This is a genomic window from Streptomyces sp. NPDC001787, assembly GCF_040297465.1.
GTDB lineage: Bacteria > Actinomycetota > Actinomycetes > Streptomycetales > Streptomycetaceae > Streptomyces.
The window spans coordinates 1-56,641 of record NZ_JBEOZE010000042.1; the positions used below are offsets into that span (position 1 = coordinate 1).

Sequence of the window (56,641 nt, forward strand, 5' to 3'; positions counted from 1 at the left end):
GGGGGACCCTGTGGGAGAGTAGGACGCCGCCGAACAATTTTTCCGGGAAAGCCCCGTGCCTTGTGGCACGGGGCTTTTCTGCGTTCTGAACGTCTCATGATTGTGGAGCCGCGTTTGTTCCCCATCCACCCCTGTGCACCCGCCGGCGGTCGCTGCGGGTAAGGTCAGGGGGCATCATTGGCACGTTCTTCACAGGAGGCCCCCGGGTGGAGGTCCAGGAGACTCGGGTTCAGACGGACCGGGTCCTCACCATCCCCAACATCCTCAGCATGGCTCGCCTCGTCGGCGTACCGCTCTTCCTGTGGCTGATTCTCCGCCCCGTGTTCGGCGGGCCCAACAGCGACGGCTGGGCGTTGCTGGTGCTCATGCTCAGCGGTATCAGCGACTACCTCGACGGAAAGCTCGCGCGCCGGTGGAACCAGATCAGCAGCCTCGGTCGGCTCCTGGACCCGGCCGCCGACCGGCTCTACATCCTTTCCACCCTCGTCGGGCTCACCTGGCGCGAGATCCTGCCACTGTGGCTGACCGCCGCGCTTCTCGCCCGGGAGCTGATGTTGCTCGTGATGGTCGGAATCCTGCGAAGGCACGGCTATCCGCCGCCCCAGGTGAACTTCCTCGGGAAAGCTGCAACATTCAACCTGATGTATGCGTTCCCCTTGTTGCTGCTCAGCGATGGAAGTGGTTGGCTGGCAACGCTGGCCGCCATTTTCGGATGGGCGTTCGCAGGATGGGGTACAACGCTCTACTGGTGGGCAGGGATCCTCTACGTGGTTCAGGTCCGCCGGCTCGTCAAGGCGGATGCAGTAGCCGATTGAGCTCGTTGATGCGGTGCCGCGCAGTGTGGCCGGCCCGCGGCTGATGTCTTGGATGCTTGCCCCGGCGGGCAAAGTCGGCTAGCCGTCGTCTCTTCTAGGAGGACGTTTCCGACATGAAGGCCGTCGTGATGGCTGGTGGTGAAGGCACTCGCCTTCGCCCCATGACCTCGAGCATGCCCAAGCCGCTCCTGCCCGTGGCCAATCGGCCGATCATGGAGCATGTCCTGCGGCTGCTCAAGCGGCATGGGCTCAATGAGACCGTCGTAACCGTCCAGTTCCTCGCCTCTCTCGTCAAGAATTACTTCGGCGACGGCGAAGAACTCGGGATGGAGCTCACCTACGCCAACGAGGAGAAGCCGCTCGGCACCGCGGGGAGTGTCAAGAACGCGGAGGAAGCGCTCAAGGACGACACCTTCCTCGTCATTTCCGGTGACGCGCTCACGGACTTCGATCTGACCGATCTCATCGCCTTCCACAAGCGCAAGGGCGGACTGGTCACGGTCTGCCTCACGAGGGTCCCCAATCCACTGGAATTCGGGATCACGATCGTGGACGAGGAAGGCCAGGTCGAGCGCTTCCTGGAGAAGCCCACCTGGGGCCAGGTCTTCTCCGACACCGTCAATACGGGCATCTACGTCATGGAGCCCGAGGTCTTCGACTACGTCCAGGCCGACACCTCCGTGGACTGGTCGGGTGATGTCTTCCCGCAGCTCATGAAGGAGGGCAAGCCGATCTACGGCTATATCGCCGAGGGCTACTGGGAGGACGTGGGCACCCACGAGAGCTATGTGAAGGCACAGGCCGACGTCCTGGAGCGCAAGGTCGACGTCGAGCTGGACGGCTTCGAGATCTCGCCCGGCGTGTGGGTGGCCGAGGGCGCGGAGGTCCATCCGGACGCCGTGCTCCGGGGGCCGCTCTACATCGGTGACTACGCCAAGATCGAGGCGGACGTCGAGATCCGTGAGCACACGGTCGTGGGCTCCAACGTCGTCGTGAAGACGGGCGCCTTCCTGCACCGGGCCGTGGTGCACGACAACGTGTACATCGGCCAGCACAGCAATCTGCGCGGCTGTGTGATCGGCAAGAACACCGACATCATGCGCGCGGCCCGCGTCGAGGACGGCGCCGTCATCGGTGACGAGTGTCTGGTCGGCGAGGAATCGATCATTCAGGGCAATGTGCGGGTGTACCCGTTCAAGACCATCGAGGCCGGCGCCTTCGTCAACACCTCGGTGATCTGGGAGTCCCGCGGGCAGGCGCATCTGTTCGGCGCCCGTGGTGTCTCCGGAATCCTGAACGTCGAGATCACTCCCGAACTGGCGGTGCGGCTGGCCGGCGCCTACGCCACGACGCTGAAGAAGGGCTCGACGGTCACCACGGCGCGCGATCACTCCCGTGGTGCCCGTGCGCTGAAGAGAGCGGTCATTTCGGCTCTCCAGGCCAGCGCAATCGACGTCCGGGACCTGGAGAACGTGCCGCTGCCCGTGGCCCGTCAGCAGACGGCCAGGGGCAGCGCGGGCGGCATCATGATCCGTACGTCGCCCGGGGTGCCCGACTCGGTGGACATCATGTTCTTCGACGAACGCGGCGCGGATCTCTCGCAGGCGCGTCAGCGGAAACTGGACCGGGTCTATGCGCGCCAGGAGTACCGGAGGGCCTTCCCCGGTGAGATCGGGGACCTGTACTTCCCCTCCAGCGTCTTCGACTCGTACACCGGCTCCCTGCTCCGCAACGTCGACACCACCGGTATCGCCGAGGCGGGGCTCAAGGTCGTCGTGGATGCCTCCAACGGCAGTGCCGGGCTCGTCCTGCCCAGCCTGCTCGGGCGGCTCGGCGTGGAATCGCTGACCATCAACCCGGGGCTCGACGAGTCACGGCCGACCGAGTCGGCCGAGTCCCGCAGGGCCGGGCTCGTGCGGCTCGGCGAGATCGTGTCCTCGGCCCGTGCCGCCTTCGGGGTGCGCTTCGACCCCGTGGGTGAGCGCCTGTCGCTGGTCGACGAGCGCGGGCGGATCATCGAGGACGACCGGGCCCTGCTCGTGATGCTCGACCTGGTCGCGGCCGAGCGGCGCAGCGGGCGCGTTGCCCTGCCGGTGACGACCACGCGCGTGGCCGAGCAGGTGGCGGCCTACCACGGCACCCAGGTGGAATGGACGACCACGTCGCCGGACGACCTGACCAGGGTGGGCCGTGAGGACTCCACCATCTTCGGAGGAGACGGGCGCGGTGGCTTCATCGTTCCCGAATTCAGCAGTGTCTTCGACGGAGCGGCCGCCTTCGTCCAGCTCATCGGACTCGTCGCCCGTACGCAGCTCACGCTCAGCCAGATCGACGCCCGCATTCCGCGTGCCCATGTGCTCCGCCGTGACCTGGCGACGCCGTGGGCGGTCAAGGGACTCGTCATGCGGCGTGTGGTCGAGGCGGCCGGGGACCGCAGCGTGGACACCACGGACGGTGTACGGGTGGTCGAGGCCGACGGCCGGTGGGTGATGGTCCTGCCGGACCGGGCCGAGGCCGTCACGCATCTGTGGGCCGAAGGGCCCGACGACGCCTCCGCGCAGGCCCTGCTCGACGAGTGGTCGGCCGTCGTGGACAGCGCGGGCAGCTGATGTGAGGGCGGTGCACCGGGAGTTGCCGCGCCAGGGCTCCCGGTGCACCGGTGGGGCCATTCGGCGGTAGCCGTGGTGACGTGCGACGATGTGCGGCATGTCGCAGCAGCCCCCCGATCGGAGCACCGCCGCCCCGAAGCCAGCCCGCCCCGATGCCTCCATGTCGCTGCTGACCAACGTGATGGACCACAGCCTCGATGACGGATACGCCGAGGCCACGGCACGCCGCAGGGCCGACGGGAGCGCCGGGCTGCCCCGTACGCTCAAGTCGAAGCTCGGTCTGGCGGCCGGGCTGCTGATCGCGGCTCTCGTGGTCACCCTCGGTGCCGCCGAGGCGCGGGTGTCGGCGCCGGTCGTGGCCAAGGAGCGCGAGGAGCTCATCGACCGTATCGACGCGGAGACCACCGCGGCGGACACGCTGGAGTCGGACGTCGAGGAGCTGCGCTCCGATGTGAGCGAGCGCCAGCGCAAGGCGCTCGAACAGCACGGCGGGGACCAGGGCGGGCTCGTGGCACTGCTGTCCGGGGCCACTGCGGTCGAGGGGCCCGGTGTGAAGCTCGTCGTGGACGATGCGAAGGACACCGACCAGGGCGGCGGCGGACCGCGCGAGTCGACCGGCTTCGCCGACACCGGACGGGTGCGCGACCGGGACATGCAGCGCGTTGTCAACGGACTCTGGGAGTCCGGCGCGGAGGCCGTCGCCATCAACGGCCAACGGCTGACAGCACTGTCGGCGATCCGCGCGGCGGGCGACGCCATACTGGTCGACAACCGGCCGCTCGTGCCGCCCTACACGGTGCTCGCGGTGGGGGACGGCAAGGAGCTCGCCACCGCGTTCCGCAACAGTGCCGACGGGATGTACCTGCACGCGCTGCAGGAGAACTTCGACATCAGGACCAGCATTTCCGGTCAGGAGAAGGTACGGCTTCCGGCCGCGCCGAGCCTGATCGTCCGTACAGCAGAGCCGAAAACCGCCGGCACCGGCAGTGGCACGGCAGAATCAGGGAAGGGCACATCGTGATCGCCGTACTGGGCCTCGTCGTGGGAGTCGTGGTCGGACTGTTGGTCCGGCCCGAGGTACCGGCGGTGGTCGAGCCCTACCTGCCGATTGCCGTGGTGGCCGCGCTCGACGCCGTCTTCGGAGGTCTGCGGGCGATGCTCGACGGTATCTTCGTCGACAAGGTCTTCGTGGTGTCGTTCCTGTCCAATGTCGTCGTGGCCGCACTGATCGTGTTCCTCGGCGACAAACTGGGTGTGGGTGCCCAGCTCTCCACCGGTGTGGTGGTGGTGCTCGGCATCCGGATCTTCTCCAACGCCGCCGCCATCCGCCGGCACGTCTTCCGGGCTTGAGGCCGATGAGTAACGAAGAATCCCCCCGCAGCGAGGAGCGCGCCGGCGACGAGCCGGCCGGAGCTCCCGTGCCCCCGCCCGCACCGCTCGACGGACGTCGGCGGCTGCTGGCCGGTCTGTGGCCGCCCCGGGTGAGCCGCGCCCAACTCGTCGTCGCTCTCCTGCTGTTCGGCCTCGGTCTGGGGCTGGCCATCCAGGTACGCTCCACCAGCGAGGACAGCGCCCTGCGCGGAGCACGGCAGGAGGACCTGGTCCGGATCCTCGACGAGGTCGACGACCGGACCCAGCGTCTGGAGGACGAGAAGCAGCGCCTCGACGATCAGCGCACGGAGCTGGAGAACAGCTCCGACCAGGCCGAGGAGGCCCGGAAACAGACGCTGGAGAAGGAGCGGCAGCTCGGTATCCTCGCGGGCACCGTGGCGGCGCACGGCCCCGGTATCACGCTGACGATCAACGACCCCGGTGGCGGCGTCGCGGCCGACATGCTGCTCGACGCCATCCAGGAGCTGCGTGCGGCCGGTGCCGAGGCGATCGAGGTCAACGGCGTGCGGGTGGTGGCCAATACGTACTTCGCCGGTGAGGGCGGTGACATCCAGGTCGACGGCAAGAGGATCGAAGCGCCTTATGAGTTCAAGGTGATCGGCAAGCCGCAGGATCTGGAGCCGGCGCTCAACATTCCGGGAGGTGTGGTCCAGACGCTGGAGAAGGAGCAGGCCGCCGCGGCCGTGGAGAGGTCGGACGACATCGTCGTGGATGCCTTGCGACCGGCGAAGCAGCCTGACTACGCTCGGTCGTCGTCCCAGTGAGCCGTGGGCGTACGAAGGCGGAAGGACGCGGGCCGGAGGTTGCGGGGGGTCGGCGCAACGGATTGGTGGCGCGTGGTGGAAACTGTCGGGTGGATACGGACGTTGTGAAGATGTCCGGGTCGGCAGGTGTGTTCATTCAGGGTTCGTCCTGCCCCACGGGCGGGTCTATGTCGGTCAAGGGGAATCGCCCGTGAAGTTGTTTGCGAAGTTGTTCGGAAAGAGTGCACGCGAGGACAGCAACAGCGCTGCCCGGCACCGTGCACCGCGCCATGGTCAGGACGAGGAGCAGAGCGGGGAGCGCCCGCTCTTCCGCGACGAGGTCTCCGGTGCCGCCGGTGACGCTCAGGGTGGGCCCGGCGTGTCGTCTGTTGACCATGCCGGTGCCGGACGCATAGGTTTCGGCGAACCATCAACCTCAAGTACGGGTGGAGGGTTCAGCCCCGCCCCGGAGGGTGCGTCCATGCCGGTTTGTGCGAGGTGCGGGCACCGCAACACCGAAGCCAGCCGTTTCTGCTCCAACTGCGGTACGCCGCTGCGGGGCGGTGTCCCCGAGCGCGCCTCGGAGACGACGTCGACGATCTCGATCTCCGGCCTTGAGGCGTACGAGGCGGAGGCGACGGGGCAGACCGCGCTGCCTTCCCTCTCGCCCGAGGCACAGGCGGCCGTGGACGCCCTGCCGGGCGGTTCCGCGCTGCTCGTGGTGCGGCGGGGGCCCAATTCGGGCAGTCGCTTCCTGCTGGACGGTGACCTCACCACAGCCGGACGGCACCCGCAGAGCGATATCTTCCTCGACGACGTGACCGTGTCGCGGCGTCATGTGGAGTTCCGCAGGAGCCCGGACGGTAGCTTCACCGTGGGTGACGTCGGCAGCCTCAACGGCACCTATGTCAACCGTGAGCGCATCGATTCCGTCGCGCTGTCCAATGGCGACGAAGTCCAGATCGGTAAGTACCGGCTGGTCTTCTACGCGAGCCAGCGGGGCGTATGACCCTCCCCCGGACCTGGTCCGGGGGACCCTCAGGAAGGCCCATGCTGCGAACACCCACAGGCGGTGCCGGTCACGGCACCGCCGCCGCGGACGCCCGAGCGATGAGCATCGGTACGGTGCTCCTCCAGTTGCGCGACGAGTTCCCCGAAGTCACCATCTCCAAGATTCGTTTCCTGGAGGCCGAGGGCCTCATCGAGCCGCAGCGCACGCCTTCCGGATACCGGAAGTTCAGTACCGGCGATGTCGAGCGGCTCGCACAGGTGCTCCGTATGCAGCGGGACCACTATCTTCCGCTGAAGGTCATCCGGGGGCATCTCGACGCCCTGGCCCGGGGGGAGCAGCCCGTGCTGCCCACCCCCGGCGGCCAGCGGGACCTCTCCGACGGATTCTGGGACTCCGGCCCCGGCGCCGCGACCGCCGCGCGCATCGGGCGCTCCGAGCTGCTCGCGGCGGCCGAGGTGGACGAGGAGCAGCTCGACGAGTGGGAGTCGTACGGGCTGATCGTGGCCATGCCGGAGGGCGGCTACGACGCCGAGACGGTGACCGTGGCGAAACTTGTGGCGGATCTGGGCCGATTCGGTCTGGAACCTCGGCACCTGCGGGCCATGCGGGCCGCCGCCGACCGCGAGGCCGGGCTGATCGAACAGGTGGTCGCGCCCTTGCGCCGGCACCGGAATCCGCAGACCAGAGCCCATGCGGAGGCCACCGCGAAGGAGCTCGCCGAGCTTTCCGTGCGGCTGCACGCGGCCCTTGTCCAGACGGCTCTGCAGGTCCGGCTGCACTGACCTCACAGGCGCCCGACTACCCAAACATGGCGGGCACGTCCTAGGGTTGCTGTGTGAACGAGCTCGACGTTGTCGGTGTCCGGGTGGAAATGCCCTCAAACCAGCCGATCGTTCTCCTGCGTGAAGTGGGAGGCGACCGGTACCTCCCCATTTGGATCGGTCCTGGGGAGGCGACCGCGATCGCCTTCGCCCAGCAGGGCATGGCTCCGGCCAGGCCGCTGACCCATGATCTTTTCAAGGATGTGCTCGAGGCCGTCGGCCAGGAGCTCACCGAGGTCCGCATCACGGACCTTCGCGAAGGTGTGTTCTACGCGGAGCTCGTCTTCGCCAGCGGGGTCGAGGTGAGTGCCCGGCCGTCCGACGCCATAGCGCTCGCCCTGCGGACCGGAACGCCGATCTACGGCAGTGACGGGGTGCTGGACGATGCCGGGATCGCCATCCCCGACGAGCAGGAGGACGAGGTGGAGAAGTTCCGCGAGTTCCTCGACCAGATCTCCCCGGAGGACTTCGGTACCAACAGTCAGTGACCGTCCCGCAGGGGTGTCGTCAGCGCATCCGACAAGCCTTTCCCGATAGTGAGGCACGGGAAACCACCCTCAGGGTGATTATCACTCGGCGTGCCGAGTGTGGCGATCGTTGACGCACCCCAAGTGACTGCCTACCTTCGAGTGGGCAGGTCAAGGACGGAGGTCGGCGTGAGAATCAGCGGCGACGGTACGGCAGCGGGTGGGCCGTATCCGCAGCACGGCAGTGCGGCCGACCACACCATCAGGCAACCGGTTCAGCCGGCTGCGGTGGCGGCGGACGGCGTGGCAGCAGCGAATGACATCGGCTATCGCGGACCGACGGCGTGCGCGGCGGCGGGGATCACCTACCGCCAGCTCGACTACTGGGCGCGTACGGGGCTGGTGGAGCCGAGCGTGCGTCCGGCCTACGGGTCGGGCACCCAGCGTCTCTACAGCTTCCGGGACGTGGTCCTCCTCAAGATCGTCAAGCGGTTCCTGGACACCGGGGTCGCCCTGCAGAACATCCGCACCACGGTCCAGCATCTGCGGGCCCGGGGGTTCCAGGACCTTGAGCGGATGACGCTCATGAGCGACGGTGCGACGGTCTACGAGTGTTCCTCGCCCGCCGAGGTCGTGGCGCTGCTCCAGGGCGGTCAAGGGGTCTTCGGGATCGCCGTCGGCGTCGTGTGGCGGGACGTGGACGCGGCACTGTCCCAGCTGCACGGAGAGCGGGTCGACACCGGCGAGACGCTGGTGGGCAACAACCCCACCGACGAACTCGCGCGGCGGCGCAACCGGGCGGGATGACCGGCTGACCTCATCGGCGACAGCATGACGGCTGCCCGGCCCCGAAAGGGGGCCGGGCAGCCGCGTTGTCGGTACCGTCGCGTTGTCAGTGCCGTAGGGCAGCATCGGAGGTGTGAGAGCCGCGCCCACCATCCTCCATCTGGACATGGATGCCTTCTACGCCTCGGCGGAGCAGGCGTCCAAGCCGAGTCTGCGCGGCAAGCCGGTGGTCGTGGGCGGCCTGGGGCCGCGCGGGGTGGTCGCCACCGCGTCGTACGAGGCCCGGCGCCTGGGCGTGCACTCGGCGATGCCGACGGCGCAGGCCCGGCGGCTGGCACCGAACGCCGCGTATCTCGTGCCGCGCTTCTCGCTGTACCGCGCGGTGAGCGACCAGGTGATGGAGCTGCTCGGCAGGCTGTCGCCGCTGGTGGAGCCGCTCAGCCTGGACGAGGCCTTCGTCGATCTGGAGGCGGGCGGCGTCGCCGACGACTCGGTGTCGGCCCGTGCCATGGGCGAGCAGCTGCGGGCCGCCATCCACGCGGTGACCGGGCTGAGCGGCTCCGTGGGGCTCGCCGGCTCCAAGATGCTGGCCAAGATCGCCTCGGAGGAGGCCAAGCCGGATGGGCTCCTGCTCATCGAGCCGGGCAGCGAACGGGAGCTGCTGGCGCCCATGCCCGTACGGACCCTGCCGGGCGTCGGCCCCGCCACCGGGGACCACCTCCGCCGGGCCGGGATGACCACCGTCCACGACCTGGCCGAGGCCGGGGAGGCGGAGCTCGTCCGGCTGGTGGGCAAGGCGCACGGCGTCTCGCTGCACCGGATGGCGCTCGGCCTGGACGATCGCCCGGTCGTCGCCGAGCGTGACGCCAAGTCCGTATCGGTCGAGGACACCTTCGATGTCGACCTGCACGACCGGGTGCGGGTGCGCGCGGAGGTGGAGCGGCTGGCGGACCGGTGCGTGGAGCGGCTGCGGGCCGCGGGGCGCTCCGGGCGCACCGTGGTCCTCAAGGTGCGCCGGTACGACTTCTCCACCCTGACCCGCTCCGAGACCCTCAGAGGGCCCACGGACGACCCCACAGTGGTCCGGGAGGCCGCGGCGAGACTCCTGGAGGCAGTGGACACCACCGGGGGCGTACGGCTGCTGGGAGTGGGCGTCACGGGGCTCGCCGACTACACCCAGGAGGACCTCTTCGCCCAGGCGGCCGATGCCCGGCAGGCGGCCGAGGCGGAAGCGGAGGCCGAAGCCGGAGCGGAGGCCGCACCGGAGGCCCCGCCCGGCCCCCCGGAGGACGGTGAAACGCCGCACACCGTCCCTGCGGGGGAGGCGGAGGGGGAGAGCGCGGAGACCCTCGCCGCCCGGCGCTGGCCCGCCGGCCATGATGTGCGCCACGGCACGCACGGCCACGGCTGGGTGCAGGGCAGCGGGGTGGGCCGCGTGACGGTCCGCTTCGAGGAGCCGGGCGGCACACCGGGCCGGGTGCGTACGTTCCGTACCGACGACCCGGAGCTGCGGCCGGCCGATCCGCTGCCCCTGGTGCGCGACCCCGTGGACTACTCCTCCTGGCCCGCCAGCCTGCCGAAGTCCTGGTCCTGCCCGGTCTCCCCCGGGGGCGCGGAGTCCAGCCCGTAATGGCGGTAGAGCTGCAGTTCCTGCTCCGGGCTGAGGTGGCGGCCGACTCCGAAGTCCGGCGCGTCCTTGATCAACGCGCGGTCGAACGGGATCCGCAGCGAATCCTCGACGAATTCGCTCGGTTCGAGGGGGACGAAAGCGTCCCGGCTGAAGAGGCCGGTCCGTACGGCCGCCCACTCCGGGACCCCCGTCGCATCGTCCAGATAGACCTCGTCCACCGTTCCGATCTTGGTTCCCCTGCGGTCGAATGCCTTGCGGCCGATCAGGCTGCGCGGATCGATGTCGGTCTGCACGGTGCCTCCCACTGGTCGCAACTGCCTGGGTGGTGGTGACTACTCCACAAGCACTACAGAAGTGCAGATCGCGGGTGTCGGCCACTTGAGCAATTCGGCGTGAACCCCGCTGGTAGGCTGGCTTATGGCTGCTGACCCCGTGCGGGAGAGTCCTCCGGTGCAGAATCCGGAGGCGCCGAAGGAGCAAATCCTCCCCGGAATCTCTCAGGCCCCCGTACCGCACGGACGAGGTCACTCTGGAAAGCAGGGCGGGTTCCCTGCGGGCATGTGCCCGGAACGGATCCCACCCTCACCGACGGTGAAAGCCGGTGCGCCGTGAGGCGGGCCGGTGAAGCTCTCAGGTTGAGATGACAGAGGGGGAGGCCGTTCGGGCACCCACGCCGCGGTGCCCCTCGCAGGTCGTGACAGACCAGGAGGCCTCCATCATGACCCCCCGTCGCACTCCGCTCTCCCAGCTGGAGCAGGGCATTCCGTTCGAGCAGCGCCACATAGGGCCCGATGGTGAGGCCCAGGCGAAGATGCTCGCCCAGGTCGGCTACGGCTCGCTCGACGAGCTCACCGCCGCCGCGGTGCCCGACGTGATCAAGAGCACGGAGGCCCTCAAGCTTCCGTCGGCCCGTACCGAGGCCGAGGTGCTGGCCGAGCTGCGTTCGCTCGCCGACCGCAATCAGGTGCTCGCGCCGATGATCGGGCTCGGCTACTACGGCACGTTCACCCCGCCGGTGATCCTGCGCAACGTCATGGAGAACCCCGCGTGGTACACGGCCTACACGCCGTACCAGCCGGAGATCTCCCAGGGGCGGCTCGAAGCGCTCCTCAACTTCCAGACGATGGTCGCCGAGCTGACCGGGCTGCCCACCTCCGGCGCCTCCCTGCTCGACGAGGGCACCGCGGCCGCCGAGGCCATGGCCCTGTCCCGCCGCGTCGGCAAGGTGAAGAACGGTGTCTTCCTGGTCGACGCCGACACCCTGCCGCAGACCGTCGCGGTGATCGAGACCCGCGCGGAGCCGACCGGTGTCGAGGTCGTCGTCGCCGACCTCACCGACGGCATCCCGGCAGATCTCGCCGAGCGCGGCGTCTTCGGTGTACTGCTCCAGTACCCGGGCGCCTCCGGAGCCGTGCGGGACCTCAAGCCCGTCATCGGGCAGGCCCACGAGCTCGGCGCGATCGTCACCGTGGCCGCCGACCTGCTCGCCCTGACCCTGCTCACCTCCCCCGGAGAGCTGGGCGCGGACATCGCCGTCGGCACCACCCAGCGCTTCGGCGTACCGATGGGCTTCGGCGGACCGCACGCCGGCTTCATGGCCGTGCGCGAGAAGTTCGCCCGCAGCCTGCCCGGCCGGCTCGTCGGCGTCTCCGTCGACGCCGACGGCAACAAGGCGTACCGCCTGGCCCTCCAGACCCGTGAGCAGCACATCCGCCGCGAGAAGGCCACCAGCAACATCTGCACCGCCCAGGTGCTGCTCGCCGTCATGGCCGGGATGTACGCCGTCTACCACGGCCCCGAGGGCCTGCGGACGATCGCCCGGCGCACCCACCGCTACGCCGCGATCCTGGCCGAGGGCCTGCGGCGGGGTGGAGCCGACGTCGTGCACGGCGCGTTCTTCGACACGCTGACCGTGCGGGTTCCCGGCAGGGCCGCCGCCGTGGTCGCGGGCGCCCGTGAGCGTGGGGTCAACCTGCGCCTCGTCGACGCCGACCTGGTCTCCCTGGCCTGTGACGAGACCACGACCCGCACCCAGGTCGCCGCCGTATGGGCGGCCTTCGGCGCCGAGGGCGACGTCGAGGCGCTGGACGCGGTGGCCGCCGAGACGCTCCCCGAGGGGCTGCTGCGCGACGACGAGATCCTCACGCACCCGGTCTTCCACCAGCACCGGTCCGAGACCGCGATGCTGCGCTACCTGCGCAAGCTCGCCGACCGGGACTACGCGCTGGACCGCGGCATGATCCCGCTCGGCTCCTGCACCATGAAGCTGAACGCGACCGCCGAGATGGAGTCGATCACCTGGCCCGAGTTCGGGGCCCTGCACCCCTTCGCGCCCGCCGAGCAGGCTCAGGGATTCCTCACCCTCATCCGTGAGCTGGAGGAGCGGCTCGCCGAGGTCACCGGTTACGACGCCGTGTCGATCCAGCCGAACGCGGGTTCGCAGGGCGAGTTCGCCGGTCTGCTGGCCGTCCGGGCGTACCACCGGGCCAACGGCGACGAGGGGCGCACCGTCTGTCTGATCCCGTCCTCGGCCCACGGCACCAATGCCGCGAGCGCCGTCATGGCGGGCATGAAGGTCGTCGTCGTGAAGACCGCCGACGACGGCGAGGTCGACATCGAGGACCTGCGCGCCAAGATCGGGCAGTACCGCGACGAGCTCGCCGTGCTCATGATCACCTACCCCTCGACCCACGGTGTGTTCGAGGAGCATGTCGCCGCCATCTGCGGTGAGGTGCACGACGCGGGCGGCCAGGTCTACGTGGACGGCGCCAACCTCAACGCGCTGGTCGGTCTCGCGAAGCCCGGCAAGTTCGGCGGCGACGTCTCGCACCTGAACCTGCACAAGACCTTCTGCATCCCGCACGGCGGCGGCGGCCCCGGTGTCGGCCCGGTCGGCGTCCGCGCGCACCTCGCGCCCTACCTCCCCAACCACCCGCTCCAGCCCGCCGCGGGCCCGGAGACCGGTGTGGGCCCGATCTCGGCCGCCCCGTGGGGCTCGGCCGGCATCCTGCCGATCTCGTGGGCGTACGTCCGGCTGATGGGCGGCGAGGGGCTGAAGCGCGCGACGCAGGTCGCCGTGCTCGCGGCCAACTACATCGCCAAGCGCCTGGAGCCGCACTTCCCGATCCTGTACAACGGTCCGGCCGGCCTGGTCGCGCACGAGTGCATCGTGGATCTGCGGCCGATCTCCAAGGCGACCGGAGTGAGCATCGACGATGTCGCCAAGCGCCTGATCGACTACGGCTTCCACTCGCCGACCATGTCGTTCCCGGTGGCCGGGACGCTGATGATCGAGCCGACCGAGAGCGAGAACCTCGCCGAGCTCGACCGGTTCTGCGACACCATGATCGCCATCCGCGGCGAGATCGAGAAGGTCGCCTCCGGTGAGTGGAGCGCGGACGACAACCCGCTGAGCAACGCCCCGCACACGGCGGCGGCGCTCGGTGGCGCATGGGATCACGCCTACAGCCGTGAGGAGGCCGTCTTCCCGGCCGGAGTGTCGGCCGCGGACAAGTACTGGCCGCCGGTGCGCCGGATCGACGGCGCCTTCGGCGACCGTAACCTGGTCTGCTCCTGCCCGCCGCTGGACGAGTACGACAACTGACCGAAGGTATAGGCGCGTTGCGGACATGCGTCGGGGCCGGTGCGGAGATCTCTCCGGGCCGGCCCCCTTCGTACGTGCGGGGTCAGGCGGCCTTCACCACCCGGTCGGCCCCCAGCGGCCGGTGCGGGGCGATGATCTGCCCGTCCGGGAGCAGCTCGCCGGTGTCCTCGAAGAGCAGGACGCCGTTGCACAGCAGGCTCCAGCCCTGTTCCGGGTGGTGTGCCGTCAGGCGGGCGGCTTCCCGGTCGGCGGAGTCGGCGGTCGGGCAGGGTGGCTGGTGCTGGCACATGGATGGGTTCTTTCGCTGCGTCGATTCGAATGTCCTGCGGCTGGATGACGTGTTCATTTGCCGCCCCCGTATCAGTCGGTCCGGTCCCAGTGTTGCCCTGCGGGCGTCATTCCGCAGGGATTTCGCCGCAGCGCTTCTTCTCCTCCCATGACGCATCACCCGGCCGGACGGTTCAGCGCAACTGCACTGTCCCTTTGGGTGGTTCGGGGTGGCCGGACCGGGCTAGTCCGGACGGGTACGAATGAGCCCCCGCGGTGTCCCGGCCCGTCCCGTGCGGGTACGGGCGGAACGGGGCGCCGCGGGGGCATGCGGGGGAAGGGCCGGGTCAGGCGGAACTGAGCAGCGGTCCCGGGGTGACCCGCAGGGTCATCAGCGGGAGCAGATCGGCGACGCGGCGCGGGTGGTGCGCCGCTATCCCCGGCGGGGCGGGCGCCAGGGGAACCAGCACATCGGTGGGGGCGAGCACCGAGGCGGCGGCATCGGCGTCGGTGTCTCCGTGCAGCCACAGCGTGAGCATGTAGAGCTCCGGGATGGACAGCAGCCGCGCCCGGCAGGGGGCGGCCGACGCCTCCGCCTGCTTGACCGCCAGCTCGGTCGAGGCGAGGTAGGGCCCCTCGAAGAAGTGCGAGAAGGCCCAGCCGTCCGGGGTGAGTACGGTGTCCGCCGCCGCGACGGCGCGCTCCTCGCTGCGGATCAGGAATCGCCAGGCGGCCAGACGGGTACGGGGCGCGGGGTCGTTCGGAACGATCCGGTCCAGTACATGGACGGGCAGCGGAAGTTCGGGGCTCAGGGGGCCTTGGGCCGACCGGAGCGCGGGAGTGCGGGCTTCGCGGACGGCGGTGGGGGATCCGAGTGCCGCGAGAACGCTGCGCAATGCGGGCGCGGGAGCCGGGGGAACATGCAGCGGCATAGTGGGTCGCCTCTCACTTGGAGACACGGTGATGCGTGGTGGGTGCAGACGGCGCTGTCGGCGGGCGGGGCCAGAGGGGCCGGGACCGGGCCGGTTGCGTCAACTCTCTGCCTCGTGGGCGGAGTTTATACGAAAAGTGTTCACATGGTACTTCCACTAGCTGGCGCGATGGCGAACCGCAAGGCGGCATCAGGTCTGTGAATTGTGGAGTTTCTGATGATTCCTGCTGTTCAGGTCATCCTTCGCCAGGGGTTTTTCCGATGTTGCGGTAGGCCGAAACTCGACGGTGTTTTCCGTCACTCGCCCCAGGGTCGAAACATCCGATTGCCGTATGCCGACGGAATGTGCCCGCCGATTCCGTCGAAGACTAGCGGGTCTACGGCGCCCGGGGGACGTTATGGATCACCTCGAATGGGCATTATCGATCCTGATACGAGCGGCCTGGGCCGCGGGCCGCCCACTGGAGGAGGGACCCTTCGATGGGGGAGAAGGTCGTGGCGCGAGCCTTTGACCTGTCGGATCGGCAGACGTACCGCAGAAAGCTCAACCAGTGCCTGGAGGGGTTGGAGAGGCTGCTGGCGGAGCGGAGGTTCGATCGCCCCAAGAATCTCCTGGGGCTGGAGATCGAGCTGAATCTGGCGGGTCCTGACGGCATGCCGAGGATGCGGAATGCGCAGGTTCTCCAGCGCATCGCGAGCCGGGATTTCCAGACCGAACTGGGTATGTTCAATCTGGAAGTGAATATTGTTCCGCACCGCCTCAGCGGCCGGGTTTTCGACCAGCTCGCGGAGGAGTTGCGCACGGGTCTCGCGTATGCCCACCGGAAGGCCGCCGAGGTGGGCGCGGGGATCGTGATGATCGGAATCCTGCCGACACTCGGACAGCGGGACGTGGTGTCCTCGAACCTCTCGGAAGCGGAACGCTACACGCTGCTCAACGATCAAATGGCGGCGGCCCGGGGGGAGGATTTCGCCCTCGATATCGAGGGCGTGGAGCGGCTGGTCTGCACCTCGTCCTCGATCGCTCCCGAATCGGCCTGCACCTCCGTCCAATTCCACCTCCAGGTGACACCCGCGCGTTTCGCGGACGTCTGGAACGCCGCCCAGGCCGTCACCTCCGTGCAGATCGCGCTCGGCGCCAACTCGCCCTTCCTGTTCGGCAAGGAGCTGTGGCGGGAGTCGAGGCCACCGCTGTTCCAGCAGGCCACCGACGTACGGCCGCCCGAACTCCAGAACCAGGGTGTGCGGCCGAGGACCTGGTTCGGGGAGCGCTGGATCAGTTCCGCGTACGAGCTGTTCGAGGAGAACCTGCGCTACTTCCCGCCGCTGCTGCCGATCCGGGACGACGAGGAACCTCTGCGGGTGCTCGATGACGGAGGGGTCCCCACGCTGGCCGAGCTGGTGCTGCACAACGGCACGGTCTACCGCTGGAACAGGCCGGTGTACGGACTGGCCGACGGCGTTCCCCATCTGAGGGTGGAGAACCGCGTCCTGCCGGCCGGGCCCACCGTGCCCGACGTGATCGCGAACGCCGCGTTCTACTACGGGCTGGTACGCGCCCTGGCCGAGCAGTCCCGGCCGGTGTGGAGCAAGCTGCCCTTCGAAGCCGCCGCGGAGAACTTCGACGCGGCCTGCCGCCACGGCATCGATGCCGAGATCCTCTGGCCGCTCCCGGGCCGTTCCGGCGGGCTCGCCAAGGTGCCGGCCGTCAAGCTCGTACGCGACGAGCTCCTGCCGCTGGCGGCTGCCGGGCTCGACGCGTGGAACATCGAGCCGGCGGACCGCGACCGCTACCTGGGCATCATCGAGGAGCGGTGCAGACGACGCGTCAACGGGGCGTCCTGGCAGGTCGCCACGTACCACCGGGCCCTGGAGGCCGGGCTGGAACGTGACGCGGCGCTCGCCGCCACCACCCGGCGCTACATCGAACTGGCGCAGACGGGCGAGCCGGTGCACACCTGGCCGGTGGGATTCCCGGCACCCTGACCGGGACCGGGACCGGGACCGGGACCGCGACCGGACCGCGACCGGGGCGAGGACAGGACCGGTCCCGGGAAGAGTGCGGTGGCGGGGTGGCGGACGGGCCGGTGGCCGGGGTGGCAGAAGGACCGGGGGCCGGGGCGGATGCGCGGGCTACTCCTGGGTGGCGCGTCCGTTCTGCCCGGCCGTCATGATGGCCTGGAGGATCACCGCCTGGATATCCGCCGGGTCGCTCACCTCGTACCCCCCGCCGCCGGTCACCTCCGCTATCGCGGAGACCTCTTCGCGGTCGGCGTCCGGACCCACCGCGATGGCGATGATCGGGACCGGACGCTGCGGGTCGGCGAGCTGCTTCAGCCGGTCGATGAGCGCACTGCGGGAGATTCCGTGGGCGTCCTGGTTGGAGCCGTCGGTGAGGATGACCAGTGAGTTGAACTTGCCCTTCACATACGACGACTGAGCCGCCTTGTACGAGGCCAGCGTGGTGTCGTACAGACCGGTCGCCCCGCCCGGTACCGGTTCGAGGCCCGCGAACGCCGCCGACAGTTCGTCCCGGTAGGTGCCGCCGCCCTTCACCGGGTCGCCCAGCCTGCCGGTGGGCATCAGCTCGCGGTAGTCCTTCTCGCCGTCCAGTGTCGTCGCGAACTCCCAGAGCCCGATCTCGTCCTCCGGTGTGAACTGGCCGAGAGCCTGGATCAGGGACGCCTTCGTGACGTCCATCCGGGACTGGCCGCGGCCCGGCACCGCGGTGGCCATCGAGCCGGACGTGTCGACCACCGTGGTCAGCCGCGCGCTCTGCACCGTGATGGTCCACATGCCGAGCGTCTCCTGGAGCGCCTGAGCGGTGGGCGCGTCGGCGGCGGCGTTGGCGTACGGCTGGGGCGTCCTGCCGCCCGCCGCCGTGACGACCGCTTCCCCGGCTGTCCCGTCCACGGACCGGAACCCGTGCCGGGTCAGGACGGCCCGCGATCCGCGGTCGTTCAGCAGGGTCATGAAGCGCAGGGCCGCCCGTGCTTCCTCGGTGCTCAGCTTCGGCTCGTCGACCAGGGTGTACGGGTAGTTGAGCAGGGGGCTGCCGTCCTTCGGGTAGAAGAGGTCGACCTTGCCCCCTCCGCCGGCCTCCGCGTTGTGGGCGAAAGCCGCCTGCTCGGAGAGCGGCACCGCCTGGTTGCGCTTCGGGTTGCCCTCCTCGGTCCCCGAACCGTCGCGCGCCAGGGTCTCCAGGACCTGGGTGTCGCCGTCGGACATCCGCTGCGCCAGCACCTTCGCGGTCTCGGCCACCCGGGTGTCGCTGTCCCCGCCCTGACTGCCGGACGAGGCCCCGATGCTGGTCAGGGCCAGCAGGCCGGTGGCGCTGCGGGCCGGGTCGGCCGCGCCGAGGCGTACCTTGTCCGACTCCACGGCCGAGGCGACCAGCTCCGCCCAGGAGTAGGTCTTCTGGGGCCAGCCCAGCTTCTCGGCGGCCGGCGGGACCATGGCCAGGGCCACGGGGGAGGAGGCCACTGAGTCGGACGGGGTGATCGGGATGCTCTCACCGACCCCCTTGGCCCGGTCCAGCCAGAGATCGGAGTCGGGCAGCCAGACCTGGAAGTCGAGGGACTCGTCGCCGGTGGCGAGCGCGTCGGCCACCTTGTAGGAGTCGCGTGCCACCACCTTCACGTCCAGGCAGCGGCCGTCGGATCTCACCTCGTCCTCACGGGCCTTGTCGGCGATGGCCCGCATGGCGGGGGCGATGTCGGGCGAGGCCGCCATCGACAGCTTCACGCTGGAGTCCTCGCAGGACTCGGAGAACGACAGTACGCCGCCCTGGACCGCGACAGCCGTTCCCGCCGCCACAGCGAGTACCAGCATGGTGGCGATGGCAACGGTGCGGCGGCGGCGCGGGGGAGGACCACCCCGGTGCTCTTCCGTCGCGAAGTCGTCGGGCAAGCTATGACGTCCCATGTCGGTGGTGCCCCTCCTTGAGGATGAACAAGGAAAAGGGGGACCGCACCACCGGCGTTGGTGGTTGTCCCCCGGCCTGTCGCGCATGATCTTCGTACCTGCATTCGAGACCCTAGCGGGACGGCGGGCGGGATGACATGCGATTGCACAACTAAAGGCGGGTGTACAGGTGGAGGCGGGGCGCGTGGCTGATTCTTTTCCCCAAGGCGCTGTTTCACAACGGATCCTGCGGTCCGAGACCGTACTGGTCCTGGCTCTCTCGCTGGGCGCCAGCGGGGTGTCTGCCCTGATCAGTTTTGTCGGATCGTTGACGAAACCAGGGGGTTTGAAGGATCAGGCCGCGACGCTCAACGGTTCGTACGCTCCTGGGCGGCCATGGCTGGATCTGGCATGGCAAATGTTCGGAATCGCAACGGCTCTGGTGCCGGTCGCCCTCGTGGCGCACCTGTTGATCAGGGAGGGCGCGGGGCTCCGGGTCATCGGATTCGACCGGACCGACCCGGGGCGCGACCTCGGGCGCGGCACGCTGGTCGCGGCGGGCATCGGCAGCGCCGGGCTGGCCTTCTACCTCGTGGCGCGGGCCACCGGGTTCAATCTCACCGTGGTGCCGGAGTCGCTGCCCGACGTGTGGTGGAAGTTCCCCGTACTGATCCTCTCCGCGGTGCAGAACTCCGTACTGGAGGAAGTGATCGTCGTCGGGTATCTGCTGCGCAGACTCGGGCAGTTGGGCTGGACGCCGATGGCCGCGCTGGTGGCGAGTTCGGTGCTGCGCGGCTCGTACCACCTGTACCAGGGCATCGGCGGCTTCATCGGCAACCTGGTGATGGGCGTCGTCTTCGTGCTGCTGTACCGGCGCTGGGGACGGGTCGGGCCGCTGGTCGTCGCGCACACGCTGCTCGACGTCGGGGCGTTCGTCGGATACGCGCTGCTCGCGGGGAAGGTGGACTGGCTGCCCACTCCGTGAAACGGGTCGGCCGGGGCGAGGGCCGGCCGGTGGGGCTGGTGCCGAAGGGGGCGTACGGGTAACCCGTACGCCCCCTTCGGCGTCAAAGGCGCTGGGCGGGGCCGAGCCGTCGCGACGGGACCCGGGCAGGGCGACCGGTGTTTGCCAGGCGATAGTTTCCGATATATCGTTGACGCATCGCGACAGATCAACGATGGAGGGAGCGTAGCGATGCGTTCACATGGACACGAGCATGGGCACGGACATGGGCACTGCGGGCCCGGTCATCAGGGTCGGGGCGACTTCGAGGGGCGGCGGGCGGCCTTCGGGCAGTTCGGGCCGCCGTTCGGCGGTGGTCCCTTCGGCGGTGGCCCCTTCGGGGGCGGGCGCGGCCGGGGTGGCGGCAGGGGCCGGGCGAGGCGCGGTGACGTACGTGCGTCGATCCTGGCCCTGCTGAAGGACCGGCCGATGCACGGGTACGAGATGATCCAGGAGATCGGCGAGCGCAGCGGCGGGGCCTGGCGGCCCAGCCCGGGTTCGGTCTACCCGACCCTCCAGCTGCTGGAGGACGAAGGGCTGATCGTCAGCGCGAGCGAGGGCGGCAAGAAGCTGTTCACGCTCACCGACTCCGGGCGCGGTGAGGCCGAAACCGGCCCGGACGCGCCGTGGGAGGAGGCCGGGCGCGGCGTCGACTGGGAGAGCGTGAACGAGATCCGGCAGGCCGGCTTCGGTCTGATGGAGGCGTTCGGGCAGGTCTGGAAGACGGGTTCGGCCGACCAGCGGCAGAAGGCGCTGTCCGTCATCAACGACGCCCGCAAGAAGCTCTACCTGATCCTTGCCGACGAGCACTGACGCCGACGGTCACCGGCGTCGGTGAGCTGCTCGGTACGAAGGGCCCCGCGGCCGGTCCGCGAGGCCCTTCCGGCTGCCGCGGCCGGATGCTCTTGGCGAGTCGGCGGGCCGCTCGGCCCGGTGGCGCGGCGGCACGGCGGCACGGGGGTGTCGGTGCCGCGGTGGCCGCGGCTCCTATGCCGTGACGAGACCGCCGAGTTTGCGCAGCGACTCGTGCAGCGCCGCCGTCGCCGAGTCCTTGAGCTTGCCCGCCATCATCGATACCGCGGCCCCGGTGAACTCCCCGTCGATGCGCATCATGGTGGCATCCCCGTCCGGCGTCAGGGAGTAGCGCATGGACAGGTTGACGCCCATCGGGCCCTTGCCCGTGGTGGTCAGCAGCCTGCCGGACTCCAGTGCGGCCACCGTCCAGATCACCTCGGCGGGGAAGCCCATGAGCTTCAGGTTCTCCTCGTAGGTGGCCGCGAGCTCCAGCACGGCGGGGCCGCCCTTGGGGAAGCTGGTGTGGGTGGCGTTCCACGCGCCGTAGGTGGTGAAGTCCGTGAGCTGTGCCCAGACCTTCTCGGCGGGTGCTTCGATACGCGCCTCGGCGCTGACTTCGGCCATGCGGTCACCCCTGGATCGTCGGGTTGCGGTGTCGCGGAACGTAGCGGCAGTGGCGAGAACATTCAATACTGATGAACTGTCAGATCTGCTGGGTCTGCCGGTTCCGCCAGATGACCGCCGCGTCGAACCGGTCCGAAGCGCGCGGATGCGGGCCCTCGTCGTGGCAGTGGAACGCGGCCCAGAAGAGATCGGCGGGCAGCGCGTCGTCCGGTGCGTACACCCGGTACACGTACTCCAGTCCGTCCAGCGCCGGCAGGGCGACCATCCAGAACACCTCCGACGTACTCCTTCCGGATGCTGTGAACTTGCTGTTGCGTGAGGGACGTACGGGAAGGGCCCCCCGGTTGCCCGGGGCGCGAGGGCCGGGGCCGCTCCGGTTCCGCGGGCCGGGACCGTGCGCTCCGTTCGGATCGGTTGCGTGCCGTGGGACATCTCATCCGCAAGGATGAGGGCCTGATCCGGTGTGCCCAACTTGGGTGGGATGTGTATATGGGCCCCTCCGGGGATGCTCCGGCACTCCGGGACTGATGGGGTAGAGGTGTGCAAAACCGGACGCCGCGGATACCCGAACAGCCCGCACCGAACCGTGCCGACCTCGACGCCAGATTCTCCGTGGAACTGGCGTCGGTGGTGACCGGCGCGCGCAGACGGGCCCTGCGCGACGGTGACCGTCAGATCGACACGGCCCATCTCCTGCACTCCCTCATCGAGTCGGACCCCACGGTCCGTGACGCCTTCGACGGAGGTCCGCGGCTGGCCAAGGTGCTTGGCTACCTCGTCCAGCGCAGCATCGGGTACGGGCTCCGCTGGCAGGGCTCGGTCGAGGACTCCGGCGCGGTCCCGGTGGTCCGGGACACGGAGGTGGAGGGCTGGTCGCCCTCGGCGGTGACCGCCATGGAGGAGGCCCGGCGCCGCGCCGCGCTCCGCGGCGAACCTCGGCCCGGCGGCCTCGACCTCCTGGCCGCCCTGGCCGCCGACAAGGAGTGCCGGGCCGTGGAGGTGCTGGCCCGCGCGGGCGTGGACGCCGCCTGGCTGGCGGACCGCGCGGCGGAGCTGACCGCCGAGGCGTCGCCGCAGGTGTGAGCCGGGAGGCGGCGGCCGGCGTGGGCCACACCTCTCGACAGGTGCGACAGTGATGACGCTGCTGATCGCAGCTGTCATGATGTGCCGATGCACGCGTCTCAGGGGAGAAGCGCCGGCCTGGGACTGGCCCTCGTCTCGGCTTTCGCTTTCGGTGGTTCAGGGGTGGCGGCCAAACCGCTGATCGAGGCGGGTCTCGATCCGCTGCACGTGGTCTGGCTCCGCGTGGCGGGCGCCGCGCTCATCATGCTGCCGGTCGCCTGGCGGCACCGGAACCTGGTGCGTGAACGTCCCGCGCTGCTGGCCGGGTTCGGACTGTTCGCCGTCGCCGGTGTGCAGGCCTGCTACTTCGCGGCGATCTCCCGTATCCCCGTCGGCGTGGCGCTCCTCGTCGAATATCTCGCCCCCGCGCTGGTGCTCGGCTGGGTCCGCTTCGTACGGCGCAGGCCGGTCACCCGGGCCGCCGCGCTCGGTGTGGTCCTCGCGGTCGGGGGGCTGGCCTGTGTCGTCGAGGTGTGGTCCGGGCTCAGCTTCGACGCCGTGGGGCTGCTGCTCGCGCTCGGTGCCGCCTGCTGCCAGGTCGGCTACTTCGTCCTGTCGGACCCGAGCGGTCAGGATTCCGGGGGCGACGGCGAGGAGAGCACCCCGCCGCCGCATCCGGTCGGGGTCATCTCGTACGGACTGCTGACCGGTGCCGCCGTCCTCACCGTGGTCGCCCGGCCCTGGGGCATGGACTGGGCCGTTCTCGGCCGGAGCGCCGAGATGAACGGCGACGCCGTTCCCGCCTGGCTGTTGCTCGGCTGGATCGTGCTGCTCGCCACCGTGTTCGCCTATGTCACCGGGGTGATCTCGGTGCGGCTGCTCTCCCCGCAGGTGGCGGGGGTCGTCGCCTGTCTGGAAGCGGTCATCGCGACCGTCCTCGCCTGGGTGCTGCTCGGTGAGCATCTCTCCGCGCCGCAGCTCATCGGCGGCTCCGTCGTCCTGATCGGCGCGTTCATCGCGCAGTCCTCGGCTCCGAAGCCCCCCTCGGGGCCGGTGGCCTCGGGACCGGTCCCGTGCGGCGTCGCGGCCGGGGAGGAGCTGTCGGTGGAGCGCACGTCGCCGTAGTGTGCCGATCGCGCGGCCGGTGCGGCGGCGTGCCGGTGTGCCACGGGGCGTCCGGTGTGCCGGTGCGGACGGTCAGTGCGCGGACAGGTAGTCCGGCACCGCGATGGCCGGGTCGAGGTCGTGTGCCGGGACCGGTGCGCCGTACCCGCGGGTGAGCGGGACGACGCCCGCCCAGTGGGGCAGCCCGACGTCGGCCGGTTCGTCGTTGGGGCCACCGGTGCGGATCTTCGCGGAGACCTCGTCCAGGTCGAGCCGGATCACCGCCGTCGCGGCCAGCTCCTTGGCGTCGGCGGGCCGTGTGTCCGAGGATCTGCCCGGGACGGCCTGTTCGACGATGGCGTCCAGTGCGATGCGCCGCTCCTCGGGGTCGGTCACCGCGACCGCGACCCCGTGCACCACCACGGAGCGGTAGTTCATCGAGTGGTGGAAGGCGGACCGGGCCAGTACCAGAGCGTCGACATGGGTGACGGTGAGACAGACCGGCAGGCCCGGGTCCGACGCGCCGGCCGCCCGCAGTGGCCGGGAGCCGGTCGATCCGTGGACGTAGAGACGTTCTCCGACCCGCCCGAACAGGGTCGGCAGCACGACCGGTGCCCCGTCGCGCACGAAGCCCAGGTGGCAGAGGTATGCCGCGTCGAGTATGGAGTGGACCAGTTTCCGGTCGTAGGAGGCACGGTCCCTGCTCCGGGTGGGAACGGTGCGCTCGGTGGGCACATAGGGGGCGACGGGGTCCGGCCCCGTACTGTCGGGCGTCGCGGTGTCCGGCATGGCCTGCGTCCTCCATTGCACTAGTGCATAATGGTATTTGTGCTAGGAGAGTATCGGATCAGTGGGCGGCGTGCATCGGAAATCGCCGCGAGTGTGGAGCGTGGGGTCGGTTCGGGTGACCTCGCGCCCGGCCAGGTGCTGCCCCCGATGAGGGAGCTGGCGGCGACGCTGGAGGTGAACCCGAACACCGTTGCGGCCGCCTACCGGACGTTGCGCGAGCGCGGGGTGATCGAGACGGCGGGGCGCCGGGGGAGCCGGGTGCGGGCCCGCCCCGCCAGTACGGCACGGGGCTCGCTGCGGATCGAGGCGCCGCCCGGTGTCACGGACCTGGGCGAGGGCAACCCCGACACGGCCCTGCTGCCGGATCTCGGGGAGGCGTTCGCCGCGGCGGTGACCGCCCACGAGCGGCGGCCCGGTCTGTACGGGGAGGCGCCGGTGGTCGCGGAGTTCGCCGCGTTCGCGCGGGCGGCGATGGATGCCGACGGGGTGCCGGCGGGCCCGCTGGCCGTCACCTCCGGGGCCCTGGACGCGATCGAGCGGGTGCTGTCCGCGCACCTCCGGGCCGGCGACACGGTCGCGGTCGAGGACCCGGGGTGGGGCAGTCTGCTCGATCTCGTACCGGCGCTCGGTATGCGCGCGGTCCCGGTGGGCGTCGACGACGAGGGGCCGCTGCCCGCGGACGTGGAACGCGCCCTGCGGGCGGGTGCCCGCGCGCTCATCGTCACCGACCGGGCGCAGAACCCGATGGGGGCCGCGCTGACCGCACAGCGTGCCCGCGAGCTGCGCGCCGTACTCGCCCGCCACCGGGGAGTCCTGCTGATCGAGGACGACCACGGGCACGCCATCGTCGAACAGCCGCTGCACCCGCTCGCCGGTGTCACCGACCACTGGGCCTTCGTCAGGTCCACGGCGAAGGCGTACGGGCCGGATCTGCGGGTCGCCGTGCTCACCGGCGACACGGTGACGGTCGACCGGGTGGTGGGGCGGCTCGGACTGGGACCCGGCTGGGTCAGCCGACTGCTCCAACGGGCCGTCCTGCACCTGTGGACCTCGGGTGCCGTCGACCCGGCGGCGGTCGCCAGGTCGTACGCGGAGCGGCGGGTCGCGCTCGTCAAGGCGCTGGAGGCGCGGGGCGTGGTGGCGCACGGCCGCAGCGGGATGAACGTATGGGTGCCGGTGAGCGACGAGACCGGGGCCGTGACCCGGCTGCTGGGCGCGGGGTGGGCGGTGGCTCCGGGGGCGCGGTTCAGGATGGCCGCCCCGCAGGGGGTGCGGCTCACCGTGTCGGCACTGACCGTCGCGGACATCGAGCCGCTGGCGGACGCGGTGGCGGAGGCGGCGGGGCCGGCGCGGCCGATCAGCTACGGGTGAGGGGGGCCTGCCGGGCGTACGGACCGATCGGGCGGATCGGGGTGCTGCCCGGCCCGCTCGTGCTGCCCGGCCGGCCGGGGGAGCGGCCGGGCCCGGACGGCGCGTGGCCGGTCACGGTCGGTCCGCGGGCGGGGGAGCCGCCGGTACGGTACGGCTCTGGGTGAGGAACGCCCCGGCGAGGACGATCACGGCGCCCACCGGAGTGTTCCAGCTCAACTGCTCACCGAGCAGGGCGACCCCGGCCGCCGTGGCGATGACCGGGATGAAGTACGTGACCATCTGGGCGGTCGTCGGGCCGACCTCCTCCACCAGGCCGTACTGGAGCAGCACCGCCAGACCCGTCCCCAGAGCGCCCAGTGCGACGACGGCGAGTGTCGGCAGCAGGGGGAAGGTGTCCGGCGCGGAGGTGAACAGCGGGGTCACCAGGGTCAGTTGCAGCGTACCGATGAAGAGCTGACTGCCGGTCAGCGCCAGCGTGGACGAGCCCGTCCCGGCCAGTGTCCGGCGGACGTAGATCCAGCCGATGGGGTAGCTGAGGGAGGCCAGCAGCGCCATCGCCGTACCGCTGAGGTCCAGCCCGGAGAATCCCTGCCAGGCGCCGAGCACGGTCAGGACGCCGAGGAAGCCGAGGCCGAGGCCCGCGACACGGCGGCGGGTGGGCCGGTCCTCGGACAGCGCGACGATGGAGAGCGCCATGCCCCACAGCGGAGAGGTCGCGTTGCAGATTCCGGCGAGCGTGGACGGAATGGTGGTTTCGGCATAGGCGAAGAGCGAGAACGGCAGGGCGTTCAGGAAGAAGGCGGCGACGGTGAGATGACCCCAGGTCCGCAGCGAGCGCGGCACCCGCTCGCGGCGCACCGCCATGGCGATGGCGAGTACCGCCGTACCGGACAGCAGGCGGCCGAAGGTGACCTGGAACGGGGCGAAGGCGTCGGTCCCCACCTTGATGAGCAGAAAGCTGAAGCCCCAGATGAGCGAGAGCGCCCCGAACCGGATCCGCCAGTCCGCCGCCGGCCGGCGTCCCCGTTCGCTCGTTCCCGGGTGCCGGGCGAGAGGGGGCGCCGATGCGGCTGCGGCTGCGGCAGCGGACGGGGGCGCGGACACCGGGGCGCCGGCGCGCGGTGCCCGGTGCGCGGCCGATCGGGCCGCCGGTTCGGAGGGGGCGCTCATGAGGGAAACGATGACGAGATCAACCACGTAGGACAAGTGAAAATTTCTGGTGCTGTTCCCGTAGCATCGCTTACATGTTGAACTTGGAGCGCCTTCGTACGCTGGACGCCCTCGCCCGGCACGGCTCGGTCAGCGGGGCGGCCGGCGGCCTGCATGTCACCACCTCGGCGGTCTCCCAGCAGATGGCCAAGCTGGAGCGCGAGGTGGGACAGCGGCTCCTCGCCAGGAACGGCCGCGGCGTCCGGCTCACCGACGCGGGGCGCCTCCTCGCGGATCACGCCGCGCGGATCCTGTCCCAGGTGGAGCTGGCCCAGTCCGACATCGAGGCCCAGCGGGGCGAGGTGGTGGGTGAGGTCGAGATCGCCGCCTTCCCGACCGCGGCGCGCGGACTGTTCCCCGCGGCGCTGGGCTCCCTGCGTGCGGATCATCCCGAACTGAAGGTCCGTACGCGGGAACTGGAGCCCGAGCAGGGCGTTCTGGCGGTGCTGCGCGGCGATGTCGACCTGGCCGTCGTGCTCGAATGGAGCAACAAGCGGCTGCCCGTGCCCGGCGGGCTGACCAGGTCCGAACTCCTCGACGACGCACCCGACATCGCCATGCCCGCCTCCCACCCGCTCGCGGACCGTACGGAGGTGGCCCTGGCGGACTTCGCCGAGGACGAATGGGTGTCCTGGCCCGCGGGTGAATTCTGTTACGAGTGGCTGATGTTCACCCTGCGGTCCGAAGGAATCGAGCCCCGCATCTCCCATCTGGCAGGTGAGCACCACACCCAACTCGCCCTGGTGGCAGCAGGTTTCGGTGTCTGTGTGGCGCCACGTCTGGGACGCGGTCCGGTGCCGGACGGGGTGCGGCTGGTGCCCGTGCGGCAGACGATGCGCCGGCATGTCCACGCGATGTGGCGGACGGACGCCGACCGGCGCCCCTCCGTCAGGGCGGCGGTCGAGGCGCTGCGCGGCGCGGGCCGCGCGGTGGCGGCTTCCGGCGCGGGTCTCAGGTGAGACCGGCCAGCTTGCGGAAGTCCCAGGACGTGACCGTTTCCGGGGTGAGCCGCAGCCAGGCGTGCCGCCCGTCGTGCGGCATGGTCTCCATCCCGAAGTACTTCGGGGGGAACAGCCGTTCCGGCACCTCCAGTTCGGGGCGGGCCTCGCCGGTCCGGGGTGCCTCGCCGATGAACTCCGCCTCGCCGGACAGCTCCACGCCCCGCAGATCCCCGTACTCCACTCCGTCGTCGACGACCACGGCGATCCTCGGGTCCTGACGGAGCTGTGCCCAGCGCAGGCTGCGGGTGAGGGAGTACAGCCAGAGTGAGGTGCCGTCCCAGACGAACCAGAGGGCACCGATGTGCGGCCGTCCGTCCGATCCGAGGGTGGCGACCCGGCAGGTGCGCTGTTCGGTCAGATAGGCGTCCCGTTCGCCGTCGGTCATCATGATCCGGCGGCCTCGTCGCTGAGTGTCGGCCATGGAGTGCCCCTCCCGATGTCTGACTATGTGTCAGGAAGCATGGTTGCTCTTCCCTCGTCGCGCAATGGCCGTTAGCCTCGCGCGCCCGGTCCGCCCGCGGAAGTCCGTGCCCTTCGCCGGGCCGGACGACAGCCAGGAGGAGAGGCACTGTGCCGTCCAAGGAATCACCGGAGCGGCTCGCCGCTCTGCTCGACCCCGCCACCACCGTGCTGCTGACCGTCGAATGCCAGCAGGGTGTCGTGGGCCGCGACAGCGCCCTGCCCGAACTCGCCCGTGCGGCCCGGTCCTCCGGAGCCCTCGGCAATGTGGCCCGGCTGGTCGACGCGGCCCATGAAGCCGGGGTCCAGGTGGTGCACGCGGTCGCCGAACGCCGCCCCGACGGCCGCGGCGCGAACCACAACGCCCGGCTCTTCCGGGCCGCCGCCCGGCTGCCGGTCCAGCAGCACACCGGCAGTACGGCGGTACGGGTCGCCGAGCCCATCGTCGTGGCCGGGGAGGACCTCGTCGTACGGCGGCTGCACGGCCTGTCCCCCCTCGCCGGTACCGAAGTGGACGCCCTGCTCCGCAACATGGGCTGCCGGACGCTGGTCGTCACCGGGGTGTCGGCCAATGTCGCCATTCCCAATGCCGTGTTCGACGCCGTGAACCTCGGCTACACGGCGGTCGTCCCGTCGGACGCCATCGCCGGAGTGCCCATGGAGTACACCCCCGCGATGATCCGCAACACCCTCGCGCTGGTCGCCACCGTCGTCACCGCCGAGGACACGATCGCCTGCTGGAGGCGCGGGGTCGGCGCACATACCCGTCGGGATTCCCGGTCCGCCGCTGTACGACGCCCGGCGTCCGCGCCGGATCGGCCTTGAGCATGCGCCGGATGGCGAAAACGGCCGAGGGCCGCTTCCGTATTGAGGGCTGTCCCGTCATCCCCGGTGGGCGGCGGTTCACTGCGGTTCTGGAACTGGGCGGAACGGAATCGGGTTCGCGCAGTCGATGAAACGGCCTTCGGCCCTGCGGCCCGACAGCTCCACGCGAGAGGGCGTAGCTGTGGAGTTCGCTTTCATGATTTCCGCTGTCCTCGTCGTGGGCGGCGCTGCCCATATCATTCATCTCTTTCGCCGCGACCACAGGATTCGGTCGCAGGGGGGGCGGGATGTTCGGGCCCTGGTGGAGGGCGTTCGCCTGGTCGGAACGAATGACAGTGGGGCTGCCATCGTAAAGTACCGGCTTTCGTGGTACGAGGACGACGCCATGAAGTATGTGGAAGGCGGGGATACCGTCTCCGCCTTCCATTCGTCAATGGTGCAGAAAGGCTGCGCTCCCCGGCACCTGCGATACTCCGCGGATGCTCCCCGGGGCCGCTGTCGCAGGCGCGGCGGCAAAAGGATGTTCCGCAGGAAGGCGAGGAGCATGGTGAGCGGCATCGCCCCGGCCATCTCCCGAACCGGTGTGATCGTCCACGCCTCCCGCGGCATGCCGCGATCACCGGAAGGCCGCCGGATCCGCGCCTCTGTCCGATCCGGACATTCCAAGATCGGTTGAGATACGGCTTTAAATGGCTCATCGGCGGGGAAACCCAAGGGTTCCGGTCCGGCCTGGCGCGCTACCGGCACGTCTGCGGCTCGGTGGAGGAAGCCCTGTGAGTTCCCCATCAAATACGCCGGTCGGCCTCATTGGGCAACCGTGACAGTCATTTTTGCGACAGGTCACCGCAAGGCGTTTGAAAACGACGGGAGCCGGGGTGTCGAACCCTCTCCAGTCCTTAAACAGAGGCCATCTTGTTCGTATTGGTAGTGGCCGGTACGCTCTGAGGCAATTGCCGCCACGCCGCCGAGTGGGTTGCTGCGCCCGGCCAAGAGAATGTCTTGATTCACCTCGCCCCGTATGGCTCGTCATGGCTCTACGTGCGGGCAGTATGGGCGCGACCGCGTGACGTCTGCTTGTCGCCTTGCCGTTGACTGTATCGGACGATAGGGGTTGCTGATGCGAAAGATGAACTCGGCAGAGACTCGTGTATCCGAAGTTCTGACGTGGCAGGAGAGTATCGCTCAACACATCGAGAACCTCACGCACATGGCAGGTCATCTCGCGGCCGACGAAGTCGACCTGTTCCTGTCCGCCATCCGTGACTGCCGCGGGTTAATCGTCTTCACCGGGGTCGGACAGAACTCATTACTGGCGGACAAGGTGGCGTCGACATACGGTTCCCTGTCGATGCGCAGCACCAGTATCGACTCCGTCGCGCTGCTCCACGGGAATCTCGGAATGCTGCGGGAGGGAGACCTCTTGATACTGCTCTCCAACAGCGGTGAGACTCCAGAACTGCTGCACCTGGTGGAATCCTGCAAGAAAATCGGGCACACCGACATCCTGGTGGTGCACTCCACCCCGGGCTGCACCCTGGAGCGGATGTGCGCGCGGTCCGTTCACGTCCCGACGGTCGGGGAGGCCGACCATCTCGACATGGTGCCGACCGCCTCGTCGTGCTGCTTCCTGGCTTTCCTCCAGGCCGTCGCCATTCAGATAGCGGGCGAACAGGGTCTCACCGCCGACGACTTCGTCGCCACGCATCCGGGCGGCAGCATCGGAAGCACTGTCCTGGAGCACCGGTCATGAAGCTGACCGATGCCCGGTATGTGATCGTCCAGGCCGGAGGCCGCGGCACCCGGCTGGAACACCACACCGCCAACAAGCCCAAGTGTCTGCTGTCCATCGACGGCGAGCCGCTGCTGTACCGACTGTTCCGGCAGCTGCCCGGCGCGCACTTCATCGTGATAGCCGATACACACATCGAGGCCCTCACCGCGTACTTGGCCACTGTTCCCCCCTCGGTCCAGGTCACGGTGGTGCCCACCAGCGGTACGGGCAGCCTGGCCGGGATGCGCGAGGCGATCGCGCTGACAGTGGGACCGGAAGACGCGGGCGTTGCGGATGATGCGGGCGCGGCCGGCGAGAAGGACGAGGCCGGCGCGCCCACTCTGCTCCTCTGGTGCGACCTCTTCTTCGACGAGGGGCTTCCGGACACCGAGCTGGGTGAGCTGCCGGACGGTCTGGTGATCGTCGGGACCGGGGACGGGCTCCGTTGCCGGTGGAGCATCGACGACACGGGCAGGCCGGTCGAGATCAGCTCCGAGCAGCGGGGAATCGCGGGCGTGTTCTTCTTCCCGGATTCCGCCGCGGTCCAAGACCTGCCCGGAAGCGGTGAGTTCGTCGGGTCGCTGCGCGCATCGCGAACAGCGCTGCGACCGCTGGTGATCCCCGGGATCCGGGAGTTCGGGACGGTGTCGGCCGTACGGGAGTACCTGAAGGAGCGAAAGACGACGCGCTTCTTCAACTCTGTGGAGTTTCGTTCCGACAAGGTCGTCAAGACGGCCCGGTTGCAGGAGTTCGAGCATCTCATCCAGGCCGAGAGCGACTGGTACGAGTACGTCGGCGGCCTCGGCTTCGCCGGCATTCCCAGGATGCTGTCCAGGTCGCCGCTCACTCTCGACCGCGTTCCCGGGCACAACCCGTTCGATCTCACGGCGGATGCCGCGCGACGGTCCACCGTCACGGAACGGATCATGGAGTCCCTGGACCAGCTGCATCGACACCGCTCCGTGCCCGCCGATCCGGCAGCCGTCCATGAGATGTACTACACCAAGACGCTCGACCGGCTGCGCAGGATAGAGCGTCTGATCCCGAACGCCGACGCGGCGACCTTGATCGTCAACGGCCGCCACTGCCGCAACCCGCTCCACCCGGCGAACGAAGAGTGGTTCCGGGCCAGGGTGGAGTCCGTCGGGACGGTCCCGTTCGCGCTCGTACACGGCGACCCCACGTTCTCCAACATGCTCGTCACCGGCGAGGACGCGGTATGGCTGATCGATCCGCGGGGCACCTTCGGCGGCATCTCCTACTACGGGGATCCGCGGTACGACTGGGCGAAGCTGCTGTACTCGGCAGAGGGGAACTACGACCAGTTCAATCGCGGTGATTTCCTTCTGCGGGTCGACGGGGCGACCGTGAGTCTCACGATCGCGTCGAACGGCTGGGAGGACCAGGCCAAAGCGATACGCGAGCGGGTCGCGGACGACGAGCCGGCCGTGGACGTGATTCACGCGCTCATCTGGCTGTCGCTCAGCGGCTATGTGCTGAACGACTTCGACTCCGTACTCGGAGCCTTCTACAACGGCATCCACCACCTGGAAGCGACCGAGCGCGCCGACCGCTGAGGCACCGCGCGGACCCGGCCGGGTGGGCCGTCGCCGACACGACGGCCCACCCGGCCGGCGTCATCGTCCGTCCAGCACGCCTTCCAGCCACTCCTGCGTCCTCGTCGCCGCCGCTGTCGCCTCTTCCCCGGTCCGGAACGGACTGGACGCTTCGGCGGCGCCCGTCACACCCATGTCCGCCACCGAGCACCATTCCCACCAGGACAGGTGGGAGAAGCGGTAGTTACCGTCCGGGTAGAGGACGTACTGCGGCAGCTCCGGGCGGCTGAAGCCCACGAGATCCACGAAGCCGCTGCGTACGGAGACCGAGGCGTCCGACATCGTGGCCACCGCCACGGCGTCGGCCAGCGGCAAGTCACCCACGGCGGAGCACAGCCGGTGACGGATGACCGGCTCGGGCGAGTTGTCGAAGACGCGCACCCCACGATCCACGCACCACTGGGCGACATCGCGGCAGTACTCCTGGTGCCATGGGCCGAGACGGAAACTGAACGTCTGCCGGGTCATGAAGACGGCAGGGCCGCCGTGCGCCGCACGGAAGGTCTTCGCCCGTCGCGCGGCCTGTGACGGCAGCGTGAGCCGCGGCATGAGCCGGACGCCCTCCTCGACGCCGCACAGCCGGTTCTGCAGCTCGAGCATGGTGTGCCGGGCGGACAGCGCGTCGCACCATGCGCTGGGCTGGCAGAGGAAGAGCACGTCCATGTTCGGTGTCAGCGCGCGGGCGATGCGTATCTCGTCCCGGTACGACTGCTCTCCCGGGGTGAGCGGGCAGAGCTCCGCGTCGTAGGCGAGGGCCGCGCTGTAGTCCGGATTGAATTCCGCTGCCGCCAGGTACTTCGGGTGGGTGATCAGTGTCATCCGGGCATCGGGGAACAGGGCCCGGAAATGACGTGTGACGCTGGCGTTGACGGCGATGTCCCCGAGGGAGTCGGGGATGAGGAACGTGATGTCCGAGGGGTGTTTCCGGTCGCCGAATCCATGGATGGTGCGCCGGATGCCCAGCTGGTACAGGAGGTACTGGGCCCGGCGACGGAGCGGCATGCGAATCCTGCGGGATGCCATCGAATCCTTTCGGACAGCGCTCATCGGGAGAGGGGACAGCGGGGCCGGCCGAGGTCACACGATCGCCGCGGCGGTCTGGGCCGCCAGGGCGATCATGGTCAGCGTCGGATTGGCGGCGCCGGGCGCGGGGAACGTGGCGGGACCTGCCACGAAGAGGCCGTCGGCCCAGGGCGCCCGTCCGCCCGGCGCGAGGTGAGCGCCGAGCGCGATGGTGCCCGCCTCGTGATCGGAATGACCCAGGGGGTTCACGTAGCGCACCGCGCGGCCGGTGGCCTGCGCCCGGTCCACCGCGGTGTAGAGGTCGGGCGGCCCGTCGGCCGGAACGCGTTCCTCGGGCAGGGAGAGGGCTTCGAGCAGTCCCCGGGCGTACTGGTCGCGGCGCTCCATCGCGGACGAGTCGAGATTCCGCAGCCCCGCCTCGACGCGGGCCGACCACACCTCTTCCTCGGGGACGAAGAGGATCGAGTCCAGGAACGGCTCCTCCTGCTGGGCGAGCCACCACAGGTCGAGCACGGGCTCGGGCTGCCGCGCGGTGTGGATGTCCACGAACAGATTCCCCCGCAGCCGCGCGTCGTGATCGGCCCAGAGGAACGCCCTCTCCGGCGCGACCCAGTCACGTCGCAGGGCCGCCGGCAGCGGAGCGATGAAGCCGTGGGGCAAGTGGTCGTTGAGGCCGGGCCACCGCGTCACCCGGTATCCGGTGTGAGCCAGTGCCTGCGCGTACAGCCGTGTGTTCTCAAGCGTCCCGGACGCCAGCACGACGGCTCCCGCCGAAATCCGCCGGGTGCCGCCGTCCGGGAGACGGAACTTCGCGCCGTTGATCCGGCCGTCCTCGCGGACCAGCAGCCTCATGGCCTGGAGACCCTGGACGATCAGCGGCAAGGGCGCCGACCGGTACCGCGCAATTCCTTCGCCCCGCCAGGAAAGCAGTGGCGAATAAGCCGTCCACTCGCGACTTTCAGCCGTGTAATGGCTACTTCCGGCCTGCGGGGCGATATTCAGTCCACCTTCGGGCCAGTATCGGTTGAGAGCATCGCGCAGGGCCACGTCCGACTTGTTCTGTGGGGCGTCCAGAGGTTCTCCGCGCCACGATTCCAGATCGGCGAGTGCGGTGGCGTACGAGCCGGGTCCTGTGCCCAGAAGTCCGGCCGCCACTTCGTATGGCCAGCGTTGCCCGAGTAAGTGCGAATCGACAGGCAGGACCACTCCGTACCAGCCGCGGGAGCGCCCTCCAAGGGCATTGGAGATGCCAGGGATCGGCGAGTAGTGGATGGAGGAGGATTCCCACTTCGCGGGTGCCGCGGGGCGTGCCGACCTGCTCGGCGTACGGCTTTCGTGGTCGAAACTCTCGAAGGTCCCGTGATCAGCCACGACGACCCGTTCCACTCCGTGAAAGGCCAGCTCAAGGGCCGTACTGAGACCGCTGGTGCCGGCTCCGATCACCAGCACGTCACACGTTTGATCCTGGTAGTCCGAAGCGGGAGTGATACTGGCGCGTCGCATGGCTGACTGACTCCAAACTTGGTCGAGCCGAAAGCGTGATCCTTCAAAGCGCCCATCGTAGGAGCGTGTTGGGTATCGCGCCATGGTGACGTTCCGAATCACATTGGGCACGGCTCCGGCAGTCGGCCGGCACGCTCATCCCTTGTGCACTCTTGCGCGCTGCGCCGACCGTCCGGTTCACTCATCTCCTGCAGGCCGATCCAAGCACGGCGATCCGTGGTGTGTGTCGGCTCGGGGGCGGTATCTCGCCAAGCGTGCTGAGGCCGCTGCCATTCCCCGATCTCTCGCCGGTCGACTGGCCGGAATCAGGAATGGCGGTGTCGCGAATCGATACGAATGGCTTGCTGCCGTGAGGGGTAGAGGCGAATGACCGGCGCGCGGGAGGAGACGGGTGAGTCCTGGAAAACCGCACACGACACTGCGCCTGAGCGCGCTGCCGAAACTCTTCATGATTGATCTTGACGGAGTGGTTCTCCGCCACAATGGACACCTCGTCGACAACGATGCCCTGCTACCGGGAGCCGAGCGGTTCTGGCAGCACATCAGACCGCAGGATGTCGTCGTTGTTCTGACGTCCAGGCCCGAGAGCTGGCGCGAGCAGTCGCTTTCCCTGCTGGCCGCCAACAACCTGCGGGTGGACTCCGCGATATTCGGCCTGCCGCCGGGCGAGAGAGTGGTGATCAACGACCGCAAGCCGTCGGGAATGTCGACGGCCTTCGGTGTGAATATCGACCGTGACGACGGCCTGGCAGGCATCGACGTCGTCATCGACAATTCGCTGTGACGGGAATGGGAGTCCGAGGAACGTGGCTATCATCGAAGTCGCCGGGCTGGTCAAGGAATTCCGTAGCCCCAAGCGCTTCTCGGGCCCTCTGGGTGGCGTACGGACGCTGCTGACAAGGCAGTACATGAGCAAGCTCGCGGTCGACGGCGTCGATTTCTCCGTAGAGGAGGGTGAAATCGTTGCCTACCTCGGGCCGAACGGCGCCGGCAAGTCGACCACGATCAAGATCCTCACCGGAATCCTGCAGCCCACGGCGGGGCAGGTGCACGTAGCGGGACTGGTCCCGTGGCGCCACCGGCAGCGCAACGCCCTCAACATCGGTGTGGTGTTCGGTCAGCGAAGCCAACTGTGGTGGGATCTGCCGTTGCTCGATTCACTCGAACTGATCGGCAAGCTCTACGGCATGGAGCGCTCACGCCACACGGAGAACATCGCGCGGTTCACCGAGGTACTCGATCTCGGTCCATTTCTCCAGACCCCGGTCCGTCAGCTGTCGCTGGGTCAGCGCATGCGGGGCGATCTCGCGGCGGCCATGCTGCACGAGCCGACGCTTCTGTACCTCGACGAGCCGACCATCGGGCTCGACGTGGTGGCCAAGACACGGATCAGGGACTTCATCGGCGTGCTCAACCGCGACGAGGGCACCACGGTGATCCTCACCACCCACGACCTGGACGACGTCGAACGGCTCTGTTCGCGCATCATCCTCATCGACGGCGGAAAGGTGCTCTACGACGGTGATGTCGACGCCCTGAAGTCCGACTACGCCCGGCACCGGCAGCTCGTCGTGCAACTGGACGGAGAACCCCGGTGGCACGGGGCCTTCCTGGCAGGTCTGCAAGGAGATCCCGAAGTGAGCCTCACCGACCCGGGCACGCTCGTGCTCCGCTTCGATCCCGAACGGACCGCGGTGTCGGACCTGATCGGCGCCGTCATGGCGGGATGCCCGGTCAGGGACCTGTCCATCGTCGAGCCGGCGCTCGAGGACGTCATCCACCGCATCTACTCGGCGTCGAGCGTGTCGTGAGCACAGCTGTGCACACACTGACGTTGCGGCAGCGGACGGCCGCGTACGCGGCCATCTGCCGGTCACAGGCCCGAGTCCGTCTGGTCTACCGCAGTAACTTCCTGTTCGGGCTGGCCGGGCTCCTCGTCCAGGTGTACCTGCTCAGGGTGGTGTGGACGGCGGTGCTGCCGGAGTCCGGTGCCGTCGCCGCCGGGGGACGGCAGATCACCCTCGGCACGCAGATCGCGTACGTGACTCTCGCGGCGGTGCAGTACTGGCTGCTGAACCCCTGGAGCTTCGATCAGCTCGCCGACCGGATTCGTGACGGCAAGGTCGCCGTCGACCTCGCCCGGCCGGTCCACTTCGTCGGGCAGTTGTTCTTCGGGCAGATCGGCAGCACGTTCGTGGTCGCCCCCTTCGTGATCGCGGCGCTCCCGTTCGCCGTACTCGCCGGCGGTGCGCAGCCCCCGGCTTCGCGCGGAGCCGCCCTCGCCTATCTGCTGAGCCTGTTCCTGGCTTCCCTGATCACTCTGCTGCTCTCGTCGATCGTCAGCATGGTGGCCTTCTGGACACTGGAGATATCCGGCATCTTCATGATCTACCGCATGGTTTCCCAGTTCCTCGCCGGAACCCTCGTCCCGTTGTGGTTCATGCCGGACTGGCTGGCCACACTGGCCCAGTGGCTGCCGTTCCAGTCCACCACCTTCACACCGGTCGCGATCTATCTGGGCCAGCTCGGCGACGGCGGCGACGTGCTCCGGTCCATCGGCGTGCAGTTCTGCTGGCTGGTGGCTCTATGGGCAGCCCTGCTCCTCATATGGTCACGGGCCTTGCACCGGATCGTCATCCAGGGGGGCTGAGCATGCCGGATGCGCGAACGTCCCCGTCGTACACCGCCATGGCGAACCGCCGGACCGGCCGGGCCGGGGCCGCCAAGGTCGCGCCGATTCCGTGGTGGAGGTCCTATTTCCTGCTGATGCGGGCGTCCTACCGGTCCCAGATGCAGTATCGCGGCAATTTCCTGCTCACGCTCCTGGGCGGTGTGCTTTTCCAGACGGTCGGCCTGCTCTTCGTATGGATCATCGTGAGCAGATTCGGATCGGTCGGGGGCTGGTCCATGGCACAGATAGCGTTTCTCTACGGCATGCGCCTGGTCTCCCATGGACTGTGGATGGTGCCGTGTACGCAACTGTGGTCACTGGACACGACGCTCAGGAACGGAGAGTTCGACCGCTATCTCGTGCGGCCTTGCGGTCCATTGCTGCAAATATTCACCCGCCGGGCCTATCTGGCCACACTGGGGGACCTGATCGGCGGAGTCGTCATTCTTGTGGCTGCCGCATCACGGCTCTCCGTGGAATGGTCGTTCTTTTCCATCGGCTACATGCTGCTCGCCCTCGTCGGCGGCGCGATGGTCGAGGGATCGTTCCAGCTGGCAGCTGCGGCGATGTCGTTCCGCGCACTCTCGAACCAGTCGCTTCGAAACCTCGTCGACGAGATCTTCAATACCTTCGGCGGCTATCCGGTCCACATCTTCCCCAGGATGACGCAGTGGATCCTCACCTTTGCTCTGCCGCTGGCCTTCGTGGCCTACTTCCCGGCCGCCCTGATGATCGGCCGGACCGAATCATTGCCGGGGCCGGTCTGGCTCGCCTACATGGCCCCGCTGGCAGGATTTCTTCTCCTGTCGATCGCGTACCAAATATGGCGCAGACAGATCCGGTACTACTCCAGCAGTGGAAGCTGACCCATGGAGATATTCATCCCTTGATAATCCGGGGCCGCCTCGGTAGGGTGAAAAAAAGAACGAGTTCTACCTGAAGTCGAGCAAGTTTTTGGCATTCCCTGCCCGGGGTGCCCGCATGGTTTGTCTCCCGATGTGATGCATCAGTGTCTATTGAGAGGTGAGGTCACGTCATGAATGGAGCCCTGATCGGCTTCGGAGTGATTGCGATGGGTCATCTTGCGGCCTATGCGACGGATCCTTTCATGGATATCGTCGCCATCGTCGATCCGAGCTCCACCAGGAGGGAAGCCGCGCAGGCGGCCGGATTGCGTACCTACAGCTCCTATGAGGAATGCCTGCGGACGGAGCAGCTCGACTTCATCGACATCTGCACGCCGCCGACGAGCCACGCCGAGTATATGAACCGGGCGATGGACGACGGGCTGGACGTCCTGTGCGAGAAGCCCGTTTTCCTGGCCGGCGAACCCGGGTTCGAAGATCTGATCAACCGCATCGCCCGAACATCGAGCACCGTCTATCCCATACACAACTATAAATTCGCGCCCGTCGTGCGCCGGATGCTTGAGATATCGAAGGATCCATCCTTCGGCGAGGTGGTTTCGGCGCACTTCAGGACGACGCGCATCGGTCATGCGCGAGGCGCGGAGGGATGGTATCCGGATTGGCGCAGGGACACGCGTCACTCCGCGGGCGGAATTCTTCGTGACCATGGTCCGCACAGTCTGTATATGGCCGAAATGCTGACCGGGGCGTTACCCAGGTCGGTCTCCTGTTTAGCGGGCACCCTCGGCAGCACCGCATACGGCGGCACCGAGGACACGGCACTGGTCCGGATCAAATGCGATCGGGCCGTGGAGGTGCTGCTCGACCTCACCTGGGCGGCGAAGGAACGCTCCACCAGGTACTCCTTGACGGGGACCGGCGGCAGTCTCAGCGTGGAGAACGACCGGCTCACCATCCTCGGCGGCGGCCGGGCCGGCACGGAGGACATTCCTTCCGACTTCGATGACCCCAGCCATACCTCGTGGTTCTCCCGGGTTCTCGATGACTTCCGGCTCACCCGTGCCTCCGAAGCGCGGCGGGAGCTCCTCGTCGAGGAGGCCCGCCGGAACGCGCTGCTGATCGACGCGGCCTACCGTTCGAGCGCGAACGACGGTGAATGGGTGGACCTGCCCGGACTCGCTCCGGAGGACACCCCCCGGCCCGCCCCCGCGGCCGCGGGGGGTGAGCGCATATGACGGGCGGGCGCTACGCGCGGGACGACCAGTGGGCGGCACGCGCCAGGAAGGTCGACGCGCGCGCTCACAGCAGGGCGGACATCATGGCCCCCACGGACGACGGGACCACGACGTATCCGCGGTACATGAAGCGGGCGCGGGGCGCCTACATCTGGGACACCGACGGCAATCGGTACATCGACTACCAGCTCGGCTACGGGCCGGTGATCCTGGGACACGCCGATCCCCGGGTCAATGAGGCGGCCACCCGGGCCCTCGCGGGCGGCCAGTGCATGGCTCCGCTCTGGTCCACCGAGCAGGTCGTTCTGTGCGAGCGGCTGTGCGAGATCATTCCCGGCGGCGAGAAGGTGTACCTCTTCAAGACGGGGTCCGACGCCACCTCCTCCGCGGTGCGCCTGGCGCGGATCCACACCGGGCGTGAGGGCGTGCTGCGCTGGGGCTACAACGGCTGGCACGACTGGGCCGTGGAGTCTCCGGCCGGCATCCCGGCCGCCGTGCGGCAGACCTCCGAGATCTTCGACTACCACGACCTCGCCGATCTGGACCGGCGGTTGACGCAGGGCGGGGGGTCCGTGGCCTGTGTGGTGACCATGCCCTTCGGTGACCACACCACCTCCGCCGAGCACTTGCTCCGGCTGCGCGAGATCGTCCACCGGCACGGTGCGCTCCTGGTCCTGGACGAGATGCGCTCGGGATTCCGCATGGGTCTCGGCGGCGCGCAGGAGTACTTCGGCGTGCGTGCGGACCTGGCGACGTACAGCAAGGCGATGGCCAATGGATTCGCCATATCGGCGCTCGTCGGCCGGGCCGACGTCATGGCCGGCTTCGCGGAGACCCGTATCTCGTCCACGTTCTTCGCCAGTCCGGTGGAGATGGCGGCGGCCCTGGAGACCATCCGAGTGCTGGAGGAGACCGACGCGCTGGAGCGCGTCTGGGCCAACGGGGCGCGGCTGATGGACGGTCTTGAGGAGATCGTCAAGGGATCGGGGCTGCCCGCGACCGTCGTGGGCTACGCGCCCATGCCCTTTCTGGAGTTCGACACTCCGGCCGTGGAGGCGGGGGTCCGGCCCGCGTTCTTCCGGGAAGTCATCAGGCAGGGAGTGCTGTTCCACCCCCAGCACCAGTGGTTCGTGTCGGCGGCTCACACGGAGGCGGACATCGACCGGACCCTTGAGGTGTGCCGACGGGCGGTGAAGGCGGCGCTATGACCGGGGACCACGGCCGGAGGGCGCCGGAGGAACGCGAAAGCGGTGCGGCTGCGAGGACGGGCTCGCGCGGAGCGGGCCTCGTCGGGGTACTGATGGAGGCCGCGTCGGCCGTCGGGCGGGCCGTCGGCGCGCTCAGCGCCGCCGACCGCCGGCTGGCGGCCGACGGGCACCGGGACCAGTACGCGGTGGACGTGCTGGCGGATCGGGCGGCGCGGGCCGTGCTGACGGCTCATGGACTGGGTGTCTTCTCCGAGGAGTCCGGTACGGACTTCCCCGAGCGGCCGCTCAAAGTGGTGCTCGACCCGGTGGACGGCAGCGCCAACTGCGCTGCCGGCAAAGGGCCCTATGGCCCCAGCCTGTGTGTGGTCGATGAACACGGACCGCTGGCCGCGGTCGTCCATGAACTCCGGTCGGGTGCGTGGTTCAGCGCCGTCCGCGGCCAGGGAGCGGTCCACGACGGGCGGGCGCTGTCCGGATCCGCGTCGCCCCGCATCGGAGCGGTCGCTGTCGGAGACCAGGGCTCCGCCCCGTGTCCCGGCGCCACAGCCGTCTTCTCCGGGGCGTCGGCACACGACCTGTGCCGGGTGGCGCAGGGCGCGGTGGACGCGTACGTCGACGAGATCAATACCCAGGCGGTCTGGGACTACCTGGCCGCGTCGCTCATCATCACCGAGGCCGGTGGGGTCATCGCGGACCGGTCGGGAGCGGCACTGTGGTCGCCGGACGATCTCTACGCACGTCACAGGATCGCCGCGGCATCCTCTCCGGAGTTGTGGGAGCGGTTCGCCCCCTTCATCTGAGCCGGGAAACCTATTGAAGAGGCATCGATGAGAATCCTGCACAACGCGGACCTCGCTGGACTCGGCGGAATCCAAAGGCATGTGGTGACGCTCGCGCTCGCCCAGCGGGAGTACGGGCACCAGCCGATCGTGGCCACGGCCGCGGAGGGCTACCTCACAAAATCCTGCGAGCGCCACGGGATACCGGTGATCATCGAACCGCACCTGTACCCGCATGGTGAGGAGTGGAAATTCCCCAAGGAGTGGATATTTCCCGTCGAGGAGTCCGTCGGCCTGCTGGCGCGACGGTTCGAAGAACTCGATGTCGATGTGGTGCACTCGCACACCGTCAGTGCCGCGGCTCAGGCCATTCCAGCGGGCAACGCGGCGGGAAAGGCCTGTGTCTTCACCCATCACGCCATCGCGCCGTTGCTCCTGCTGCCCGTGCACCAAGCCCTCGGTGTGCGCTCGGAGATCGTTTCCGTCTCGCGCGCCGGTCTGGATTCCCTCAGGCGCAACGGCGCGTCCGCCGATCGGCTGCACTACGTGCCCAACGGGACACCCGCGGCACCGCGCGGGAGCCGGGCCGGTGCCGGACGCCGGCGTCTGATGCTGGTGGCACGCCTCAGCTGGGAGAAGGGGATCGACACCGCGATCCTGGCGATGGCCGAACTGCACGCGAGGCACGGGACGTCGTGCCCGGAGCTGAATGTGTACGGGGACGGCAGCCTCGCGGAGTACCTGAAGACTGTCACCCACGCGTTGGGTCTGGGCGAGGTGGTTCATTTCCACGGCACCAGGGTGGATGTCATCCAGGATGGCGCCGAGGGTGACGTGCTCGTGGTCCCTTCCCGCTCCGAGGCGTGTCCGCTCGTCGTTCTTGAGGCCATGAGCAGGGGAATTCCGGTGGTGGCCACAGCTGTCGGAGGGGTGCCGGACATGATTCCCGATGCGCGGTACGGGCGTCTGGTCCCCGCGGACTCGGCCATCGCGCTGGCGGATGCCGTGGACGCGGTCATCGCCGATCTGGCCGAAGGCAAGGTCGATCCCGAAGCTGTCGCGGCCCACCATTCCGCGTTCTTCTCCGAGGCGAAGATGGTGGAACGCCTCAACAAGGTCTATGCGGATGCTTCGGGCTGAACGGCCGATCCGGCCGACCGTAAATAACCTGCGAGCTGGAGGACACCACATGCCTGACGGCGCATTTTCCTCTGATGTCGTGATAATTGGCGGATGCGGGCGGGTCGGATTGCCGCTGGGCATCGCTCTGGCATCCCGGGGCCGCACGGTGAGCCTGTACGACATCAACGAGAAGGCCGTTGAGCAGGTGAACGAGGGACGGCTGCCGTTCCTGGAAAGGGGTGCGGAGCAGCCGCTGGCCGATGCCGTACGTGAGGGGCAGCTCATGGCGACGGTCGATCCGGCCGTCGTCGGCACGGCCGAGTACGTGATCGTGGTGGTCGGGACCCCGGTGGATGCCTTTCTGGCGCCGGACCACTCGGCTGTCTGGCGGGCGCTTGAGAGCTGCCGCGGCCACTTCTCCCCGGAGCAGGTGATCGTCCTGCGCAGCACTGTGCACCCGGGTGCCGTTCGGATCATCGAACGGCTGCTGGAGCCGTACGGTCTGGCCTCGAACGTCGCCTTCTGCCCCGAGCGGATAGCCGAGGGGCACTCGATGACCGAGCTGTTCTCCCTGCCGCAGATCGTCGCCGCCCGGAACCAGGAGACCGCCGTCCGGGCCGAGAAGCTCTTCCGGGCGCTGACCGACCGGATCGTGTCCCTCAGCCCGGAGGAGGCCGAACTGGTCAAGCTCTTCACCAACTCATGGCGGTACATCAAGTTCGCCACGGCCAATGAGTTCTGGCGGATCTCCAACGACGCCGGTCTGGACTACGACCGCATCCGCCATGCGCTGACCCACGAATACCCCCGGGCCGCCGATGTCCCCGGTGCGGGATTCGCCGCGGGGCCGTGTCTGCGCAAGGACACCATCCAACTGGCCTCCCACAGCGGGACGTTCGCCCTGGGCCACGCGGCGGTGCAGGTGAACGAGGGGCTTCCGGCCTATCTGGTGTCCCGGCTGGAGCGCCGATACCCGCTGGCCGACATGACGGTGGGAATTCTGGGGATGGGATTCAAGGCGGGTTCCGACGACCCGCGCGAGAGTCTTTCCTTCCGATTACGCAAGATTCTTCTGCTCCGAGCCCAGGAGGTCCTGTGCGCCGATCCGTATGTGGTGGATGAACGCTTCCTGCCGGAAGAGGAAGTGCTGGGACGCGCCGATCTTCTCATCATCGGAGCGCCGCATCCGGCCTATCACGGGCTGAAGGCGGAGCAACCGATCGCTGATGTGTGGGGCATCACCGGACATGGTGCCCTGATCTGACCCGACCGACCGGAACACCTCCGCGGCCGGCCGGCGTCCGCGGTCAATGAGAGGACATCTTGATATGGCCAGAGTGCTCGTGACGGGGTCAGCGGGATTCATCGGTGGATATGTGGTGGAACGGCTGCTGGCGGACGGCCACGAAGTCGTGGGGCTGGACAACTACTCGAAGTACGGCCCTGTGACGCGCTCCTACGATTCCCATCCCTCCTACCACTTCGTGCGGGGTGACGCCCGCGACCTGGAACAGCTGACCGAGGCGCTCAACGGCTGCGATCACTTGATCGCCGGAGCCGCGCTGATCGGTGGCATCAGCTACTTCCACTCCTATCCCTATGACCTGCTGGCCGCGAACGAGCGCATCATCGCGACCACATGCGACGCGGCGATCAAGGCGCACCGCTCCGGCACCCTGCGGAAGGTGACCTACCTGTCGTCGTCGATGGTGTTCGAGTCCACCGACCGATGGCCCTCGAAAGAGGGGGATGAACGCCTGGTGCCGCCGCCGCTGTCCTCGTACGGCTTCCAGAAACTGGCCGTGGAGTACTTCGCCCGAGCCGCGTGGGACCAGTACGGGCTGCCCTACACGATCGTGCGGCCGTTCAACTGCGTCGGCGTGGGGGAGGGCAGGGCCCTGGGCCAGGCCGAGATCCTGTCGGGCAACGTCAAGCTGGCGATGTCGCACGTCGTCCCTGACCTGGTGCAGAAGGTCATGAAGGGTCAGGACCCGCTGCACATTCTGGGCTCGGGTGACCAGGTCCGGCACTACACCTACGGCGGTGACCTGGCCCGTGGGATCGTCCTCGCGATGGAGCACGACGCCGCGCTCAACGAGGACTTCAACCTCTCCACCGCCCGGAGCACCACCGTTCTGGAGCTCGCCGAGCGGATCTGGCACACCGTCCGGCCCGAGGGCGGCCCGTTCCGCTTCGTCTCGGACGACCCGTTCGCCCACGACGTGCAAAAGCGCGTGCCGGATGTCGAGAAGGCACGGCGTGTGCTCGGGTTCGAGGCGACGACCGACCTGGACACGATGCTGGGCGAGGTGATCGCGTGGACCGCCGAAGCGATCGCCGAAGGCCGGCTGTGAGCCGCCCTCGCGCCGTGCCCGGATCCGCTCTCCGCACCGACGAACGACTTCTTCTCCCCATGAGGTGATCGAATGGCCCGGAAAATCGTCCTCGGTATCAACGGGGCGCACGATGCCGCTGCCTGCATCGTGGTCGACGGTGAACTCGTCGTGGCTGTCCCCGAAGAGCGGCTGTCACGTGTGAAATACCATGAAGGATATCCATTCAAGGCCGTGGACTACTGCCTGCGCGTGGCTGGTCTCCGCTCCCTGGGCGAAGTCGACTCCGTCGTCATCAATCGCTATACGCACAACGACTACGAACCCGAGATCCGACGTTCGGGATTTGACGGCGAGTTGGTGATCAACCCCTCACACCATCTGCTGCACGCCTACTACGCCTGGGTCGCCTCCGACTTCAGGCGCCCGGCGGTACTCGTTCTGGACGGCAGCGGTTACAACTACGGCGAGTACGAGCGGCGCGGCAGCCCGCTCATCGGGCCGCCCCCTCAGTACTCCGAGATGGAGGAGGCCGAGTCCATGTACGCGGTCGGTGAGGACGGCTCGCTCGAACTGGTCAGGAAGAAATGGGGTCTGTGGGACTCCATGAAGCCCTTCATGCGGTTCCCGAGCCTGGGCCACATGTTCTCGGCGGCCTCGCAGTACATCTTCGGGCACTTCCAGCATGCCGGGAAGACCATGGGACTGGCGCCCTACGGCGACGCGTCCGCCTTCCCCGAGCCGTTCATCGAGTACGACGGCGACGACCTGGTCTTCGACACCACATGGGTCACCAAGCTGCCGCCCCGGTCCGATCTGCCCGCCCACCTGGATCCGATATGCCGGAACCTGGCGGCCAAGGTCCAGGAAGAGCTCGAACCCGCGGTCATCCACCTGTGCAAGGTGATCCATGAAGCCACCGGTTCCGAGGAGCTCGCGCTGAGCGGCGGCGTCGGCCTCAACAGTGTGGCCAACGGGCTGATCCTGCGGCAGACACCGTTCTCGAAGCTGTTCGTGACGCCCGCGTCCGGTGACTCGGGCATCGCCATCGGCGCCGCCCTGTACGGCTACCACAGGCTCACCGGCGACCGGCCGCGCTGGCGCGCGTACGACAACTACCACGGCCAGAAGTACGACGACCGGGATGTCGCGGACGCCGTCGCCGGGGCGGCGGATTTCGTACGTGCCGAGTCCGTCCCCCGCGTCGTCGAGGCGGCCGTGGCCGACCTCGTGGACGGCAAGTTCGTCGGCTGGTTCGAAGGCGCCAGTGAGTTCGGGCCGCGTGCCCTGGGACACCGCAGCATCATCTGCGACCCGCGGCCCGGCGACATGCGCGACCGGCTGAACGCACGGGTCAAGTTCCGCGAGCCGTTCCGGCCCTACGCCGCCTCGGTGCTGGCCGAGCACGTCAAGGAGTACTTCGACGTCGCGGCCGACGATCCGTTCATGATGACGGTCGCACCGCTGCTGCCGCAGCAGATCGAGGTCATCAGGAGTGTCTGCCACGTGGACGACACCTGTCGCATTCAGACCGTCGACCCCGAACACCAGGGCCTGTACCGGAGGCTGATCGAGCACTTCCACGAAGTCACCGGTGTGCCGATGGTCCTCAACACGTCCTTCAACATCCGCGGCGAACCCATCGTGGAGACTCCGCAGGACGCCATCCGCTGCTTCCTCAGCTGCAACCTCGATGTGCTGTACCTCAACGGACTGCGCATCACCAAACTGACCACGGGCGGGAGCGGCGCGCCTGCCACCCTCGTACCCCACCTGGTGGAGGATGTCTCGCTCGCCGCGACGACCGAGAGCGTCGGGGGCGGCGCGTCGGTTCCGAGCTACTTCTGCCGGACCCGCACGGGGCAGCGCGTCCCCGTCGACGCCGACGAGTACACGCTGCTGCATCTGATCGACGCCGAGCGCTCCATCGCCGGGATCGCGGCGGCGCTCCCGGGGCGTTCCGAGGCGGAAGTGGTCGACGCCGTCGACGATCTGCGACAGCGCGGCATGGTCCGGCTGGCACGCGCGGCGGTGGGGGCAAGGGAACGGAGCGAACGATGAGGTTCGCCTTCTTCGACGACTACTGCCACGAGCGCGGCCACCACCCCGACCTGCTGATGGGCCTGGGTACCGCGGCGGGGGCGCCGGTCTACTGTCCGCCGTCCTACTTGGAGGGCAGGTCGGCGGACCGGCGACGAGTCGAGCACGTGCCGGTCACGGGTTCTCGGCAGGGGCTGGCGTCGGTGACGCGGCGCAATCTGGAGGCGTCGCTGGCCGATGCCTCGGCCCGTGGATGCGAGGTTTTCGTCAACCTCTTCTTCGACGAGAACTGGGATTCCCTCCCCGTCGCTCCGGGGCCGCTGCGCGTCATCCACGCCTTGCACCGGCCGGCCGAACTGACCGGGGAACTCGGTGGGGTCAACGCGGAGAAGACCGGCGACGTACGGGGACTGCTGAAGCAACTGGGCGAAGGCCGGGACCTGTTCGTCGTGCACACCGTGACGGGCGAGCGCCAGGCACTCGACTGGTTGCCACGCGACGTCGTCGTCAGGGTGGGCTGGCCGGCGGCCACGGCCGCGGAGGTGCGGGAGCGGTTCGCGGCTCCTCGCCGGGACACCGACGAGGAGCCCTACGTGCTCCTCGTCGGCGAGGCGCTGGACTACAAGGGCTTCCATCACCTGCTGGAGGCGGTCAACCCCGGGCCCCGGCTGAGGATCGCGGGAAACCTGGCGAACGGGGAGGAACTCATCGCCCGCCGCTATCCCAGGGCCCGGGTCGACTGGGAACCGGGCTGGATCACCCGTGAGCGCATGCACCGGCTCATCGAGGGGGCCGCTGTGGTGGCGTTCCCGTACCTCGACGAATTCGCGGCACACGGTGGCGTATCGGCCGCGCTGGTGCAGGCCCTCACCTTCGGCAAGGCCATCGTCGTGTCCGAACCGCTTGCTCCGCAGGTGCCCGTGTCGGAGGCGATTATGACCGTGCCCACCGGAGATGTCCGGGCACTGCGCGCTGCCATCGCCCGGGGCATGGACCACCGGGCCGTTCTGGAGGACGCGGCCCAGGACCTTCGGGAGTACGTGCTGCGCGAGCACACGTACGAGGGACATCTGGAGCAGATGTCCCAGGCAGTGGCAGGGCGTTGACGGGGCATCGGGCCCTGCTGCGGCGCCGCCCCGTCGAGACGCACGGCGGGGCGGCGATCCGCGAGGCCGATGACGGAGGCGGCGCGGAGGCCGGTTCCGCCCGGACGTGAACGTGACGCGGTCGGCCTACGGGGCCGGCTGCGCGGGAGTGCCGGGGAACGGATCGAACGCCGCCAGCTCGTCCGGGGTCGGCGGCTGGAAGTAGTGGAGCGCCGTGTCGAGCACGGACTCCGTGATGAGGTACGTGCCCGGCGGGAGATCCGCGTTGCGCTTGGCGAGACGCGCGCGCAGCTCGTCCATCGGGAGGTCGAGTACGCACAGCACTACCTGCGCGCCCAGCGCCTGTGCCTCGCTCCGGTACCGGTCGCGCTCCTCCCGGGCGTACAGCCCCCAGTCGAGCACCACGTTCCCGCCGGTTTCCAGAACCCGCAGGGCGGTACGCCACTGCAACCGCTCCACCGGATCGCGCGTGGCGTCCAGTTCCTCGTCGGAATAGGTCGGAAAAAGCTCGAACAGCCATTCGTCAGCGGTCAGTCGAAGAGCTGACCATTCCCCTTCCAGACGCTTGGCCAACGTCGTCTTGCCGGAACCGGGGAGCCCGCAGATGAGGAACAGGATAGCCACGACCGGAAGATTATCATCGGCGTATCCCGGGAGCGAGAGACCGCGGGGCCGCCCCGGGCCGACGGCCGGTGCGCTCCGGAAGCACGGGCCCGGCGGGGACAGCCCCCGCCGGGCCCCCGCCTGCGGGGGACGTCCTCTCATCCGGCCGGCGGCCGCAACGGGCCGATACCCACGCCGAATTCCTCGATGGTCGCCGCGATACGGCGCAGATCCGCCTCCGAGAGTCCGAGCCCGTCCGCCGCCAGCAGACCGCCGAGCTGGCCCGGCCTGCGGGCACCGACGATGGCCCCGGTGACGCCCGGCCAGGCCAGCACCCAGGCGATGGCCACGGCCGGCACCGGCACACCGTGCGCCGCGGCGATCGACCGCAGGGTCTCGGCGACCGCGAGATTGCCGGGCAGGTGGACGGTGAACTCCGGGTCGGTGCGGCGCCAGTCGTCGTCCGGCAGCGACTCCACCCGCTGCGGGGAGAACGCACCCGACAGGAGGCCCGAATAGAGCGCCTGATAGGTGATGACACCGGTGCCTCGGGCGGCGGCCCACTCGATCTCCGGCGCCGCTTCCCGCCGGATGGGCGACAGCGGGGGCTGGATCGCATCGACGTGCGCGACCTTCTCCGCCCGGTCGAGCTCCTGCACGCTGTGATTGGACAGACCGATGGCGCGGACCTTCCCCTCGGCCTTCAGGTCGGCCATGGTCTGCCAGTACTCCTCCACCGGGACGCCCTCCGGCGGCACCGTGCGCTCCTGCCATTCGTCGCGTTCGCCGTCGTCCGGCTGGTGCACCTGGTAGAGGTCGATGTGGTCGACCCGCAACCGGCGCAGGGACTCCTCGACCTCGCGGCGCACGCTGTCCGCCCGCATCGTGCGCTGAGGCGCCCTGAAGGGCTCCTTCGCGTTTCCCACCAGGCCGCATTTGGTGAAGACGAACGGACGCTCCCGGCCGGGTATCCCCGACAGCGCCTCGCCGATCACCTCCTCGGAGTGGCCGAGGCCGTACACGGCGGCCGTGTCGATCCAGTTGACTCCGGCGTGCAGCGACCGGCGGATCGTGGCGATGGATTCCCTGTCGTCCTGGCTGCTCCAGCCGTAGAGCCAATCGGGCCCCCCGAGCGCCCAGGTCCCCAGCCCCAGGGTCGTGATGTCCATTCCCGTCACGCCCAAGGGGCGCTTCTCCACACTCATGGCCTTCTCTTCCTGCTGGTCGACCCGGGCCACCCAGGACGCTCGGCTGCGCGGCGGTGCGTCCGGGCGGTGCGGCATACGGCGCGTCCGTCGGACTTCCCGGGGATCAGGCGACGATCAGTGGCCGCAGCGTCCGGTGAGCGATGCGCAGCCCCTGGGTGACGCGCTCGTCGTCGCCTCCCCACACCGGATCCTCGTGCTCGACGGCCAGAGTTCCTGTGAAGCCGAGCTCATAGAGCCGGTCCACCGTCCGCTTCCAGTCGATCTCTCCCAGTCCGGGCATGCGATAGCGCCACCAGCCCATGTCCCAGGGGGTGTCGCCCTTGTCGACCCGGCCGTAGAAGCCGTACCGCTGTCGAGCGGCGGTGTCGATCTCCACGTCCTTGGCCTGGGCATGGGCGATCCGGTCGATGTACGGAGCGATGGTCCCCACCGGATCGATCCCGAGCCAGACGAGATGTGAAGGGTCCCAGTTGAGGTAGAAGCCGAGCGAGAACATCCATTCCCAGAGTTCGGGCGAGTAGGCGAGGTTCGCGGGATACCCGTCCGGGTGCCAGCCCTCCACCGCGCAGTTCTCCACGAGGAGCTTGACGCCCCGCTCGCCGGCGTACTCGACGAGTTCCGGCAGGATGCGCTCGGCCTCCTGGATGTTGTCCGAGATCGATGCGGTCCAGTCACGGCCGATCCACGTACCGACGTGAGGGACGCCCAGCTTCTGCGCCGAGTCGATGGCTTTCTTCAGATGGCCGCGCACTTCCTGCCGACGGGCGGGATCCGGATGGAGGTTGTTCTCGAAATAGGCCAGAGCCGATATTTCCAAGCCGTGTTTTTCGAGCGAGGCCTTCGTGTCGTCGACCTGGTCGGAGGTGAAGTCCGCCACATGCAGGTGACTTCCCTCGGACGCGCGGTCACTGGGCCAGACCGCGACCTCCAGAGTCTCGTATCCGGCGGTGGAAGCCCAGGCGGCGATGTGGTCCAGATCCCATCCGGGAAGACAGCCGGTGAACATTCCGAGTTTCACTGTGATACCCCTCATCCGGATACGGACACGATGGAGCCCGCGCTTCTGAGATCTCCACCCCGGAATGACCGAGCGACCGCCGGGTTGGATCCCGGCCCGACGATAGGGGGGCTGAGGGGGCTGATTCCAGAGGGCATTCAGGAAGATGACCGGAAGCGCTGCCCGGAGGGACGGGTGTGCCGCGCGGGGGAGCGGGCCGGTCCGCGCGACGGGGTCCGTCACTCCGGCCGGCCGCATCGGACGCACCGGGCGCCGGGCGGAGGGGGAGCACCGAAGAGCCGGCCGAACCGGAAGCGCGAGCACGGCTTCCCGCCGATGCGTACATGGGTGCGGATTCGCAGGGAGCCTCGCCGTATAGCCTGGGGAAATGCTGACAGAAGTCACGGCGACCCGCTATGTCACGCCCCTGCGTGAGGGCGGCTCGCTCCCGGGCATCGTCGAGGCCGACGATCTCGGTACGTACGTCATGAAGTTCACCGGCGCGGGCCAGGGCCGCAAGACCCTCGTCGCGGAGGTCATCTGCGGGGAGCTCGGCCGCAGGCTGGGGCTGCGGGTCCCCGAGCTGGTGACCATGCAGCTCGACCCCGTGATCGGGCTCGGGGAGCCGGATCAGGAGGTTCAGGAGCTGCTGAAGGCGAGCGGCGGGCTGAATCTCGGCATGGACTATCTGCCCGGCTCGCTCGGATTCGATCCGCTGGCGTACGAGGTGGACCCGGTGGAGGCCGGGCGGATCGTGTGGTTCGACGCGCTCATCAACAACGTCGACCGGTCGTGGCGGAACCCCAACATGCTGGTCTGGCACGGTGACCCCTGGCTGATCGACCACGGCGCCACCATGATCTGGCACCACAACTGGCCGGGCGCGGAGGCGTCGGCGGCCAAGCCCTACAACGCCTCCGACCACGTCCTGGCGCCGTTCGGTCCGGACATCGCGGCCGCGGCCGCCGCGCTCGCCCCGCTCGTCACCGAGGAGCTGCTCACCGAGGTCACCGCCGATGTGCCGGACGCCTGGCTGACCGACGAGCCCGGCTTCGGCTCGACGGACGAGCTGCGCCGGGCGTATGTGCGGCCGCTGCTCGCTCGCGCCGCCACGATCCATGAGCGGATCACGCTGGACGCCCCCACCAGGACCACCCCCTCCAGGGCCCCGGGCTGGCTCACCGATCACCTCGCTCCCTGGCCCCACCCGACGAAGGACCGCGCCGCGCAGAGCGGGGCCGGTCGTGACAGTGCCGCGCGGAGCGGCGAGGAGAACGGCCGATGAGCGAGCGCGATGTCTTCGAGTACGCGCTGCTGCGGGTGGTCCCGCGCGTCGAGCGCGGTGAGTGCTTCAACGCGGGTGTCCTTGTGTACTGCCGGGCGAAGTCGTTCGTCGCGGCCCGTACCCACCTCGACGAGAACAAGCTGAAGGCGCTGGACCCGGACGCCGATGTCGTCGGGGTCCGGGCCGCGCTGCGCGCGGTCGAGGGGGTCTGCGGCGGCGGCGAAGGGGCCGGGCAGGCGGCGGGCGACGACGCCGGGCGGCGCTTCCGCTGGCTGATCGCGCCGCGCTCCACGGTCGTCCAGCCGGGCGCCGTGCACAGCGGCCTCACCCTGGACCCGGCGGGGGAGGTCGACCGGCTGCTCGACCTGCTGGTGCGCTGACCGGTCCCGGTCCCGGTCCCGGTCCGGTGACCCGGAGACATGCGGAGCCACCCCCTCGGGTGTGACATGCGGCCACTGTTCCCGTGGGCCGTTGACACCGGGTGCCAGGGCTTCTAGCGTCTCGTCTGCTGAAGGTACTAAGCGGTTGCTCAGTCATCGGGACTCTTCTGTCGGGGAACGCGAGCTCCAGGACTGTCCCGACGTCCGCTGAGCCGCGATCCAAGGGCGAGGAGAACCAAGCATGTCCACCACCGAGCAGCGTGTCGCCATCGTGACGGGAGCGGCGCGGGGCATTGGCGCCGCCACCGCGGTACGCCTGGCGGCCGAGGGCCGCGCCGTGGCCGTACTCGACCTCGACGAGGCGGCCTGCGAGGACACCGTCGAGAAGATCACGGCCGCCGGGGGCACCGCCCTCGCCGTCGGCTGCGACGTGTCGGACAGCGCCCAGGTGGAGGCCGCCGTCGCGCGGGTGGCCGCCGAGCTGGGCGCCCCGACGATCCTCGTCAACAACGCGGGCGTGCTCCGCGACAACCTGCTCTTCAAGATGAGTGAGCTGGACTGGGACCTCGTGATGAACGTGCACCTCAAGGGCGCGTTCCTGATGGCCAAGGCGGTCCAGTCGCACATGGTGGAGGCCAGGTTCGGCCGCATCGTGTCGCTGTCCTCCTCCTCGGCGCTCGGCAACCGCGGGCAGGCGAACTACTCCGCCGTGAAGGCGGGCCTCCAGGGCTTCACCAAGACCCTGGCCAAGGAGCTCGGCAAGTTCGGCGTCACCGCCAACGCCGTCGCCCCGGGCTTCATCGTCACCGAGATGACCGCGCAGACCGCGGCCCGGGTCGGCATGGGCTTCGAGGAGTTCCAGGCCGCCGCGGCCACCCAGATCCCGGTGCAGCGCGTCGGCCGCCCGGAGGACATCGCCAACGCCATCGCCTTCTTCACGGGCGAGGACGCCGGGTTCGTCTCCGGGCAGGTCATGTACGTGGCCGGCGGACCCCTCAACTGACGCGAAGGGCAACGGACATCATGACGGTGCAGGACAGCGGGAAGGTCGCCCTGATCACGGGTGCCAGCCGGGGTATCGGCTACGGCATCGCCGAGGCGTTCGTCGCCCGCGGCGACCGGGTGTGCATCACCGGCCGCGGTGAGGACGCCCTCAAGGAGGCCGTGGAGCGGCTCGGCTCGGACAGAGTCATCGCGATCGCCGGCAAGGCCCACGACGAGGCCCACCGGGCGGCGGCCGTCGAGCGGGTCATGGAGACGTTCGGCCGGGTCGACTTCCTCGTCAACAACGCGGGGACGAACCCGGTCTTCGGCCCGATCGCCGAACTCGACCTCAACGTCGTCCGCAAGGTCTACGAGACCAATGTGATCTCGGCGCTGGGCTTCGCCCAGCAGACCTGGAAGGCCTGGCAGAAGGAGAACGGCGGGGCGATCGTCAACATCGCCTCGGTCGCCGGTATCTCCGCCTCCCCCTTCGTCGGCGCGTACGGCATGAGCAAGGCGGCCATGGTCAACCTGACCCTCCAGCTGGCGCACGAGTTCGCGCCGGTCGTCCGGGTCAACTCGATCGCTCCGGCCGTGGTCAGGACCAAGTTCGCCGAGGCGCTCTACGAGGGCCGCGAGGCGGAGGTGGTCGCCCGCTATCCGCTCGGCCGGCTCGGAGCGCCGCAGGACATCGGTGGTGCGGCGGCCTTCCTCACCTCCGGGCAGTCCGACTGGATCACCGGACAGACCCTGGTGGTCGACGGCGGGATTCTCCTGAACGCGGGCGTGGGCTGAGAACGGCCTGAACCGGTTTCGCCCTGATTGACTCAAGTGCCCTGCCGGGCCTGAGGATTGACCCGGCGGGGCGCTGCGGTATGGTCTGCCGACCCATGGCTGATCGAGGAGCGTGCACGTGTTCTACCGGGCCAGTCTGCAGGCTGCTGCAGCCCTTGCTTCCCTTTCTTTGCTGGCCGGCTGCGGTCTGCTCTCCGGCAGCGACTCGGACACCGACCAGAAGATCGTCGTCGGCTCGACGAGCTCGCCCTCGACCCTGGATCCGGCGGCAGCCTGGGACAACTCGTGGGAGCTGATGCGGAACGTCTTCCAGACGCTGGTCAGCTTTCCCACCGGCACCACCACCCCCGAGCCCGACGCCGCGGAGAACTGCAAGTTCACCGATGCCACGAGCATGGCCTACCGGTGCACGCTGCGCAGGGGGCTGAAGTTCTCCAACGGCGAGAGGCTCGACGCCGAGGCCGTGAAGTACAGCATCGACCGGATCGTGAACCTGAAGGTCAAGGGCGGCCCCATCGGCATGCTCGGCTCCCTGGACCGGGTGGAGACCAAGGGTGACGACACCGTCGTCTTCCACCTCAACAAGTCGGACGCCACCTTCCCCTTCATCCTGGCCACCCCCGCGATGTCGCTCGTCGCGCCCGGTGACTACCCCAAGGACAAGCTCCGCGACGACGGCAAGGTCACCGGCTCCGGCCCGTACCTCCTGGACTCCTACAAGCCCAGGGTCGCGTCCGAGATGACGAAGAACCCCGATTACAAGGGCTTCGCCAACCGCAAGAACAACACGGTCACCGTCCAGTACTTCAAGGAATCCGCGCAGATGGTGGCCGCGCTCAAGAAGAAGAAGATCGACGCGATCTACCGGGGGCTGACCGCCGAGGAGGTCGTCAGCCTGGAGGACAACAAGGCCGACAACGACGGACTCCAGATCGTCGAGACGGTCGGCGCCGACATCCGTTTCCTCGTCTTCAACCCGAAGGACGAGGCCGCCGGAAAGCCCGCCGTCCGCAAGGCCATCGCGCACCTCGTGAACCGGGACGAGCTGGTCGCCAAGGTCTACCGGGGCACCGCCGAGCCGCTGTACTCCATGGTCCCCAAGGGCATCGCCGGGCACACCACGAGCTTCTTCGACACCTACGGCGACCCGGACGTGAGGAAGGCCAGGAAGATCCTGACCGACGCGGGCATCACCAAGCCGGTCAAGATGACCTTCTGGTACACCACCGACCGGTACGGCTCCTCCACGGAGCCCGAGTTCGAGGAGCTCCGGCGTCAGCTGGAGGATTCGGGCCTCTTCGACATCACGCTCAAGGGCGAGCCGTGGACGGACTTCCAGGAGGGCTTCACCAAGGGGGAGTACCCCGTCTTCGGCCGGGGCTGGTTCCCCGACTTCCCGGACCCCGACAACTTCATCGCCCCCTTCATGGGCAAGGAGAGCGTCACCGGGACCCCGTACATGAACAAGGAGATCAATGAGCAGCTGATCCCCTCCACGCGGCAGGAGAGCGACCGGGGCGCGGTCAGCAAGCAGTTCGAACGGGCCCAGGAGATCCTGGTGGAGGACGTCCGGCTGCTGCCGCTGTGGCAGGGCAAGCTGTACGTCGCCTCCGGCGAGGACATCGGCGGCGGCGAGCGCGCCCTGGACCCGCAGACCGTCATGCAGCTGTGGGAGCTGTACCGCAAGACCAGCTGGTAGGCCTCGAACGTCCGTTGTCAGTGGTGCCCGGTAGGTTCTGTGGTCAAGAACTGATTGCTTACCGGAGGTTGTGGACGTGACCGACACCGACCTGCTGCCCGAGTCCTGGCGCGGCGTCCTCGGCGAAGAGCTGCAGAAGCCGTACGTCAAGGAGCTGACGGACTTCGTCGAGGAGGAGCGGGCCAAGGGGCC

54 protein-coding genes, 1 pseudogene and 1 riboswitch (1 of these 56 cut by a window edge) are annotated in these 56,641 nt (G+C 68.8%); of the genes and pseudogenes, 40 read left to right on the forward strand and 15 right to left on the reverse strand.

The genetic code is table 11. The annotated features are described in order from the left end of the window. The first annotated feature begins 206 nt into the window (after positions 1-206). The 10 genes from clsA (at position 207) to ABT170_RS36295 (ending at position 10,275) form a co-directional block, all read left to right on the forward strand. The gene (gene clsA / locus ABT170_RS36250; RefSeq protein WP_329941697.1) at positions 207-815 is read left to right on the forward strand and encodes a cardiolipin synthase ClsA; all 609 of its coding nucleotides are present in this window, start codon (positions 207-209) and stop codon (positions 813-815) included. Positions 816-928: 113 nt separating this feature from the next. Further along, the gene (locus ABT170_RS36255) at positions 929-3,424 is read left to right on the forward strand and encodes a sugar phosphate nucleotidyltransferase (RefSeq protein ID WP_351874679.1); all 2,496 of its coding nucleotides are present in this window, start codon (positions 929-931) and stop codon (positions 3,422-3,424) included. A gap of 97 nt (positions 3,425-3,521) precedes the next feature. Beyond that, entirely contained in the window at positions 3,522-4,445 is a 924-nt protein-coding gene (locus ABT170_RS36260; RefSeq protein WP_329941695.1) for a DUF881 domain-containing protein, read from the forward strand. After that, complete coding sequence (locus tag ABT170_RS36265) at positions 4,442-4,774, forward strand: small basic family protein (RefSeq protein ID WP_003970459.1); 333 nt, start codon at positions 4,442-4,444, stop codon at positions 4,772-4,774. The genes ABT170_RS36260 and ABT170_RS36265 overlap by 4 nt, the downstream gene beginning before the upstream one ends. A gap of 5 nt (positions 4,775-4,779) precedes the next feature. Next, positions 4,780-5,580, forward strand: coding sequence for a DUF881 domain-containing protein (locus ABT170_RS36270; protein ID WP_351874682.1), 801 nt, complete (start codon positions 4,780-4,782; stop codon positions 5,578-5,580). Positions 5,581-5,770: 190 nt separating this feature from the next. After that, entirely contained in the window at positions 5,771-6,568 is a 798-nt protein-coding gene (locus tag ABT170_RS36275; RefSeq protein ID WP_329941693.1) for an FHA domain-containing protein, read from the forward strand. Positions 6,569-6,609: 41 nt separating this feature from the next. Then, positions 6,610-7,353, forward strand: coding sequence for a transcriptional regulator FtsR (gene ftsR / locus ABT170_RS36280; RefSeq protein WP_329941692.1), 744 nt, complete (start codon positions 6,610-6,612; stop codon positions 7,351-7,353). 53 nt (positions 7,354-7,406) lie between these two features. Further along, entirely contained in the window at positions 7,407-7,880 is a 474-nt protein-coding gene (locus ABT170_RS36285) for a bifunctional nuclease family protein (protein ID WP_006123076.1), read from the forward strand. 168 nt (positions 7,881-8,048) lie between these two features. Continuing rightward, positions 8,049-8,666, forward strand: coding sequence for a MerR family transcriptional regulator (locus ABT170_RS36290; RefSeq protein ID WP_351874687.1), 618 nt, complete (start codon positions 8,049-8,051; stop codon positions 8,664-8,666). A gap of 112 nt (positions 8,667-8,778) precedes the next feature. Continuing rightward, entirely contained in the window at positions 8,779-10,275 is a 1,497-nt protein-coding gene (locus ABT170_RS36295) for a DNA polymerase IV (RefSeq protein ID WP_329941690.1), read from the forward strand. Here the strand turns inward: ABT170_RS36295 and ABT170_RS36300 are convergent. After that, positions 10,197-10,568, reverse strand: coding sequence for a PRC-barrel domain-containing protein (locus tag ABT170_RS36300; RefSeq protein ID WP_329941689.1), 372 nt, complete (start codon positions 10,566-10,568; stop codon positions 10,197-10,199). The genes ABT170_RS36295 and ABT170_RS36300 overlap by 79 nt on opposite strands. Positions 10,569-10,700: 132 nt before the next feature. Continuing rightward, positions 10,701-10,798: riboswitch (glycine riboswitch) on the forward strand. Between the two features lie 195 nt (positions 10,799-10,993). On the opposite strand from ABT170_RS36300, the gene gcvP reads away from it, so the two are divergent. After that, positions 10,994-13,879 carry an aminomethyl-transferring glycine dehydrogenase gene (gene gcvP / locus ABT170_RS36305; protein WP_329941688.1) on the forward strand — a complete coding sequence of 962 codons (2,886 nt, stop codon included), beginning with the start codon at positions 10,994-10,996 and terminating at the stop codon, positions 13,877-13,879. A gap of 82 nt (positions 13,880-13,961) precedes the next feature. On the opposite strand, the gene ABT170_RS36310 is transcribed toward gcvP, so the two are convergent. Together ABT170_RS36310 and ABT170_RS36315 are read right to left on the reverse strand one after the other, a co-directional pair. Continuing rightward, positions 13,962-14,168, reverse strand: a complete 207-nt coding sequence (locus tag ABT170_RS36310; protein ID WP_323179640.1) for a DUF5999 family protein — start codon at positions 14,166-14,168, stop codon at positions 13,962-13,964. Positions 14,169-14,493: 325 nt separating this feature from the next. Next, positions 14,494-15,078 (reverse strand): hypothetical protein, encoded by a 585-nt coding sequence (locus tag ABT170_RS36315; RefSeq protein WP_329941687.1) that lies wholly within the window; start codon positions 15,076-15,078, stop codon positions 14,494-14,496. Positions 15,079-15,557: 479 nt separating this feature from the next. Here ABT170_RS36315 and ABT170_RS36320 point away from each other — a divergent pair, with 479 nt between their 5' ends. Continuing rightward, on the forward strand, positions 15,558-17,063 hold the full coding sequence (locus ABT170_RS36320; RefSeq protein WP_329941686.1) for a glutamate-cysteine ligase family protein: 1,506 nt from the start codon (positions 15,558-15,560) through the stop codon (positions 17,061-17,063). 147 nt (positions 17,064-17,210) lie between these two features. On the opposite strand, the gene ABT170_RS36325 is transcribed toward ABT170_RS36320, so the two are convergent. Beyond that, the gene (locus tag ABT170_RS36325; RefSeq protein WP_351874693.1) at positions 17,211-19,001 is read right to left on the reverse strand and encodes a substrate-binding and VWA domain-containing protein; all 1,791 of its coding nucleotides are present in this window, start codon (positions 18,999-19,001) and stop codon (positions 17,211-17,213) included. Positions 19,002-19,185: 184 nt separating this feature from the next. On the opposite strand from ABT170_RS36325, the gene ABT170_RS36330 reads away from it, so the two are divergent. Both ABT170_RS36330 and ABT170_RS36335 read left to right on the forward strand, forming a co-directional pair. Further along, positions 19,186-19,965 (forward strand): CPBP family intramembrane glutamic endopeptidase, encoded by a 780-nt coding sequence (locus ABT170_RS36330; protein ID WP_329941684.1) that lies wholly within the window; start codon positions 19,186-19,188, stop codon positions 19,963-19,965. 210 nt (positions 19,966-20,175) lie between these two features. Further along, positions 20,176-20,796 (forward strand): PadR family transcriptional regulator, encoded by a 621-nt coding sequence (locus ABT170_RS36335; protein WP_351874696.1) that lies wholly within the window; start codon positions 20,176-20,178, stop codon positions 20,794-20,796. A 174-nt stretch (positions 20,797-20,970) separates the two neighbouring features. Here ABT170_RS36335 and ABT170_RS36340 read toward each other — a convergent pair whose 3' ends face one another. Together ABT170_RS36340 and ABT170_RS36345 are read right to left on the reverse strand one after the other, a co-directional pair. Beyond that, positions 20,971-21,402 carry a type II toxin-antitoxin system Rv0910 family toxin gene (locus tag ABT170_RS36340; RefSeq protein ID WP_329941682.1) on the reverse strand — a complete coding sequence of 144 codons (432 nt, stop codon included), beginning with the start codon at positions 21,400-21,402 and terminating at the stop codon, positions 20,971-20,973. Positions 21,403-21,481: 79 nt separating this feature from the next. Continuing rightward, positions 21,482-21,676 (reverse strand): hypothetical protein, encoded by a 195-nt coding sequence (locus tag ABT170_RS36345; protein ID WP_329941681.1) that lies wholly within the window; start codon positions 21,674-21,676, stop codon positions 21,482-21,484. 266 nt (positions 21,677-21,942) lie between these two features. Here ABT170_RS36345 and ABT170_RS36350 point away from each other — a divergent pair, with 266 nt between their 5' ends. Both ABT170_RS36350 and ABT170_RS36355 read left to right on the forward strand, forming a co-directional pair. Continuing rightward, a complete protein-coding gene (locus ABT170_RS36350) occupies positions 21,943-22,485 on the forward strand; it encodes a Clp protease N-terminal domain-containing protein (protein ID WP_351874700.1) in 543 nt (180 codons plus the stop codon). Positions 22,486-22,572: 87 nt separating this feature from the next. Continuing rightward, a complete protein-coding gene (locus ABT170_RS36355) occupies positions 22,573-23,589 on the forward strand; it encodes an EamA family transporter (RefSeq protein WP_329941679.1) in 1,017 nt (338 codons plus the stop codon). A gap of 72 nt (positions 23,590-23,661) precedes the next feature. On the opposite strand, the gene ABT170_RS36360 is transcribed toward ABT170_RS36355, so the two are convergent. Then, on the reverse strand, positions 23,662-24,357 hold the full coding sequence (locus tag ABT170_RS36360) for a pyridoxamine 5'-phosphate oxidase family protein (protein WP_329941678.1): 696 nt from the start codon (positions 24,355-24,357) through the stop codon (positions 23,662-23,664). A 39-nt stretch (positions 24,358-24,396) separates the two neighbouring features. On the opposite strand from ABT170_RS36360, the gene ABT170_RS36365 reads away from it, so the two are divergent. Next, the gene (locus ABT170_RS36365; protein ID WP_351874704.1) at positions 24,397-25,728 is read left to right on the forward strand and encodes an aminotransferase class I/II-fold pyridoxal phosphate-dependent enzyme; all 1,332 of its coding nucleotides are present in this window, start codon (positions 24,397-24,399) and stop codon (positions 25,726-25,728) included. 111 nt (positions 25,729-25,839) lie between these two features. Here the strand turns inward: ABT170_RS36365 and ABT170_RS36370 are convergent, their stop codons facing one another. Beyond that, a complete protein-coding gene (locus ABT170_RS36370; protein ID WP_502970619.1) occupies positions 25,840-26,898 on the reverse strand; it encodes a DMT family transporter in 1,059 nt (352 codons plus the stop codon). Positions 26,899-26,972: 74 nt separating this feature from the next. On the opposite strand from ABT170_RS36370, the gene ABT170_RS36375 reads away from it, so the two are divergent. Next, complete coding sequence (locus ABT170_RS36375) at positions 26,973-27,896, forward strand: LysR family transcriptional regulator (RefSeq protein WP_329941675.1); 924 nt, start codon at positions 26,973-26,975, stop codon at positions 27,894-27,896. Here ABT170_RS36375 and ABT170_RS36380 read toward each other — a convergent pair. Then, positions 27,889-28,359 (reverse strand): pyridoxamine 5'-phosphate oxidase family protein, encoded by a 471-nt coding sequence (locus ABT170_RS36380; protein ID WP_351874711.1) that lies wholly within the window; start codon positions 28,357-28,359, stop codon positions 27,889-27,891. The genes ABT170_RS36375 and ABT170_RS36380 overlap by 8 nt on opposite strands. A gap of 149 nt (positions 28,360-28,508) precedes the next feature. Here ABT170_RS36380 and ABT170_RS36385 point away from each other — a divergent pair, with 149 nt between their 5' ends. The 4 genes from ABT170_RS36385 (at position 28,509) to ABT170_RS36400 (ending at position 32,570) form a co-directional block, all read left to right on the forward strand. Continuing rightward, entirely contained in the window at positions 28,509-29,222 is a 714-nt protein-coding gene (locus ABT170_RS36385; RefSeq protein WP_351874714.1) for a cysteine hydrolase family protein, read from the forward strand. 196 nt (positions 29,223-29,418) lie between these two features. Then, positions 29,419-29,898 carry a hypothetical protein gene (locus tag ABT170_RS36390; protein WP_351874717.1) on the forward strand — a complete coding sequence of 160 codons (480 nt, stop codon included), beginning with the start codon at positions 29,419-29,421 and terminating at the stop codon, positions 29,896-29,898. A 531-nt stretch (positions 29,899-30,429) separates the two neighbouring features. Beyond that, positions 30,430-30,972: an SIS domain-containing protein gene (locus ABT170_RS36395; protein ID WP_329941671.1), complete on the forward strand. Its 543-nt coding sequence runs from the start codon at positions 30,430-30,432 to the stop codon at positions 30,970-30,972. Beyond that, positions 30,969-32,570 carry an NTP transferase domain-containing protein gene (locus tag ABT170_RS36400; RefSeq protein WP_351874721.1) on the forward strand — a complete coding sequence of 534 codons (1,602 nt, stop codon included), beginning with the start codon at positions 30,969-30,971 and terminating at the stop codon, positions 32,568-32,570. The genes ABT170_RS36395 and ABT170_RS36400 overlap by 4 nt, the downstream gene beginning before the upstream one ends. A 60-nt stretch (positions 32,571-32,630) precedes the next feature. Here ABT170_RS36400 and ABT170_RS36405 read toward each other — a convergent pair whose 3' ends face one another. The 3 genes and pseudogenes from ABT170_RS36405 to ABT170_RS36415 form a co-directional block, all read right to left on the reverse strand. Then, positions 32,631-33,611, reverse strand: coding sequence for a glycosyltransferase family 9 protein (locus tag ABT170_RS36405; RefSeq protein ID WP_351874724.1), 981 nt, complete (start codon positions 33,609-33,611; stop codon positions 32,631-32,633). A gap of 75 nt (positions 33,612-33,686) precedes the next feature. Then, the gene (locus ABT170_RS36410) at positions 33,687-34,484 is read right to left on the reverse strand and encodes a GMC oxidoreductase (RefSeq protein WP_351874789.1); all 798 of its coding nucleotides are present in this window, start codon (positions 34,482-34,484) and stop codon (positions 33,687-33,689) included. A 513-nt stretch (positions 34,485-34,997) separates the two neighbouring features. Further along, positions 34,998-35,219: pseudogene (locus ABT170_RS36415) on the reverse strand (FAD-dependent monooxygenase); the annotation flags it as partial. 307 nt (positions 35,220-35,526) lie between these two features. Here ABT170_RS36415 and ABT170_RS36420 point away from each other — a divergent pair. From ABT170_RS36420 to ABT170_RS36475, 12 genes are all read left to right on the forward strand, one after another. Further along, a complete protein-coding gene (locus tag ABT170_RS36420) occupies positions 35,527-35,919 on the forward strand; it encodes a hypothetical protein (protein ID WP_329941667.1) in 393 nt (130 codons plus the stop codon). 22 nt (positions 35,920-35,941) lie between these two features. Beyond that, positions 35,942-36,946 carry an ABC transporter ATP-binding protein gene (locus ABT170_RS36425; RefSeq protein WP_329941666.1) on the forward strand — a complete coding sequence of 335 codons (1,005 nt, stop codon included), beginning with the start codon at positions 35,942-35,944 and terminating at the stop codon, positions 36,944-36,946. Beyond that, complete coding sequence (locus tag ABT170_RS36430; protein ID WP_329941665.1) at positions 36,943-37,785, forward strand: ABC transporter permease; 843 nt, start codon at positions 36,943-36,945, stop codon at positions 37,783-37,785. The genes ABT170_RS36425 and ABT170_RS36430 overlap by 4 nt, the downstream gene beginning before the upstream one ends. Positions 37,786-37,787: 2 nt before the next feature. Then, positions 37,788-38,672: an ABC transporter permease gene (locus ABT170_RS36435; protein ID WP_351874729.1), complete on the forward strand. Its 885-nt coding sequence runs from the start codon at positions 37,788-37,790 to the stop codon at positions 38,670-38,672. A 170-nt stretch (positions 38,673-38,842) separates the two neighbouring features. Further along, a complete protein-coding gene (locus ABT170_RS36440; RefSeq protein ID WP_351874732.1) occupies positions 38,843-39,910 on the forward strand; it encodes a Gfo/Idh/MocA family protein in 1,068 nt (355 codons plus the stop codon). After that, complete coding sequence (locus ABT170_RS36445) at positions 39,907-41,118, forward strand: aspartate aminotransferase family protein (protein WP_351874735.1); 1,212 nt, start codon at positions 39,907-39,909, stop codon at positions 41,116-41,118. The genes ABT170_RS36440 and ABT170_RS36445 overlap by 4 nt, the downstream gene beginning before the upstream one ends. Continuing rightward, positions 41,115-41,918: an inositol monophosphatase family protein gene (locus tag ABT170_RS36450; RefSeq protein ID WP_351874738.1), complete on the forward strand. Its 804-nt coding sequence runs from the start codon at positions 41,115-41,117 to the stop codon at positions 41,916-41,918. The genes ABT170_RS36445 and ABT170_RS36450 overlap by 4 nt, the downstream gene beginning before the upstream one ends. A 27-nt stretch (positions 41,919-41,945) precedes the next feature. Next, the gene (locus tag ABT170_RS36455) at positions 41,946-43,037 is read left to right on the forward strand and encodes a glycosyltransferase family 4 protein (RefSeq protein ID WP_351874741.1); all 1,092 of its coding nucleotides are present in this window, start codon (positions 41,946-41,948) and stop codon (positions 43,035-43,037) included. A gap of 49 nt (positions 43,038-43,086) precedes the next feature. Continuing rightward, the gene (locus ABT170_RS36460) at positions 43,087-44,283 is read left to right on the forward strand and encodes a nucleotide sugar dehydrogenase (protein ID WP_351874744.1); all 1,197 of its coding nucleotides are present in this window, start codon (positions 43,087-43,089) and stop codon (positions 44,281-44,283) included. Between the two features lie 64 nt (positions 44,284-44,347). Next, entirely contained in the window at positions 44,348-45,373 is a 1,026-nt protein-coding gene (locus ABT170_RS36465; RefSeq protein WP_329941658.1) for an NAD-dependent epimerase/dehydratase family protein, read from the forward strand. 72 nt (positions 45,374-45,445) lie between these two features. After that, on the forward strand, positions 45,446-47,413 hold the full coding sequence (locus ABT170_RS36470) for a carbamoyltransferase family protein (protein ID WP_351874748.1): 1,968 nt from the start codon (positions 45,446-45,448) through the stop codon (positions 47,411-47,413). Further along, complete coding sequence (locus ABT170_RS36475) at positions 47,410-48,498, forward strand: glycosyltransferase (RefSeq protein ID WP_351874751.1); 1,089 nt, start codon at positions 47,410-47,412, stop codon at positions 48,496-48,498. Before ABT170_RS36470 ends, ABT170_RS36475 begins: the two co-directional genes overlap by 4 nt. 126 nt (positions 48,499-48,624) lie before the next feature. On the opposite strand, the gene ABT170_RS36480 is transcribed toward ABT170_RS36475, so the two are convergent. From ABT170_RS36480 to ABT170_RS36490, 3 genes are all read right to left on the reverse strand, one after another. Next, on the reverse strand, positions 48,625-49,122 hold the full coding sequence (locus ABT170_RS36480) for a P-loop nucleotide/nucleoside kinase family protein (RefSeq protein ID WP_329941655.1): 498 nt from the start codon (positions 49,120-49,122) through the stop codon (positions 48,625-48,627). Between the two features lie 137 nt (positions 49,123-49,259). After that, the gene (locus ABT170_RS36485; protein ID WP_351874754.1) at positions 49,260-50,384 is read right to left on the reverse strand and encodes an aldo/keto reductase; all 1,125 of its coding nucleotides are present in this window, start codon (positions 50,382-50,384) and stop codon (positions 49,260-49,262) included. Positions 50,385-50,412: 28 nt separating this feature from the next. Then, the gene (locus ABT170_RS36490; RefSeq protein ID WP_329941653.1) at positions 50,413-51,327 is read right to left on the reverse strand and encodes a sugar phosphate isomerase/epimerase family protein; all 915 of its coding nucleotides are present in this window, start codon (positions 51,325-51,327) and stop codon (positions 50,413-50,415) included. Positions 51,328-51,694: 367 nt separating this feature from the next. Here ABT170_RS36490 and ABT170_RS36495 point away from each other — a divergent pair, with 367 nt between their 5' ends. From ABT170_RS36495 to ABT170_RS36520, 6 genes are all read left to right on the forward strand, one after another. After that, positions 51,695-52,591 (forward strand): HipA family kinase, encoded by an 897-nt coding sequence (locus tag ABT170_RS36495; RefSeq protein ID WP_351874757.1) that lies wholly within the window; start codon positions 51,695-51,697, stop codon positions 52,589-52,591. After that, positions 52,588-52,971, forward strand: coding sequence for a DUF3037 domain-containing protein (locus ABT170_RS36500; RefSeq protein ID WP_266929044.1), 384 nt, complete (start codon positions 52,588-52,590; stop codon positions 52,969-52,971). Before ABT170_RS36495 ends, ABT170_RS36500 begins: the two co-directional genes overlap by 4 nt. A 241-nt stretch (positions 52,972-53,212) precedes the next feature. Beyond that, positions 53,213-53,974, forward strand: a complete 762-nt coding sequence (fabG, locus tag ABT170_RS36505) for a 3-oxoacyl-ACP reductase FabG (RefSeq protein WP_351874760.1) — start codon at positions 53,213-53,215, stop codon at positions 53,972-53,974. A 20-nt stretch (positions 53,975-53,994) separates the two neighbouring features. Continuing rightward, positions 53,995-54,750, forward strand: a complete 756-nt coding sequence (locus ABT170_RS36510; protein WP_329941650.1) for an SDR family oxidoreductase — start codon at positions 53,995-53,997, stop codon at positions 54,748-54,750. 118 nt (positions 54,751-54,868) lie between these two features. Continuing rightward, positions 54,869-56,449, forward strand: a complete 1,581-nt coding sequence (locus ABT170_RS36515) for an ABC transporter substrate-binding protein (protein ID WP_351874764.1) — start codon at positions 54,869-54,871, stop codon at positions 56,447-56,449. A gap of 76 nt (positions 56,450-56,525) precedes the next feature. Further along, positions 56,526-56,641: the start of a uracil-DNA glycosylase gene (locus ABT170_RS36520; protein ID WP_329941648.1), read on the forward strand. Its footprint extends 568 nt past the window's final position; 116 of the gene's 684 nt are visible here — the first part of the coding sequence; its start codon is at positions 56,526-56,528; its stop codon lies beyond the right edge, outside the window.

Bases quoted from the DNA above. Each gene is read 5' to 3' on its own strand.
- ABT170_RS36255 (WP_351874679.1), top strand. From the start codon at position 929: ATGAAGGCCGTCGTGATGGCTGGTGGTGAAGGCACTCGCCTTCGCCCC.
- ABT170_RS36260 (WP_329941695.1), top strand. From the start codon at position 3,522: ATGTCGCAGCAGCCCCCCGATCGGAGCACCGCCGCCCCGAAGCCAGCC.
- ABT170_RS36270 (WP_351874682.1), top strand. From the start codon at position 4,780: ATGAGTAACGAAGAATCCCCCCGCAGCGAGGAGCGCGCCGGCGACGAG.
- ftsR (WP_329941692.1), top strand. From the start codon at position 6,610: ATGCTGCGAACACCCACAGGCGGTGCCGGTCACGGCACCGCCGCCGCG.
- gcvP (WP_329941688.1), top strand. From the start codon at position 10,994: ATGACCCCCCGTCGCACTCCGCTCTCCCAGCTGGAGCAGGGCATTCCG.
- ABT170_RS36310 (WP_323179640.1), bottom strand. From the start codon at position 14,168: ATGTGCCAGCACCAGCCACCCTGCCCGACCGCCGACTCCGCCGACCGG.
- ABT170_RS36315 (WP_329941687.1), bottom strand. From the start codon at position 15,078: ATGCCGCTGCATGTTCCCCCGGCTCCCGCGCCCGCATTGCGCAGCGTT.
- ABT170_RS36320 (WP_329941686.1), top strand. From the start codon at position 15,558: ATGGGGGAGAAGGTCGTGGCGCGAGCCTTTGACCTGTCGGATCGGCAG.
- ABT170_RS36325 (WP_351874693.1), bottom strand. From the start codon at position 19,001: ATGGGACGTCATAGCTTGCCCGACGACTTCGCGACGGAAGAGCACCGG.
- ABT170_RS36335 (WP_351874696.1), top strand. From the start codon at position 20,176: ATGCGTTCACATGGACACGAGCATGGGCACGGACATGGGCACTGCGGG.
- ABT170_RS36340 (WP_329941682.1), bottom strand. From the start codon at position 21,402: ATGGCCGAAGTCAGCGCCGAGGCGCGTATCGAAGCACCCGCCGAGAAG.
- ABT170_RS36355 (WP_329941679.1), top strand. From the start codon at position 22,573: ATGCACGCGTCTCAGGGGAGAAGCGCCGGCCTGGGACTGGCCCTCGTC.
- ABT170_RS36360 (WP_329941678.1), bottom strand. From the start codon at position 24,357: ATGCCGGACACCGCGACGCCCGACAGTACGGGGCCGGACCCCGTCGCC.
- ABT170_RS36370 (WP_502970619.1), bottom strand. From the start codon at position 26,898: ATGAGCGCCCCCTCCGAACCGGCGGCCCGATCGGCCGCGCACCGGGCA.
- ABT170_RS36375 (WP_329941675.1), top strand. From the start codon at position 26,973: ATGTTGAACTTGGAGCGCCTTCGTACGCTGGACGCCCTCGCCCGGCAC.
- ABT170_RS36380 (WP_351874711.1), bottom strand. From the start codon at position 28,359: ATGGCCGACACTCAGCGACGAGGCCGCCGGATCATGATGACCGACGGC.
- ABT170_RS36390 (WP_351874717.1), top strand. From the start codon at position 29,419: ATGATTTCCGCTGTCCTCGTCGTGGGCGGCGCTGCCCATATCATTCAT.
- ABT170_RS36395 (WP_329941671.1), top strand. From the start codon at position 30,430: ATGGCAGGTCATCTCGCGGCCGACGAAGTCGACCTGTTCCTGTCCGCC.
- ABT170_RS36400 (WP_351874721.1), top strand. From the start codon at position 30,969: ATGAAGCTGACCGATGCCCGGTATGTGATCGTCCAGGCCGGAGGCCGC.
- ABT170_RS36405 (WP_351874724.1), bottom strand. From the start codon at position 33,611: ATGCCGCTCCGTCGCCGGGCCCAGTACCTCCTGTACCAGCTGGGCATC.
- ABT170_RS36410 (WP_351874789.1), bottom strand. From the start codon at position 34,484: ATGAGGCTGCTGGTCCGCGAGGACGGCCGGATCAACGGCGCGAAGTTC.
- ABT170_RS36435 (WP_351874729.1), top strand. From the start codon at position 37,788: ATGCCGGATGCGCGAACGTCCCCGTCGTACACCGCCATGGCGAACCGC.
- ABT170_RS36440 (WP_351874732.1), top strand. From the start codon at position 38,843: ATGAATGGAGCCCTGATCGGCTTCGGAGTGATTGCGATGGGTCATCTT.
- ABT170_RS36445 (WP_351874735.1), top strand. From the start codon at position 39,907: ATGACGGGCGGGCGCTACGCGCGGGACGACCAGTGGGCGGCACGCGCC.
- ABT170_RS36450 (WP_351874738.1), top strand. From the start codon at position 41,115: ATGACCGGGGACCACGGCCGGAGGGCGCCGGAGGAACGCGAAAGCGGT.
- ABT170_RS36455 (WP_351874741.1), top strand. From the start codon at position 41,946: ATGAGAATCCTGCACAACGCGGACCTCGCTGGACTCGGCGGAATCCAA.
- ABT170_RS36460 (WP_351874744.1), top strand. From the start codon at position 43,087: ATGCCTGACGGCGCATTTTCCTCTGATGTCGTGATAATTGGCGGATGC.
- ABT170_RS36465 (WP_329941658.1), top strand. From the start codon at position 44,348: ATGGCCAGAGTGCTCGTGACGGGGTCAGCGGGATTCATCGGTGGATAT.
- ABT170_RS36470 (WP_351874748.1), top strand. From the start codon at position 45,446: ATGGCCCGGAAAATCGTCCTCGGTATCAACGGGGCGCACGATGCCGCT.
- ABT170_RS36475 (WP_351874751.1), top strand. From the start codon at position 47,410: ATGAGGTTCGCCTTCTTCGACGACTACTGCCACGAGCGCGGCCACCAC.
- ABT170_RS36485 (WP_351874754.1), bottom strand. From the start codon at position 50,384: ATGCCGCACCGCCCGGACGCACCGCCGCGCAGCCGAGCGTCCTGGGTG.
- ABT170_RS36495 (WP_351874757.1), top strand. From the start codon at position 51,695: ATGCTGACAGAAGTCACGGCGACCCGCTATGTCACGCCCCTGCGTGAG.
- ABT170_RS36500 (WP_266929044.1), top strand. From the start codon at position 52,588: ATGAGCGAGCGCGATGTCTTCGAGTACGCGCTGCTGCGGGTGGTCCCG.
- fabG (WP_351874760.1), top strand. From the start codon at position 53,213: ATGTCCACCACCGAGCAGCGTGTCGCCATCGTGACGGGAGCGGCGCGG.
- ABT170_RS36510 (WP_329941650.1), top strand. From the start codon at position 53,995: ATGACGGTGCAGGACAGCGGGAAGGTCGCCCTGATCACGGGTGCCAGC.